The sequence below is a fragment of the Arenibacter palladensis genome, assembly GCF_900129275.1.
Lineage (GTDB): Bacteria > Bacteroidota > Bacteroidia > Flavobacteriales > Flavobacteriaceae > Arenibacter > Arenibacter palladensis.
On record NZ_FQUX01000007.1, the window covers coordinates 1 to 57,671 of the forward strand.

Genomic DNA, 57,671 nt, shown 5'->3' on the forward strand with positions numbered 1-57,671 from the left:
GAAGGCCTGGCGAACAAGTGAAGGACCAGGTAGATCAACCGGATATCATAGAGGATGAGAAATTCTATGGTATGCACAGACACTTTACCGATGGTAGTTCAATACTGATGTGGGGAGGAGGAGTCGAAAAAGGTCTTGTATATGGTAAAACAGCGGATGAAAGGCCATGTTCTTCCATAGAAAATCCCGTGGTAATAGATCAAGTGCATCAATCAATTTACCATGCTTTGGGAATACATCCTGAAACAAATTATACCATTGAGGGCAGACCGTTTTATACAACTCCTGATGGGCATGGAAAGCCCATAGTGGATTTGTTCGGGCAACCCGTAAATAAAAGTACAAAAAATGTTTAGTTGAGTTAGTTTGTAAGAAGAAAGCAGAGAACAACTCCACCTGCTTGAGTGCGTTGGATGAATCTCTGTTTTCTTTACACACAAAGTAGAATTTGAATGCTCCGAGGCTTGTCCGCCTGTTCCTTTAAGGCGGGTGTAGAAATGTTTTCAGTGGATTCCTTCCCATGCTTTATAGGCCTGAAAATTTCCTATTATAAGAAAAATGGTTCCCCTAACTACTGTTCATGGCTTCCGTATTTTTGCTATCTATTGTTAGTGCTAATTTCCAGTGGATAATGGAGAGATTAAAATAAGCTGTTGCAGTATGTTATATAGCCTACAACACAAGCTTGCAGCACAGTACAGGATACTATCATTAATGTTTTTCTTTATACTTGTTGTTATACTTAAGAAAACATTATATTTCTTAATTGTTAAATCGGTGATGAGCTCAATAGGATATGACTAATGAAATGAATATGTTTTAATTTAATTGTCCGTTTCTGAAAAATTACTTAGAATTAAATTTATTTCTGTAGCAATAATAATAGATCATTTTGGACTCAAAAGAAATCTTAGCGGAAATACAAAGGAAGAACCATTTTGTGTTTAGAAGACTATTCGATGGCTTGTACCATGAATTGGTCGTTTATGCCAATGGTTATCTCTTCGACAAAGATTCTAGTGAAGATGTGGTACAGGAAGTATTTGCATGTCTCTGGGAAAAATCCAACAAAATTGACATTGAAACCAACTTGAGGTCCTACCTCTATGCTATGGTACGCAATAGATGCTTTAATATTTTAAAAGCGATAAAGATTACTCATGTATCAAAAATTACGGAAGTAGAAACTAATATAGATATCGGTTACAGTCCTGACTGGTTTCCAGAAGACGAAAAGCAGCTGCTTTATGAACAAGTTTTAAAGGTGATAGACAATTTTCCTTTAAAAATGCGCAACATCGCCAAGCTACGCTTTGTGGATAACTATCGTTTTAATGAAATAGCGGATGAACTGGATGTTTCCGTAAATACGGTAAAGACCCAGCTTAGAAGAGCCAAATTGAAGTTGGGAAAATTAGTGATTTATATTGCAGTTCTATTTTCAATAGTACAATAAAACCTCCTTTTAAATATTATTTTCTTATTTATTATCCATTATTTTTCTATTTCTATATTTTTTTGTCACCCATTTTAGGAATTTGATTGTCATATTAATATAGACAAACAAAATCCCGATGGATTTCAGACTTATAATAAAGAAAATCAACAATACCTTAACCGAAGAGGAGGGGCGTATTTTCGATTCTTGGTACAAGGAATCCAAAGATCACCGTAGCTATTTCCATAGGGTTGAGAATAACTACCAAAAAGGAATTGATCTTGTAGACATAAAGAAAGGCTGGTCTGGGGTTTCATCCAAAATCAATAAAAAGGAAAAACGGTATTCTATTTATAAATATGCAGCAGCAATCGTCCTTCTTATTACTGCAGGCACTATCTGGTTTGGGGAAAAAGAAAATATCAAGGTAAATCCTCCAATGGATGCCGTAGTGATCCAAAAGGATTCCATTCAGATCGGTACCGATAAGGCAACGCTTACCTTGGAAGATGGTTCAGAAATTGTTCTGGAGAAAGGAGAAAGTGTTGAAACGGATAAAGCCTCTAGTAATGGGGAACAATTGGTGTATACCGATGGTCAGGAATCACCTGAAAAAATTATTGCAAAAAATATTCTTACCATACCACGTGGAGGGCAGTTTGTTTTGGTTCTGGCCGACGGGACCAAAGTGTGGGTTAATTCTGAAACACGGTTGAGGTATCCCGTGGCATTTGCGGCCAATAAAACTCGTGAAGTGGAATTGGTATATGGGGAAGCCTATTTTGACGTATCCCCGAGTACTGAGCATAACGGGTCTCATTTTGTGGTACATACGGCAGGGCAGCGAGTGGAAGTGTTGGGTACGGAATTCAACATAAAAGCATATAACGAGGATACATACGTCTCTACAACTTTGGTGGAAGGTAAGGTCATTGTTGAAAATGGAAGTGAATCCAAAAATCTTAGCCCTGGTCACCAATCTACTATGGATCGGGATTCCAAAAAAATAGGCATTTCCAAAGTAGATGTTTATGATGAGGTATCCTGGAAAAACGGACTGTTCAGTTTTAAAAATAGATCCTTGGAGGACATTATGCAAGTACTTGCGCGTTGGTACGATTTTGACGTAGTGTTTCACAAGAAAGCTACGGAGGAATTGACTTTCAATGGTGTTTTTAGAAAAACGCTAAGCCTCAAAGAAATCTTGGACATTATACAGAACACAAACCTTGTTGAATATGAAATAAACGGTAAAACAATAATTATGAAGTAAAGCTTTAAAAAAAAGGGGAATGGAGTCTAAATCTGGACAATTGAAATCTCCATCCCCAAGTACATTAATTAATCAAAAATTAACTAACATTCAAATTTATGAAAACTAAACCAAATAGGGGTAGTCTTGCCTATGTCAAGACGTCCCTAATTATCACTATGAAAATCTTCATTTTTTTATTTTCGATTCTTTCGTTCGGATTTAGCGTAGAAAATGGTTTTTCCCAAGACAAAAAAATAACGTTTACGGAGGATGCCCAACTTTCTATGGAAGAGGTGTTGGAAGTTGTTAAAAAACAGACCGATTACAATTTCATCTATAGATCGGATCTTTTTGTAGGAAGTCCCCTTGTCGAAATAAAGAAGGGTACGGTAAAGGTAGGTGTCCTGCTGAACAAATGTGCCATGCTTACCGACATTGATTTTCAGTTTACGGACAACGGAGCCATTTTCTTGAAGAAAAATCCTAAAGTGGTTGAGTCCAAAAAGATGCAACAAACCATTAGTGGGGTGGTTACCGACAATGACGGCAACCCTTTGCCTGGGGCCAATATTGTAGAAAAGGGTACTACCAACGGAGTAACTGCAGATTTTGATGGTAACTACACTATTGCAGTTTCCGATGAAAATGCCACCTTGGTAGTTTCCTATATTGGATTTGCGACCACTGAAGTTACTGTTAACGGTAAAAGTTCCATTAATGTTACCTTAGAAGAAAGTGCGGCTGGTTTGGATGAAGTGGTCGTGGTAGGGTATGGTTCTCAAAGTAAGAAAAAGATAACTTCAGCGGTTTCCGAAGTGGATATGGGCGGTGTACAGGATATGCCCAATTCAACATCGGGTCAAGTGCTACAAGGTAGGGTTTCCGGTGTTACAATTACCGAAAGTAATGGTTCTCCAGGACAGGCTCCTAGCATACAAGTAAGGGGGATCAGCTCTATTAATGCCGGAATTGAACCACTGGTGGTTATTGACGGATTTCCAGTAGGCAATGGTATTCCCCAGAGTCTTAACCCCAATGATATTGAAAAAATTACCGTTTTAAAGGATGCGGCGTCCACCTCCATCTACGGTGCAAGGGGAACCAACGGGGTTATCTTGATACAGACCCTAAAGGCAACAGAATCTAGAAGCGAACTTACTTATAATGGTTCCAGTGGATTTCAAATGGTGCCAAATAACTGGCGTCCGCAAACCCTTGATGCGCCACAATATGCCCAATACAATTTGGAAAGGGTCCAGGAAGTAAATGCACGTAGCGGGAGCAATACTCCAGTGCCAGATATTTATTTGGATGCACTGAACAGCGCTCCAGGCAGTGGTACGGATTGGCAAAGTCTATTGATGCGTAGTGCGGTATTTCAGAACCACAACCTTACTTACAGAGGTGGTAACAGTAAATTTAAGGGTGTAGTCTCTGCCGGATATTTAAATCAGGAAGGTGTGCTTCTAAACACTGACTTTTCAAGATTGTCCCTCCGATCCAATCTGGACGCCACTATCAGCGATTGGCTAAGTGTTGGCTCCAATATGTTTGTTGCCTTTTCGGACAACAATTCCATACCGGAGGATGGTTCCAGAGGTATTATCATGAAGGCGGTAACGGCTAGTCCCTTGCAGTCCCCTTATGATGAAAATGGCGATCTTAAGCCTTATATTCCCGCTGATTCCCCAGGTTATTTTGCCTATGCCAACCCTATATTTGAGGCGAATTCGCTTACCAATAATAGAATAGAAAGAGATATTAATGCCAGTATTAACCTGGACATGCAAATTCTTCCCGGCCTACATTACAAACCACAACTTTATGGACGCTTGTTAACAAGGGAGATAAATACGTTTACACCAAGTACCATTGGACGGTTTGCCATTGGAAACGCCTCCAATCTTTCACCTGGAGCGCCTCCGTTCGTAAATTCAGGTGCCAATCAAAAGAGTGATATTACCAATTGGGGCATTGATAATCTCCTTACCTATGATACTACCATTGGACAACATTCCATTAGTGCCCTATTGGGATATACTGCCCAAAAGCAAACAGGGGAATTGTCAACCATCAATGCCACTGGTTTTCCAAGTGATAATACCTTGAATTTTCTGGAGGCTTCTGAAGTTTCAGCTGCGGTAACAGATTTGACCAACTGGTCCTTGGCGGCATATTTTGCCCGTCTTAGTTATGACTATAAATCCAAGTATCTGGCGGAAGTGAATTTTAGGAGGGAAGGATCCTCTAGATTTGGAGACGATAACAAGTATGGGAATTTCCCTTCGGCATCAGTGGGTTGGAGAGTCTCGGAAGAAAGTTTCTATCCGGAGGATTTCTTCATGAACGAGTTTAAACTGCGATCTAGCTATGGTATCACAGGTAATTCCGCCATAGGGGATTTTGATAGATTCGGGACCATACTTTCTATCCCTAACTTGAATAACCTGAACAATAACTTTAATTATGTGCTCAACGACAATATCCAGGTAGGGAAATCACTTACTTCCTTGGGCTCCAGTAATCTAAAATGGGAAACAAGTAAGCAATTGGACTTGGGGCTTTCCATGGGATTCCTTAGGGATGCCATTACTTTAAACGCAAGCTATTTTGAGAAAACGACAGAAGATATGCTCTTCAACCTTTCCATACCAAGGGCTTCTGGATTTGCCTCCACAAGGACCAATATAGGGGAGATGGTAAATAAGGGTGTTGATATTGAGTTGGCTGCCCGTGTAAACAATGATAATTTTTCATGGAACAGTAATTTAAATCTATCGTTCATCAAAAATGAAGTAACCTATCTTCCTAAAGAAATATCACAAATTATCTCTACCTGGAACGTTACCCAAGTAGGTCTTCCTGTGGGTTCGTTACGAGGTTATATTATTGACGGGATTTTTAATACCCAGGAACAATTGGACGACCCTAACCTTCATGGTTGGCCGGGCTCCAAACAACTTGGGGCCTATATTTACAGGGATGTAGATGGAGATGGTTCAATTACTGGTTTGGACAGAGATTATATTGGAAACCCACATCCTAAAGTTAATTTAGGCTTTAATAATGTAATCAATTACAAAAATTTATCCCTTTCCATATTGACTACGGGTGCATTCGGCTATCAAATTATTCCACAGTTGAACGAAGTGCTCTATAATGAAAAAGGTAGATGGAATGTTAGTACGGAATTTTTGGATAGATGGAAGTCAACGGAAAATCCAGGCAAGGGTTTGATTCCTTCCCTACATTATGCAAATCAACATGCTGCATCCAATCTTTGGGTGGAAGATGGGGACCATATATGGATAAAGAATGTTACCCTAGGATACCAAGTACCTGTTTCGGTATTGGATAAAACCTTTATATCCAGTCTGCGGTTCCATTTTAGCGTACAGAATCTGGCGAAATTCACCAGTTACTCTGGCTGGAACCCCCAAGTAAGTAATTTTGGGAACAATCCGCAGGCATTAGGTGTGGACGACTTTTCATATCCTATAAACAGAACATACACCCTTGGTGTCAATATTAATTTTTAAAATATCCGCGATGAAAAAATATAGCTCAATATTAGGGTCAAAAAGGATACTATTTATAGTTTCAATATTAGTATTCCTAGGTTGTAATGAAGAATTTTTAGATGTTACTCCAGACCATTATTTAACTGAAGGCAATTTTTACCAAACAGATGAAGATTTTGATCAGGCCTTGTTAGGTGTTTATGGAGGTATGCAAGATTATGTCTTAAGCGCTCATTTTTTAGAGGAAGGCAGATCGGATAATACTACTTATGATAACCTTTTGGATCAAGGTTCATTGGGAGGAGGAAGGCAATATGGCTTTTTGGACCAATTCAAAATGACATCGGTTGCTGGTCCCATTTCGGATGCATGGAACAATATTTATGGTGGAATAAAGGATTGTAATGTAACCTTGTTTTATCTTAACAGTGCTGAAATAGATCCAGATTCGGCCAAAATGTTGGAAGCCCAACTACGTTTTTTTAGGGCGTTTTACCACTTTGTTGCGGTGCGTTATTGGGGAGATGTACCCCTGCTTATAGAGCCGGTAAGTTCGGCGGAAGATGCGTTTGCCCTAAAAAGAAATCCTACTTCCGAAGTTTATCAGGCCATAGTGGATGATGCTGAATTTGCTATTTCCAATTTGCCCCTTGCATATACCGGTAATGATGTGGGCAGAATTACCCAAGGAGCCGCGAGAATGCTTTTGGCCAAAGTTTATTTAACAAGAGGTGAGTATGGCAATGCCCAAATTCAACTAAATAGTATTATCGGATCAGATCAGTACGATTTGTTGGACGATTATGCAGATATCTTTGATCCGGCAAATAAGAACCACCAAGAATCTATTTTTGAAGTTCAGTTTAAAGAGGGACAGGAGGGTGAATCCAGCAATTTTATATACCAATTTGCACCCGTAGGGTCTAGGGGTGTCGTAGTTCTAGGTCCTGAGAATTCTCCAGGAAGGAATATACCAACAAAGGATATGGTGGAAGCCTATGAAGCCAATGATAAAAGAAAGGATATATCGGTAGCTTACTTTGATAGGAATCCCAGCCCCTTGTACTACGTAAACAAGTATAACCACGATACGGATCCCGATTTTTCAAGATCTCCTGACAACTGGCCGGTGTATAGATACGCAGATGCAATGTTAATGCTTGCAGAGGCTATTAATGAACAGAGTTATCAAACCGGTGTACCCTTTACTATGCTAAATAGGGTTAGGGTCCGTGCCGGATTGCCCGAATTGACAACAACCGATTTGCCAGATCAAGTATCCTTTAGGAATGCCATAGCCCAGGAGAGAAGGGTTGAACTGGCCTTTGAAAATCACCGTTGGTTCGATTTGGTAAGGACAGGTAAGGCCATTGAGGTTATCACCGCTTTCGGTATTAAGGAAAAAGCGGACCCTACGCTGGTTCCGCCAGATTTCATTGCCTACGGTCCAGAATCCTTTGCCATAACCCAAGATAAGTTGGTATACCCGATTCCAAATAATGAGTTGGATCTAAATCCCAACATGACACAGAATCCTGGGTATTAAAAGAGGTTCCTGATCTATGTAAATCTATTGCCCTTGACCTTTTATCTAAGTTGAAAATTATATAAACTTAAATAATGAAAAGTCAAGGGCAATCAGAAATAGTGAAATGGCGAAAAAACTAAAAATGCAAAAGGGGGAAAGGACTATGTTATTTACCCTTTTGTAATGAAGGTAACGATTGGGAAGTGCAAATAGCTACACCCACAGAAATTAAAATTTTAAAAAAGGATATGGTATGAAAAATTTATCATTAGTAGTATTAACGCTAGGGATAGCCACCTATTTCACCTCTTGCAAAGAGGTTAAGCAGGAGATAGCAGAGAAGCAAAAGGAGGCGCTTCCAAATATTGTCTTTATAATCTCGGATGATCAAGCTTGGACAGATTATGGTTTTATGGGCCATGAACATATTGAAACCCCAAATTTGGATAAATTGGCCAATGAGAGCCTAACGTTTTCAAGAGGGTATGTTCCAACCTCACTCTGTGCTCCTTCCTTGGCATCCATGATTACTGGGGTTTATCCCCGTAATCATATGGTATTGGGAAATGATAGGGTGCTTCCTGGCGATGACAAAAAGGGAAAACCGGCTTGGACATTGCCCTGGAGGGCCAGTAACTATGTGCCCGTAGTTGAAAACTTTAAAAAACTGAACACTTTGCCCAAAATGTTGAAGAAAAAAGGCTACCTCTCCTTTCAAACCGGTAAGTGGTGGCTTGGTAATTATTCCAATGGAGGTTTCGATTACGGTATGACGCACGGTGATCCTGACCGAGGGGGAAGGCATGGAGATTATGGCCTCGAAATTGGTCGTAAAGGAATGGATACCCTCTATAATTACATAGATTTGGCCTTGGAAAAGAAGAAGCCCTTTTTTATGTGGTACGCTCCCTTTTTGCCACATTCGCCCCATAATCCACCGGACAGTCTTTTGCAGAAATACCTTCCCAAGGCACCTACGGAGTATGTAGCCAAGTATTGGGCCATGTGCGAATGGTTCGATATTACTTGTGGTGAGCTTATGGATTATATTGACAAAAAAGGACAAACAGAAAATACTATATTCGTATATGTTTGCGATAATGGTTGGGTTCAAAATGAAAACGATGGGGCCTATAATCCAATCTCCAAACAAGCGCCTTATGACTATGGGTTGAGGACTCCTATTATGTACAAATGGAAAGGAAAAATCGCCCCTGGAATGGATACGTTATCATTGACCAGTAGCTTGGATATGGTACCAACGGTACTAGATCTTTTGGGTCTGGAGTCCTCCGAGGAATTGGACGGGATCAACATATTGGATGAAACTGAACGCAATAATCGAGAGGCCGTTTTTGGGGAAATTTATAACCATGACTTTAATACCATTGTGGAAGGGCTTAAATATAGAATGGTGATGACCAATCCTTATAAGCTTATAGTTCCCGACCCAAAGAACAGGCCAAATGAAAAGATCCAGTTGTACAATATTTTTAAAGATCCGTTTGAACAAGTAAACCTGGTAGATGAAAGGCCCGAAGTTGTAGACGATTTAAGGAATAAGTTGGAAGCCTCCTGGAATCCTAAACTGTAAATAAGAAAAATAAGCATGAAAAAAAGTAGTTATTTAATCATTTTATTGGGTGGAATCCTTCTTGGGAGTTGTGCTGAAAAAAAGACAACGGAAGAACCCCAAACTCCCACCAAGCCTAACGTTTTGGTACTTTTAACGGATCAGTGGCGGGCCCAGGCTACGGGTTATGCTGGTGATCCCAATGTGGATACCCCTCATCTGGATAGTTTGGCAGCCATAAGCGTCAATTTTAAAAATGCGGTATCGGGGATGCCCGTATGTTCTCCGTTTAGGGCATCGCTCTTGACCGGACAACGCCCATTGACACATGGGGTCTTTATGAACGACGTGCAGCTGGATACCAATGCGGTAACCATTGCCAAGGTGTTCAACAAGGAAGGATATGATACCGGCTATATCGGTAAATGGCATTTGGACGGACATGGTAGGCTACAGAATGTGGCCCCTGGCCAAAGAAGACAGGGTTTCCAGTTCTGGAAAGGCAACGAATGTACCCACGATTACAATCAATCTGTGTACTATGACAACGATGATCCCAATAGAAAAATTTGGGACGGCTATGACACCTTTGAACAGACCGATGCTGCCATAGACTATATCAAGGAAAGGAAGTCGGCCGAGAATCCGTTTATGATGATTCTTTCCTATGGTACACCCCACGCGCCATACCATACCGCCCCGTTGGAATATAGGAACCGATTTGATCCAGAAAAGATCCAACTCCGTAGAAATGTGCCGGATAGCCTTAAAGAACGGGCAAAAAAGGATCTTGCAGGGTATTATGCCCATATAGCGGCATTGGATGATATGATAGGCAAGGTGATCAAAAATCTAAAGGATTCCGGTCAATTTGAGAATACCATCATAGTGTTTACTGCAGATCATGGTGATCTATTGGGCTCCCATGGTGCCTATAAAAAGCAGCAACCTTACGAGGAATCCGCAAGGGTACCAATGCTATACTATATTCCTGAAAAATTGAAAATAGCTGCAGGAGAACGGGAAGCTTTAATGAATTCCGAAGACATCATGCCCACCCTTTTAAGTCTCTGTGATATTTCCATCCCCAACACTGTGGAAGGATTGGACTATAGGCCTTATATGGAAGGGGCAGCGGAAATAGGACATGCTACCTTGTTAACCTGTGTACAACCTTTTGGGCAATGGAACAAAGTACAACATGGGGCAAGGGAGTACAGGGCCATAAAGACCTTACAGTATACCTATGCCCGCGATTTGAACGGCCCCTGGTTGCTGTTCGATAACATCAATGACCCATACCAATTGTTCAACCTTGTGGGTAACGAGGGCTATACCACCCTTCAGGACGAATTGGAAAAACAGCTATCCCAGCGTTTGAAAGAAACCGGCGATGAATTTCTTCCGGGAATGGAATACATTAAAAAGTGGGGGTACCCGGTTGATGAAACAGGTACAGTGCCCTACACCAACTAAAATATATAATCACGGTAATTTGAAAAATGCAGGTCCAAGGACCTGCATTTTTTGTTTATAGTCAAAAGGAAACTTTTATCTATTCGGAGTGCCAAAATATTTGGCGGAAAGCAAGATTTGATATCCACAATTGTCTCAAATATTATCTTCATACTTCCTTTGTCCGGGTATAAAAATAACAAGTAATGTATTTGAATCACAGGACAGTACAGGATGCAAATTCATTTTAAGTACACTAAAATTGTAAAGGACATTCTTATTGATATTCCGAGATCTTATGGAAGGATAAGGCTCCATTAATTCAAGATAATCAATCACTTAAAAAGACTACATGAAAACATTTCAATTACTGCTCATTTCTTTATTGTTAGGTCATTTATGCTTTGCACAGGACATAAAACCACAGGAGGTAAGAAACATAATGAAAAAGGTCGCCGATTGGCAAATGGACCATATCAATGACAGTTACAGTAATAAAAAACCACACCATCCACTGCATTGGACCAATGCAGCCCTTTATGTTGGTATGGCCAAATGGGCCCAAATGGCCAATGATGACACCTACTTTAATTGGTTAAAGGGAATAGGCAACCAAAACAATTGGCAATTGCACGAACGAAAGTATCATGCGGATGATCATGCTGTTGGCCGCATGTATGCTGCCCTCTACAGAAAATATGGTGAAGAAGAAATGTTGGAGCCTACTATAGAACAGTTTGGTTTTCTTATGCACCATCCGGCCAAAACCAAATTAAACTGGGGAAGCCCTTATCATCAAGATCGATGGAATTGGTGTGATGCGCTTTTTATGTCGCCTCCTGTTTGGGCCGATCTTTATAATATTACAGGGGAACAGAAATATTTGGACTTTATGTTGGAGGAGTACAAGGCTACTACCGAATTCTTATTTGATGCCGAAGAACATCTGTACTATAGGGATGAAAGATTTAAAGGAAAATTGGATCAGGGAACCAAAATATTTTGGGGACGGGGAAATGGTTGGGTATATGCCGGTTTAGCGGATATTCTATCCAATCTAAAACCGCAAACCAGGGAATATGAATACTTCCTGGATATTTACAATAAAATGTCTATAAAACTTCTTGAACTACAGACTCCGGAGGGGCATTGGGCAATGAGCTTATTGGGCCAAAAATTCTATCCTACTCCTGAAACAAGTGGTTCTTCATTCTTTGTGTATGGCCTAACATGGGGCATCAATAATGGAATATTAAAAGGTGCCAAGTACAAAAAGGCAGTGGTTACAGGGTGGAACGCCATGGCAAGTTATGTAAATGACAAGGGTATGTTGGGGTATGTACAACCCATTGGCGCCGAACCAGGAAATGCAAGTCCGGATAAAACCGAAGTGTACGGAACAGGGGCCTTTTTAAGTGCCGGTTCTGAAATTTACAAAATGGTTGGTGGCAAATAAAGGAGGATTTACCAACCATCCCATAGAACATATATGGAGTTAAATAATTAAATAGGGCAGATGGAACGCAAGGCATTTATACAACTCTCAACAATAGGCGGAATAGGTTTAACGCTCCCCATGGCCTCATTGCTAAATTCATGTAGCCGTAAAACGGAGCCTACACATTCTATTGAATTTAAGAAGCTGACCTTCGACCTGCTAAAGGACTGGTGCGATGGAATGATCCGTGTTCAGGTTTTGGATCCCAGTGATACCAAGGTACACGGAATGTTGAAATGTCCTGCCTGTGATGTGGTTCATGCACGGAGTATGGATGCCGTTTACCCTTTCTTACATATGGCTAAGGCTACGGGTGAAAAGAAGTATCTGGAGGCAGGAATAGCTGCTTTTGAATGGGAGAGGAACGTTAGCCTTCCGGATGGAAGTTGGTCCAATGGCCTGGACCCCAAATCGTGGAACGGCACCACTATTTTTGGAGCCATAGCCCTTGCCGAAGCCCTGCATTATTACAGCGATCTATTGGATGATGTTAGACATGAACGTTGGAAAGATCGTTTGGGCCAAGCGGCCGAATTTATTTATGAGAAGTTTACCATATCGTTCACCAATATAAACTATCCGGCCACTGCCGTTTACGGGCTTAACCTAATAGGAAGGGTACTTAATAATGACAGCTATATAAAGCGTAGCAAGGAGTTGGCCGAGGAGGTAAGGGCTTATTTTACAGAACCAAACCGTCTATTGTTCGGAGAAGGGAAACCTAGTGATAAAAGAAGTGCCAAAGGATTGCCGGCAGTTGATCTGGGGTATAATGTGGAAGAGTCCCTGAATAGTCTGGTGATGTATGCCTTACATGTAAATGATGAAGAACTATTGAACCTGATCACCAAATCCCTGAATAGCCATTTGGAGTTTATGTTGCCTGATGGTGGCTGGGACAATAGTTGGGGTACCCGTCAATTTAAATGGTCTTATTGGGGAAGTCGCACCACGGACGGATGTCAGCCTGCCTTCGGAATGATGGCGCACAAAAATCCGGCATTGGGTACGGCTGCGGTAAGAAGCACGGAACTGTTGCGTCGTTGTACGGCCGACGGCCTGTTGCACGGCGGTATCCATTATCTATCCCATGGTATAAAACCCTGTGTGCACCATACGTTTTCCCACTCCAAAAATTTGGCCGTTATGCTCGACCATTGGGATCACCTGCCCGAAATAAATACTACGGCACCCTTGCCCAGAACCACAGCCGATGGAATAAAGTATTTTGCCGAATTGGATACCAATCTTTTCGCCCGTGGCGATTGGCGTGGAACGGTCACTGCCTATGATGCCATTTATAAAGATGGACATTATAGACAGGCAACCGGTGGGGCCTTGTCGGTATTATACCATAACAGGGTAGGACTGTTGTGCGCGGCAAGTATGGCCATTTATAAATTGGTGGAACCCTATAATCAGCAACCGAACCCCGGGGAAGATTTTGCCTTTACCCCCCGTGTGGAAACATTTAAGGACGATGTGTGGTACAGCAATATATTTGATAGGGCGGCAACCATGACCTCCGGAGATATCGAGGGGAAAATACGGTTAAATGCAAAAGCACAACTCAAGAGCACAGAAAATGAAGCGGTCACTGAAACTGCATCAGATTTTGAACTGACCTATACTTGTTCAAAGGATGTAATGCGGATTACTGCAAAAACTGCCCAACCCATAAAAGAAAAAACGGCATTCGTACTTCCCATAATATCGCCTACAGGGGAGAAGGTTCTTCAGCCTAACCCGAACGAAATTACTGTTCAAAAATCCGAAGGGCTGGTGAGCATCAAGGCCAATGTTCCTTTGACCATAAAAGGAATTCCAAGGGAAAGAACATTCAATATGGTGCCTGGCGCAGAGGCCATTCCTATCATGGCCTTTTTTGAAGAAACCACAAAGGAAGTAGAAATAAGCATTGAAGTTTCTTAAGCGACCGACATAAACATATCCGATCGATAAATGAAAAATGGAGTTTATATAATTTTTTTGCTGGGTTTACTTCTTTTGAACGCCTGCATGGAAGGAGGTAAAATAGGTGAAACCCAAAAAAAAGAATACCCTAATGTACTTTTTATTGCGGTCGATGATCTCAACAACATGTTAGGGGTTTTGGATAGGTATTCCAATACTAAGACCCCCAATCTGGATAAATTGGCTGCAAGGGGCGTAATGTTTTCCGACGCCCATTGTCAGGCTCCTTTGTGCGGTCCTTCAAGAGCCTCCTTAATGACAGGACTACGTCCGTCTACCACAGGGATTTATGGTATGATAAATGACAACAAGATTCGCTCCGAAAACCCGGCGACCAAGGACATAATTATGCTGCCCGAATACTTCGGGAATAATGGATACCATACCATGGGTATTGGAAAATTGTTTCATGATCATGCTCCCGAAGGTGTTTTGGAAGAATCCGGTGGCAGGGTAAAGGGTTTTGGACCATATCCTAAGGAGCGCTTGGTTTGGGACGGTTACGGTACAGCTGACAGGGAAAAATATGGAAGAACGAGTACGGATTGGGGAGCTTTTCCCGAAGCCGATTCTTTAATGCCCGATCATAAATCGGTGGACTGGGTAGCCGAACGCCTGATTAGAAAGTATAACAAACCTTTTTTTATGGGAATCGGTTTTTTACGGGTACATGTACCCTTGTATGTTCCTCAAAAATGGTTCGATATGCATCCGCTGGATAGCATAAAAACAAGGCCATATAGGAAGGATGATCTTAACGATGTTCCGCCAATTGCGCTACAGATCAATGATCTGCCCATGATGCCCTCTACGGAATGGGCCATTGAAAGTGGGGAATGGCCTAAAATTATCCAGGCCTATTTGGCCTGCATTAGTTATGTGGATTATGAAATAGGTAGATTGATAGATGCCTTGGATAATAGTAGTTATGCAGATAATACGGTTATTGTCCTATGGTCCGATCATGGATATCGATTAGGGGAGAAGGGCACCTTTGCCAAGCATGCCCTGTGGAATTCCGCTACCAATGCACCGCTATTTTTCGCTGCACCCCAATTGCCAAAGGGTAAGATAATAGACACACCGGTAGAAATGCTTTCCATTTACCCAACCCTTTTGGAATTATGTGGGTTACCTGCCTATGAAAGAAATGAAGGTATAAGTTTAGTGCCTTTAATGCAGGATAAAGAAATGGACGAAACTTATGTGGCCATAACGACATTTGGAATGAACAATCATACCGTAAAATCCAATAAGTTCCGTTACATCCAATATGAAGATGGGGGAGAAGAGTTTTATGATCATAGATACGATAAGAACGAATTCGCCAATCAAGCTGAAAATCCCGAATATCGAAAGGCAATAGAGCGGCTAAAAAGGTACTTGCCCAAAACCAACGTGCAATGGGATCCAAATTCATCCTATACCTTTCAACCCTATTTTGTAGAGAATAAAGCTAGGACTAGCGGATCGGACGACAGCCCGATAAAGGTTATTGGAGCGCCTCAATAAATATTCCCAAACCCAGTTGTGTATGGGATCTTTCGGCCCATTAATTCTGTTCTAAAGTGGTAAAAGGACAGGATAGAGCAGGATGCACTTGCCTTGGTCTATAGGTACTTTTACAATGATATCAACTATTAAACAATTACTATCTTGAGAACAACAATTCAACGAGTTACGCTTATACTTCTTCTATGTATAATCACTTCTTTTTCGATGAAGAAGGCAGAAGTAATAAACCTGGTCACTGAATATAAAATAAACCCCATAGGGATTGATGTGCTTAAACCAAGGTTGGGTTGGCAATTAAATTCGGGCGAACAAAATGTAATGCAGACCGCCTATGAAATTAGGGTGGCCAATTCTAGGAAAGATCTGGAAAGCGGAAAAAATCTTATCTGGTCTTCGCAAAAAGTTGAAAGCGACCAATCTGTGAATGTGGTTTATGGCGGACCTGCGCTTACCTCCATGCAACGCGTATATTGGCAGGTAAGGATCTGGGACAATAAAAACCGTGCTACCTCTTGGAGTAGCCCAGCGTTTTGGGAAATGGGTATTTTGGATAGGTCATTATGGACCGCATCATATATTGCCATGGACGATATTACCACTGAAAAGAAATCGCATCCTTCCCAGTATTTTAGAACTGAGTTCAAAACCAAAAAAGCAATTAAATCTGCCAAAGTCCAGGTTACTTCCTTAGGTGTCTACGAATTATATTTGAACGGGGAAAAAGTGGGCAACGATCTTTTTACTCCAGGATATACCACTTATAATAAAAGGCTTCAGTATCAAACCTATGACGTAACTGAAATGTTACAAGGCAATAACGCTTTAGGGGCCATTGTGGGAGATGGTTGGTACCGCGGTAACATTGGTTGGAAAGGCGACTATGCCTTTTATGGTAATCAACTTGCCTTATTGGTACAGCTTAACATCAATTATACCGATGGTACCAATGAGACCATTGTGAGCAACGGGGATTGGAAGGCTTCCTATGGCCCCATTTTGGAATCCGATATGTACAACGGGGAGAAATATGATGCCCGACTTGAAATGGACGGTTGGACCCAAAGTGGATTTGATGACAACAAGTGGACAAAGGTTCAAATCCTTGACCATTCCAAGGAAATATTGGTGGCTCCCCAAGGTCCTCCTGTAAAGGCCATTGAGGAAATTAAACCCAAAAAGTTGATTACTACCCCTAAAGGGGAAATTGTATTGGATCTAGGTCAGAATATTGTTGGATGGGCACGAATGCGGGTAAGAGGTAACAAAGGTGACCGTGTTACCCTAAAATTTGCCGAAGTACTGGATAAAGATGGTAACTTTTATACCAAGAACCTCCGTGCAGCCGAGGCGACCGACATTTACACCTTGAAAGGTGATGGAGAGGAAATATTTGAACCCCATTTTACATCCCACGGATTCCGATATATTCAGGTAATAGATTACCCGGGCACCTTAAGTCTGGATGATATTACGGGGATAGTCATTCATTCCGATATTGCTCCTACTGGAAGCTTTACGACCTCAGACCCTATGATCAATCAACTACAAAGCAATATTCAATGGGGGCAAAAAGATAATTTTTTGGATATCCCTACCGATTGTCCTCAACGCGATGAACGGGCGGGTTGGACAGGGGATGCCCAGGTATTTAGTATGACCGCTGCCTATAATTTTGATGTGGCCACCTTTTATACCAAGTGGCTAAAAGATTTAGCCCTGGACCAACACGAGAACGGGTCGGTGACCAATGTAGTTCCGGATATACTTACTGGGGGTGAAGGCGTAAGTGCCCAAGGTGGGGCCACCGGATGGGCCGATGCTGCCGTAATTATTCCATGGACCGTATACCAATCCTATGGCGACAAAAGAATTTTGGAAGAACAATATGAAAGTATGAAAGCCTGGGTAGATTATATGGCCGTAAAATCAGGTGAAGATTATCTTTGGAACGACCCCAAGCACTGGCACTGGGGCGATTGGTTGGCCTATAACGCGGATAAGCCCGATTACAATGGTTCGGTTACCGAGAAAGATTTGATCGCGACCGCCTATGCCTATTATTCCACAACACTTTTAGCTAAAATAGCCGCCATTATTGGGAAAACAGAAGATGTAGGCAAGTATAAGGAACAGGCCGTAAATATAAAGAAAGCCTTTATACAAGAGTATATTACCCCCAACGGTCGCTTGGTATCCCATACGCAAACGGCTTATGCCATGGCCATTTCCTTCGATTTGATTCCTGATGGTTTAATTGAAAAATCGGCGGCATATTTTGCAGCGGATATAGAGAAATTCGGCCACTTGACCACTGGATTTTTAGGTACCCCCTTACTCTGTACTACACTCTCTAAAATAGGTCGCGACGATTTGGCCTTTATGTTGTTAAATAGAAAGGAATTCCCTTCTTGGCTTTATCCTATTACGATGGGAGCCACTACCATTTGGGAGCGTTGGGATACGCAGAAACCCGATGGCACCATTATAGAAGGCATGAACAGCTTTAATCACTATTCGTACGGCGCTATTGGGGAATGGCTATATACCCATGTGGGCGGATTAAGAATTGACCCAAAGAACCCGGGATACAAGCATATCATTTTTGACCCGCACCCAGGTGGAGGTTTGACTTCTGCAGATGCTGAATTTTTGTCCCTTTTCGGAAAAATAAAATCTGCTTGGGAAATTAAGGATGGAAAATTTCATTATGAAGTTGTGATTCCGGCCAATACCACGGCCAGTGTTACTTTACCAGAAGCCACCCCGGATAGCATTCTGCTCAATAACAGCAAGCTGAAATCAGATTTGTTAAAAACATTGAGGCAAACAGATGAAGGTGTACAATTGGAATTGGGCTCGGGTACCTACCAATTTAGCTATCCTTCAGGAAAGTTAAAACTTTAGCACAAGTAGCATATGATGAAACAAAAACCCCGACAATTGGTCGGGGTTTTTCAATTTAGGCATTGTCCAAAGTTGAAATGGCAATAAGCGCTTAAAAAAACTTAATCTTTAAGATTATAAATTCATTTTTTTCAGCTCTGTAACCGCATGATTTGCCGCTCTTGCCGTTAAGGCCATATAGGTCAAGGAAGGGTTTTGGCAGCCTGCAGAGGTCATACAAGCACCATCAGTTACATATACATTGGGTACTTCATGAAGTTGATTATATTTATTTAAGACCGAAGTCTTAGGGTCTCTGCCCATCCTAGCAGTTCCCATCTCGTGTATTCCTCCGCCCATATAGGATTCCCTATGGTTGGCCCTTACCTCTTTAAAACCGGCATTTTCCAGCATTTCCTGCGCTTGTTCTATCCAGTCTTTTTTCATACGCTTCTCATTTTCCTTAAACTCTGCATCAAATACAATAGTGGGCAGGCCAAACTTATCCAGTTTGTCATAATCGAGATACATATGGTTCTCGTGGTACGGCAATACTTCTCCGAAGCCCCCTAGATTAATTCGCCATTCTCCTGGTTGAAACACGGCCTCCTTAAATTCCTTTCCATAGGCATACTCCGGGATGAACGTACTAAAATCACTACGGCCGGCACTACCTTGATAGCCATATCCCCTTATGAAATCTAATTTTTTGGAAGAATTATTTACGTTTCTAAACCTAGGAATATAAAATCCGTTAGGTCTTCGTCCTTTGTAATACTTATCATCGTATCCGTCAATTTTTCCATTGGCGCCCCCACCCAGTTGATGGTCCATAATGTTGTGGCCCAATTCCCCACTTGCATTGCCCATTCCGTTCGGGAAAGCCTCTGATTTGGATTGCATCAATATGGCCGTAGAGGCCATGGATGAGGCACAGAGAAATACAATTTTAGATCTAAATTCCATCACTTCCTTAGTGTTGGCATCGATTATTCTAACCCCAGTAGCTCTCTTTTTATCCTTGTCATACAGTACCTCGGATACAATGGAATCTGGCCTGATGGTCATATTTCCAGTGGCTTCGGCCATGGGTATTGTTGAAGAATTTGAACTGAAGTAGGCACCATAAGGGCAGCCTCGTTTGCATCGGTTTCTGTACTGACAGCTAATCCTTCCTGCCCCGGGTTTTGTGCCTTCGGTAATATGTGCCACTCTCCCGATAGTTAAAACCCGATCATCATAATTTTCTGAAATACCTTTTTTCAAATGTTCTTCAACACAGTTCAACTCCATAGGCTTTAAGAATACACTATCGGGCAAATGAGGTAGCCCTAAAGCTTCACCACTAACACCAATATGTTTTTCCACATGGGCATACCAGGGCTCAATATCTTTGTAACGTATGGGCCAATCAACCCCAATGCCATCCTTAGCATTGGCTTCAAAATCCAAATCTGACCAACGATAGGTTTGTTTTCCCCATATCAGGGACCGGCCACCTACCTGTGTACCTCTAATCCAATCGAAACGTTTTGCTTCGGCATAATCATATTCCGAATCGTCATTAAAGAAATGCCGGGTAGTCTCATCAAAGCCCCAACGGGACTGTTTTGGGTATTTTGCCTTTATTTTTGCAGGGGTCTCCCCGGCATTGGGCAGATCCCAAGGATCAAGGTTCATAGTGGGATAATCCTGCACGTGTTTTACCATTCTTCCACGTTCCAAAACCAAGGTTTTAAGACCGTTCTCGCATAGCTCCTTTGCAGCCCAGCCGCCACTTATTCCTGTTCCTACTACAATGGCGTCAAAAGTATTTGTGTTCGATTCTACTGACATTCTCTTTAATTAAATGTTATATGTATGGACCTGTTACAGGTTAAATTCACTAGTAAGAGGTAATTTAATCAATATTTTAATTGTTTATCATACCCACAAAGAAGTTTGGTATGAAAAGCGTTTCAATATAGCATACAAAATAAAAAAGCGCATCCTGCTCTGTACTGCTATGACGGGTTATACTTTATTTGAAAGATGTGGGTTCCTAACTTAATTTCCAAGTTAGGGCCTAAAAAAATCACGCTGCTATTGAAATATGGTTTTACAGATGAACATAGAATTGCCTGAACTACATATGGTCCTATGTTTTACTCAATTTTTGTTTCCACTATTTCACTGGGCACAAATCCAATCCTATAAGCTTGAGCGATTAGCACACTTCCCGCAGGAACCTCAAATGGTTTTTGATAAACCGACCATACTTTTGGGGTAGTGCCATCCTTATCTATTATTTTATACCCTATAGAAGCTCCATCAGTAGCACATTCAAGTGTTGTTTTATTGTTGGATGAGGTTATGTTGGGTGCTGAAGTTATTGGTTGGGTTTTGGCACCATTCCAAAGATTGGCTATCAATTCTGCTTCAGGAAGGTTGGGCACATCCCCAATTTCATTTAGCCACCGATCCATTTCGGCTCGTAATTCTTCGATTTTTTCACTGTAATCCGGGTTTTGGGCCAAATTATGTAATTCATGGGGATCGGTTAGACAATCATACAATTCTTCCGGATCCTTCTGTTCCCTAAACCAAAGTGCTTGTATGCTATCCAAATTCCCTTCATCGCGCAAACGCAACAATTCCTGCATGGTAGGAATCCTTTCCCTATATTCCACTGGCAAATAATATCCTTGTTCCGGCCTATAATTTCTAATATACTTAAATTGGTCATCGCGAACGGCACGGATGGCATCGGTAAATCCGTCAAAACGATCTGCAGCGGCATGAATATATTTACGTTCGCTTTCAGCCTTATATTCCCCTAAAAACGCCTGTCCTTGCATATAGGAGGGAGGCTCAATTCCTATAATGGATAAAAGGGTAGGGGCAAAATCTACAAAACTGAGCAGTTGGGTATCTTTGGTTCCTGCAAGTTGTTTTTTGGGAAACCTTAAAATCATTGGGGTGTTTAAACCGGAATCATAGATCAACCGCTTTTCCCTGGGCAGGGGTCCGCCATGGTCACCGTAGAAAAAGATGATGGTATTTTCCAATAGCCCATCCTCTTCCAACTGCTTTAATATGGCCCCGACCTGCTTGTCCATTTCAGCCACATTATTGTATAGCTTCCACATATCCCTGCGTACTTTGGGAGAATCCGGAAGGTATGGAGGAATATCAAAATCTGTATCTTTTGGCAAATGTATTGTGGTTTCTTCTTCTGCCATACGGTCTCCACCCCATTTATAAGATCTATCCCCCTCATGATAATGCCTTGTTTCTATATTTCTAAAACCATAAGGCTCAAACAGTCCCGACTCATGGGTTTCCGTAAAATTGAACACTGAAAAGAAAGGTTGATTTTCATCACGATTGCGCCAATGCGCATAGGGACTACTTTCGTCCCAGGCCGTTTTTGGGGCTTCAAATTGATAATCTTCCTTATAGTTATTGGAGCAGTAATAACCGTTAATACGAAGTAGTTCACTAACCATACGGGCCTGGGTTGGTGGCACTGCGCCGTAGGAGGGCAACCCCGTAACTTCTGTATAGGACGTGGTACGCATATGGTTGGCTCCAATACTGGAAGGATACATCCCCATTATAATGGCAGCCCTACTGGGAGCGCAAACTCCTGAAGTAGAATACAAATTAGGATATACCACGCCTTCTGCGGCCAAGCGACTTAAATTAGGTGTCACAATAGTGGAATCACCAAAGGACGGAATGTAGGGTCCCATGTCTTCGGTTACCAACCACAAAATATTGGGTCGCTCGCCCAATTGCAACGAGCTTGCTATTGCATTTTCCTTTTCTTTATTCTTGGGCCCTGTTTGGCAACCCACTATTAGGTTTCCGGCTAAAAATAGGGAAAGTAGAAAAGGTTTTATATTCACTTCACGTAAATACATTTTTACTTCTTCTTTGCAACTTGATAGGGTTGAATAAATCAGGGTTAGAATAATTGTTCGAATTTCTTTTTTCATTTTAATATTGATTGGCAATCCAAAATATGGAACTTACAGGCTTAAGGATTAATTTGCATTTAGTATATTCTTGATTGTTGATCTTAAGGTATGAAATATTTTCAATGCGCTGTATATTTCCGTTATGCGGGTTGGCTTGGTGTAAATCTAACTTACCTTTTAAGGTAACTTCAGTTTCAATAATGTCATCACTAGAATTAGAAAAAAAATAAATATCCTTGCTATCCTTAATTTTATGAATATAGTTAAACTTACCCATATTTGTTGCTAATATTGGGTTTGGTGAAAATTCAACATCGGAATCCACATGCCTTTTTATGGTTTTGGATAAATTATCTCCGTTAGGATTGGGAATATGAATTGCCTCCCCCTTAACATTATTGCTATTGAATTTTATTTTTGAAAGTAAGGGGGCTTCTGGATTCACATTGAATATTTCAAATATTAATTCCTTAACTTTTTCATCTTGTCCCATTTCGGAAGATTTAAAAGGTAACTGCCCCGTTGAAATTACCACCCCGCCTTGATCGTAATATTTCTTTATTTTTTGTAACGTTTTTAATGAGATGACTTTACAACCGGTAATTATTATTGCATCGTACTTTTGATTATTTTCACGATTGTTCAAGAGTATGGAACCTTGCTTTATTTCATATTTATTATCCAAAAAATACTCGGGATGGATAAATGTAAAATCGTGCCTAATATCGTTGGTCAAAAAACCACCGATTTCCTGATAGTTGGTTTCTGGGGAAACAAAAAAACCTTGTCTTGGATTTTTTGGGTCCTCAAAACGGTACCAACCTGACAGTTCTTCAAAGGGATATAACACACCTATATTGGCAACACGTTTCCCCCCTTGCAATAACATGCAGGATCTACCTATGTAATTGGAATATGCGGGTAGTGCAGGAGCTAATTTTTTACTGTATGGGGAAACCAAGGGTGGAATATATACCTCATTGGGGTTATACCACATCCCGTGTGGAACTACAAAATTTACACCTCTGGAGAAAAGATCCATTGCAGACCGATATAACATTAACGAGTCAAATGACTGTTCTTTGTAGGCCCCGTAGATTTCTGTAGAAACAACGGGCTTGTCATAATAATCCGCAGCCGAACTTATAAGCTTATGACCGTTTTGACCAAATTGATATTCAATAATGGCGTCTGTTAAAGGTATGGCGGTATGACGGAAGAATTTAAAGATGTCACCGTTCATATCTATCGGGGTTGGATCATAATTACCTGGGGGGTGTCCCGTATCCTTGAGTCCGTTTGTCCGAGTCCATTCCCCAACCAATTTAGGAAACCCTTCTGCCAATAATTCCGCACGGGTATTGAAGAAGGCATGGCGTACGGCTTCAGTATCGGATCCAATATCGTACCAAAGTGCGGGGTACCAAGGTTTAGGGTCGAAACCGTTTAGTTCCTTAAATTTTTTATTGAAAAGACCAGTCCAGGTTCTTGGGTGTTTCCAAAAACCTACATCATCAAAAAAGGTCATTTTAATGGTATTTCCAAAATAGGATTCAAAATTTTCTTTGTATACATCATAAGTAATACGTATCATTTCCCTGACCGCTGTGGTATCCATATAATCAACTACTGGAAATGCTTTATGATAACTGTCCTTGACCATGACGAAGAACATGATTCTCCATGTTCCTTTGGGTACTTGCCATTTAAGAGTTCCATTTTCTACATAATCACTTAGTTCCAAGCGTTGTAATGTTTCTTGGTTCATTGCTACTGCAGAAAGTAATTTGCCCTCTGGTATGTTATCCTTGAAACTAGAAGGTCCTTTTACAATCTTTTCTACCTTATCCAAACGTTTCATGGTATGTTGAGGAAAAAGCTCGCCTATTTTTCCTCCAGCCATTCCACTAGGGAAATCATTGTCGTCGTACAATACTACCTTCATATCCAATTCTTCGGCAGTATCCAAAACATCCTGAAAACGGTCTAGATATTGTGGAGAAAGAAACTTGGGAGTTGTACCTGGCTTTCCATTATTTTTTGGTGCTAGGGGTAAAACACTAATACCACTAAAACCAGCCAGTTCTTTGGCATCTTTCATTTGCTTTCGAATGCCTTGGGTAGTGAGTTCACCATTGATGTGCCAAAAGGGCATGGGTTTGTATGCTTCCGGTGGATTTTTAAAATCCTCGATTAAATTTTTTGAAAATTCTTTCTTTTCAGATACACATGAATTATGTAATATTATTATAATTATGCTTAGGATTGTTAGGTTGATATGTCTTGCTTTGTTGTAGTACATTTTAATCATATTAATGGCTATATAGGCTTTCGTTGGGGTTTACTCTGTTTCTGATATATATATAAACTATATGTTTCCATACCTGATAGTTTTTCTACGACCATTTTCTTATCAAATTCTTTTTACAATTGTGAATCATAAAGTTTATAATAGTTGGGGTATTCGGCTCCTATACTTTCTAAATAATCAAATAGTCTTCATTTAGGTACGTTAGCCCCTTCGATATAATAATATATTTTGATTTGTTCTGGGAATTCCAAAATGGGATGAATATTAATGTCCTGCTTAAAGCAATTCCCATCAGCTATGGCCACTTTAAATATACCCATTGAATCTCTAAGTCCTATGGAGCTTTGTTTTTACCAAGTTTATCTTGTTTATAGTTCTGCGGAAGGTTTTTTACCGAAAATTAAGGTACGCCGGTCCACACTTCCCATTGCGATAGGGTTCGGCCCAAAAAGGGTATCCATTCATTATAGTTCAATTTTTTTATGGGGAGTTCGATATCATTTTGTCCAAAAGGATTAGGACTGGTATTGGAGATTAAAAAAGCTATATTTTTAGTTGTTGTTAAATTCTGCACAGCATACTCGTTTAATGGTTGGCAAGCTTAAATGTTCGTTGCCTAGGTTCTTGTGCTGTTGGAAAATCGATTGGGATGACTTGCGTTACCTTACCCGATGCTGCCCATTCCGTTCCCCTCAAAAAGGAAACGATAAACCCAACATTTTCAAAAGAATCGGTATCGTGGCCCAAAGCGTTGTGAAATATACGTCCCTTGCCATATTCTATGGTCATAAGCACAGGTTCTTGACGGTCCGTAGGGGCATTTTCACTTAAATCCTTACCCGTGGCCAATACGGTCATATTTTCGGCCGGACCGCGTAATTTGGCATAACATTCATCAATGCCTGTCATCCACACCTTGGGCATACCCTTGGTTATTGGGTGATCTATGTGTTGAACGGTAACTGGAAAATGGTGTCTGTCCCCATGGGCACCGGCCGCTCCCTCGCTTGTGTCGATCACCTTATTGCCCAAGTTGTCAAAATAAACATAAGGACCGTCTTTTTCGGTCCTATCTCCCCAACCTCCTAAGCCAATCATCTTATTATAGGCTTCCCATTCTGGAAAGGAGTTGTTGGCGGCATGGATACTTACAAATCCGCCTCCATTTTGTATAAAGGCTTCGAACGATTTTTGGGTTTCTATGGGCCATGGAGCTGCCTTCCATCCGAAGTTGGATATAACCACATCATACTTTTCAAAATCAGGATTAAATTCCGGGTCTGTTTTGGGTTGTTCCAATAGTTCATTTTTTCCAGTTTTTGAAAGGGGTAAATAATCCATTTCCCGTTCAGCCTTCCACAGGTATTGGGTACGTTGGATATCAACCTCAAAAAGACCTGTTTCTTCTAGATATTGCTTCATCATAATGGTAGATCTGGGCCAAACAAGATGATTGTTTTGCCCGTCAACGATAAGCACTTTCATTTTACTTTGTGCGGTAATCGATAGAGATAATATCAGTAGGAGGTAAGTGAGGTATAATTTCATGGTCTTGCTAGTATGTTAAGGTTATGAGGTAATGTTTGTTCAATTATCTCCGGAATTTTCTATAAAGTACAACAATATTTTTTTAATATCGTTCACGGTGCCCAAAGTAAGACCGCCATTGGTGGCCCCTGTAATCCAATACAATACCATGCCGGCATCCGAACAATCCCATTTGCCTTTTTGAAATGTAACAACATCGTCAACCTCTGCAATTTTTCCTTGTATCCAGACCCATTGCATTCTAGGATCCAGGTGGTTTTTAGCCCAATCCCATTCCGGTAGTGCTACTTTTAAGTAAGTGTTTTGGTCCGGAATGCGAACTTCTTCGACCCCAAAATCCAAGATTTGCTGCCATGTATAAAAATCACCGGCATCATCATTTGCCGGGTGATGTGTGATCACTTTTACATATTTGTGTTTGGATTTTTTTGATGCTGCCAATGCCATTCCAATAATATCCGGCTCACCAGCTTCAATAATCCATAAGGGGTCTTCTTTGGAAGAAGCATTAATGGCTGCACTCAGATCCTTAACGGTTTTCTCTTGTTGCCATTTTGCATCCAAGAAAGTTAGTCCATCAAAACCGCCCCAGCGTCTAGCGGTTACATCGCAGGCAGCTTGCATCAATGCATGTCTTTCTTTTTCAGCCGCTTCTGAAATCCTGTTGTCACGTACCAGATCACAACTATGTGAATAATGAACCAGTCTATTTTCCAGTCCCGAAGCCCGTAGTAAAGCAATTGAAACTGCGGTTCCGCCAAGGTCATCCGGGTCTGGCGAGTTGCCATCGGCGACAATGGCAATACGTCCCATTGGAGGTTTAATGGTTAATTTTGTTATTTCCGTTTCTTCAGGAGATGGGTCAAATGGTGTTTGCTGTACTTCTTTTCCTTTCCCCACGGGAGCGAAAATTATTCCAGACCAGCGGCCCCTAGCCCACTCTTTACCATCCTCACTTCCAATTATCGACTTTACTGAAATTTTGTCTCCTTTTTTTAGGCTAACGTTTTCCCACAATGCATTATAATTTTTACCCTCTTCAAATATTTTCTTGGCCAATGGAGGGGAATATGACCCTAGTTCTTTGTCATTAATGTGTACCGTAAACTTTGATCGCCCATCGTTTTCACCTACGGCAACCAACAAAATGTCATAATTGGCACTTTTAAAATTAAAGGTGGTAGTTGTTTGGGCTTCTTTATTTTTTTCTGGTTCTATGGCGAGCCATTTACCGTCAGCATCCTTATAAAAACTGGTTGCATCAATTGGAAAATCATCCACAGGTAGTGTCTTGTTCTCTAAAACGGTGGAGGAAATGGTCTGGAAGTAAGTTGTCACGGGTAACGAAGCTGACACTGCGGTCCCTTGTTCTTTTGGGATATAATCAATGTCGTTTGTCATGAGAAATTTGTCAAATACAAAACCGTCCTCACGCATACTAAACTGAATATCGTGTATACCACTTTTCTCGATGTCCAAATAAATTTTTTTAGGTACCCCACAATGCACGTCTTTTGTTCTTTGCTTACTTTCCCAAGTCCATTTATTCTTGCCTTCGCACCATTGCATTCTTTGCCCATGGACAGGCCACTCATTATTTAATCCGACATGTATGCTGTTATCTTCGCTGCCCGTACTGAATGCCCTTGCCCAAATATAATAACGCCCTGGATTATTTATTTTTACTTTATAATGAACTATGGCAGCTTTTCCTGGGTCATTGGAGAAGTTTTCCCCATGTATCAGTTTATCAGAATGGTTGATCCTGGTATCGGGCAATATTTCAATATAAGCATTATTGCTGGCACTATTTAAAGGATTTTCCTCAACATCTTGACCCAGCTGTGGGGATTCCAATTTTGAAGTTCTGTACCATTGTCTCTTTTCATAATTACTTTGCTTGTAAAAGTATTCTGCTTCAACAATTACGAGGCCTTCTTTTTCTTCATAATTATTTTCTTCACCTACAACGGGTTGCGTAAATTCGGATTTTTGGGCATTTAAGATTATGCTAGAGATACCCATAATTGTTGTCAATATAAATAAGGATCTAGTTTTCATCTTATTGCCTATTTTATAAAATAATAACTTCAAAATTCTTAATAATAAATATGTTGCGATTCCAAATCAGTTAAGCCTGTTGGAAAACACATCCTTCTTCAAGGTTAGATATCGGGCTTCTTTCGACTAGAGTGATGGAACATTATAATTCAGGTTCCTGCTCGCATGATTATTTCATGTGTTATTCAACAACTAAACCATATTAAATCAGTTGAAACCGATTTAAAGAACTTCAATTTTTGACTACATTTTAAAGGATGACCTCCCAACCTTTTGCATACTCTCTTCCCCATAAGGCCAAGGCTTTACGGTCTAGCATTCTTCCGGTAGTGGGGTCTATTTCAAAACCATTCCCAATTCTGTAGGCTACATTGCCATAGTGCACCAAGGCCATGCTTTTGGATGCATCATCAATTGGTGCCTGTAAGGTTTCCTTACCCCTAATGGTATTGAAAAAATTCGCAACATGAATAGTAGTCATTCCGCCGCCACCACCTAGTTCTATACCACCTTCTTTATATTTGGCATTAACAGTTTTTACTAAATTGCCAGCCCTGTCATAAAGCTTGTACAAATCGCGGTTTACATAAACACTGCCTTCACTACCATAAATAATAGTGCCTCGGCCCCCGCCATATGTTCCATATCCATTTCTACTTTTGCCATCCCATTTTATAGTGGTATTGTTGTCGAATTTAAAGGTTGCTTCCATGGTATCGTACATTTCCCAGCCATCATTAACAAAGGCTGATTTAATGCCATCGGCCTCCACATGATTCGGAAAATCTACTTGCAGGGCCCAACGGGCTACATCCAACTCGTGGGTACCGTTATTGCCCAATTCAGCTGTTCCATAGTTCCATCCGTACCAGTGCCAATTATAATTCCAGGTTTCAGAGGTGTAATCCCGTCTAACGGCCGGCCCTTGAAATAATTCCCAATCCAAACCAGTAGGTACGGCTGCAGGTTTTTGCAATGGTACTTCTCCCCGTGAATTACTAAAAAAAGCAACGGCTTTATAAGGTGTGCCAATTACCCCATTATGTATTTCCTTAATAATTTCAATGGTATGCTCGGCTGAACGTTGTTGATTGCCCATTTGCACAACTCGGTCGTACTTTTTTTGGGCTGCTACCAATAGCTCATTTTCGGCCATATTATGGCTACAAGGTTTTTCTACATATACGTGCTTACCTTCTTTAATCGCCATGATAGATCCCGGAGCATGCCAATGGTCCGGTGTAAGGTTAAAGAGGGCATCAACATTCTTATCCGCCAACACCTTTCGGATATCGTTTTCAAGCTTTGGAGTGTAACCCAAGCGTGGGGTCATTTCCTTTGCAGCTTTTAAACGTTGACTCTCCATTACATCACAAAGGTAAACGAGCTCAACATTGTTACTTTTCAATTCTACAGGTGTATAAATAGCGCCGACCCGACGGCCCAAACCAGCAATGGCAACTTGAATTCTTTCATTGGAACCTATTATCCTTTTATAGCTTTTGGCCGACAATTTTGTAGACCCAAGAACCACGCCAGCTGAGCCAACAGCAGCAGTGCGAATGAAGTTTCGTCTAGTTTTATTCATGGTAATTATTTGTAGTTATCATTACTTTTATGATGGCATTACGCCTTCCAAACGCTTCCTCTAATAGACAAACGAATGCTTCTTGATAATGGACTTGGCCAATATTATATATAAGAAGAGATAAAACAGTTTTAAGCAAATACATTAAAACGAATTAATTACCAATTTTATCTCATGTTTACCAGGCTCCAACCTAACCGAACCAAAGGCCGACGCCACTTTCTTCCCGTTGTGCATTAGCTCTTTTCCAGGTGCGGGGGCCATTTCAAATTCGGCGACCATATTGGCGGGGATTTCAATAGTATATAATTGCAATCTAGGATTGGCGTAGGTGTAGCTTGCTTTTATAGTTCCTTTAATGGTGGGGACTTCAATACTGCTGTTCTTTAAATCGCCCATCTGCGGTTTAATGGACGCTATGCCAAATCCTGGGGTTTTGGGTTGAATGCCCCATAGTCCACGGGGAATGGCGTTGGCAGGGACCGCCCCCCACGCATGGTTCCAATCCAGATTATTCTTATACTTTAAATCCCAGGCTTCCAAGGTGATGGTAGAGCCGATACGGATCATATTGTACCAACTTCTGTCACTGGTATCGGTCAATAGACTTAGGGCATAATCTTCCGCGCCCGCATTGTACAGGCCATCCATTAAGTATTGTGAACCATATACACTACAGGCCATTCCCCTCGATTTTACAAATTCAACTACCGAGCCTATATGTTCTTTGGGAACCATATTGAATGCCAAAGGCATCATGTTGGCATGTAAGGAGGCGTGGTCCGTACCGATTCCATCAACATAAATTCCCCTCTTGGTATCGAACATCTTTTCATTGAATGCCTTCTTCGCTTTTAAGGCCCTTAGTTTAAAATCCAAAGCCTCTTGTGTTTTACCCAGGACCTTGGCAAATTCGGCCATTATTTTCATGTTCTGGTAGTAAAATGCATTCACTACAGTGTTATAATCCTTGAAAACGTAACCGTCGCGTTCTCCTTTGTTGTTGGGATCCCCGCCCCAGCCTGCAGAGGGCCAATCCACTATATCCCTAAAGGTTTCCTTCATGGTCTTTGGAAATCCAAGATTGGCCATTAATTCCGGGGTCATCTTGGTAGAGGTTATCAGGCCATCTTCGTTCGCTAGTTCATAAAGGGTTTTATATTTTAACTGATCGTAGTATTTCTGTATGAGTTCTGTGTTGCCCGTATACATATAATCGGCATAAAACATAAGTGCCACATGCTGTTGCCATTCGGTAGGCCATGTAGGATGTTCCATAAAATATTCAATGGTCTGTCTGGCTATGGCATATTCTCTATCGGTAGTATAATGGCTCAATTGGTTCAAATAGGCATCGGCCTCATATGGAATCCGCTCGCGGTCCCCATCTACGTAAAGCCCGTTAAAGGTAGTGGCCTTTATAGAGTACTTACATAAATCCCAAACCTGATTCAAAATATCATTGGAACTGCTAAAACTGCTGGAATCATCCTCCCAGTAACTATGATAGGCAAGTTGTGTAAAATTGTCAGCGGTCAAGGGTTCTTGGGCCCCTTCCACTTCTGCGTATCGGAAAGGCATTAAGACCGGGAAGCCTTCCGGTAAAGGAAGTGCTTTGCCCGGCAGGGTGTTTCTTTTGTCCGGTTTGATCTGAAGTTGATATTGCGTTTTATTAGGCGTCACCGGTACCTTGATTTCTTGGTACCTGATATGGCTTTTTTCAAAAGGCTTTCTGTTAATATTATTACCCTCCAATTGTTCCCCGATTCGGAAAGTAAGGATATGATCGGTTTTGGCATTATAGGTAAAATCAATGGTAGCGAAGGCCGCTTTTCCAAAATCTACAAAATAGGTGTCCCCTCTTTTTTCGAATAGGACCGGTTTTATTTTATCTATTTGAAAACTGTTCGGTGTTGTAATGGTTGCTTTGGGACTGCCCATAATAAACGGTTGGGTTTTGGAATATCTTGATAGTCGATTGTCCTGGTCCCAAATACGTACTTTCCAGAAGTAGGTCTCCCCACTTTTTAGCTGGGTTCCTCCGTGTTCTATTTCCGTCGAGGCATTGGATCTTATTTGTCCACTATTCCAAACATCACCAATGTTGTTATTTATTTTTTCTTCGGATGAGGCTACCAATATTTGATAGGCCGATTGGGTAACAGCGCCTTCCGGTACTACCCAGCCGTATTCTGGCTTGGGATCAATAATACTAACTCCGGCGGTGTTTCTTATCCATTCTACAATTAAATTGGAAGGTCCTTTGGAATAATCATCGGATAGTTCAAGTATAAGGCTGTTCGTTTTCTTTCGAAAGGATTCAAGTTTATTGGTATATTTTGAATCTTTCGCAAGGTTGTTGATTTCCTTTGGATCGTCTTTTAAATTATAAAGTTCCTCATAGGACTGATCGTTTACATAGCGGAAGTATTTCCAATCTTTGGTCCGTACCCCTTCACTAGGGGGGATATTTTCAAATTCCCATAGATGTTCTATCAAAATAGTATCGCGCTCAAAATCGGTTTTGGGATTTTTGATGATCGGCATTAGGCTTTTGCCCTGCCATCCCTTGGGTTGTTTCAAACCTGCCAAATCTAGAATAGTGGACGGCACATCAACGTTCAATGCCAAGGCATCGTTGTCCTTCTGTTTTTTTAAACGCGGGTCGAACACAATTAAGGGCACCCGTATGGAATTATCATATAACAACCATTTTCCGGCAAGCTGACGTTCTCCCAGGAAATAACCATTATCCCCCATTAAAATGATTACCGTGTTCTTATCGAGCCCTTTTTTCCTTAGTTCCTCCCTGATCTTGGCAATTTCACGATCAATACCCGAAATCATCCTGTAATAGCCCTTTACGCTATGTTGGTATTTTTCAGGAGTGTCGTAACGCCATGTCCATCGTAAACGGTTAAATCCGTCACGTACAAACTTCGGTTGGGCTTCAAAGTATTTGTCTTCGCCCAGTTCTGGTCCGGGCATATCCATGTTCTGAAGCAGCAAATCTGACTCCTGTTGCCAAAAATATTGATCTTTGGCCGAGTCGTGTGCATGTGGCGCACTAAAACTTAGGGAAAGACAAAATGGGGTATCGGTATCGGCTTTCGCAATAAAGTCTATAGCCTGTTGACCCGTATATCGGGTAAGGTGTACCGTATCTTTGCCTATGGTTTTGTAATAATACCCGCGCCTGTCGTTATACTGATTGTTGCGGTCATAGGATTCATAAGTATCGAACTGTTTTTCTAGATCATCATACCTAACACCGTACTTTCCATAGAAGCCGGTGTAGTATCCGTTTTTTTTCAAGATGGTCGGATAGGAGTCTGCCATATAGGATTCTCGAATATTTCCCGTCTGGAAATTAAAGTTATGGGTACGCTCATATAGGCCGGTCAAAATGCTTGCCCTACTGGCCGCACAGATAGGGGTGGTTACAATGGCATTCTTGAAATAAGTGCCTTCCTCGGCCAATTTATCCATTTCCGGAGTGGATATGAGTTTGTTGCCTGCATAGCCCAAGGCATCAAATCTTTGGTCATCCGTTAAAATGAAGATAATATTGGGTTTTTTAGTTTGCTGTTGTTGCGTTGCTTTTTGTGCTTTTAATGGAATGGCGCAAACGAAAAGGAGTATTACAACAATAATTCTAACTTTCATCAATCCGTGTTTTTTGTTTTTAATCGGCAAATAGGATTTGCCCATAGTTATTTGGTTCATAAATTAAGATTTATCACGTCTAATTTCAAAAGAAAAAGTAGTTTTCCAATGAATTGGAAATGTTACTCCAGATTTAAAAAAAACGGAATTACTTCCATAGAAATAGACTTTATCAAACTTAATCTTTATATGCCCATTACCTATCCTGTGCTGTCCTGTCCGCAGTGAAAATTATTTTTATTTTGAGGTTGGAGTGGGGGAGTTGATTGCCTATAGATCCCAAAAAAAAAGGATGAAAGTTTTGAATTTCACCCCTTTTTCCCAGTCTTAATTTTTTATGCTTAAGCGCTACCTAACAATTGACGGTCAGGCTCAAATCTTCTTAAAAGAAGAAATTTTCAATCCTATAAGTTCTTCAATTTTATATTTCTATATTCCACCTTCATGGGAGGCCCTACGTGTACCTGCACTCCCAAATGACCTTTGGACGCCCGGTTAACCGTGTCATCGTCGATTACCTCGCTCATTAGAATGCCATTAATGTAATGCTGTAATTTGTTTCCTTTGATGATAAGGTGGGCTTCGTTCCAATCTTCACTTTTGATCTTTGTCTTTAGTTCGTCCGAATCCCCAAGTGATTCCAAAACTTCCCTGCTCTGCCAAGCATTCTTCGCCACATTGGCCCTTAAAGATCCGGGGGTATCCGGATTTTCTTGGGACGTTATTCTGGCTTTTTCACCACGATAGGCCAGTGTAGCTCGCTTTTTCTCTTCATAGTTCTGTCCGGTATATCTGATTTTACCATCTATATCGGCCTGATATCCACGTAATGCAAAGGGTATGGTGTCGATTCTTTCACTCCGGTAATTTATGCCACTGTTTCCAGCTTCCGCAATACGGAATTCGAGCTTCAGTTCAAAATCTGCAGGCTGTCCGCCTTTCCATATAATAAAGGTGTTGTTCTTTAATAAGGTTGTGGGGGTTACCTCTCCCACAAGATTGCCGTTCTCTACCCTCCAATAATTGGGGTCTCCTTCCCAGTTGTCAAGCGTTTTGCCATCAAATATTTGTACAAATCCGTCCTGTTCTGTTGTGGCCGCTGCCATTTCCTGCTGCGGTTTATCTTCTTTTTTCTCTTTACAGGACTGTAGGCCTATAATGGCAATCAGCACTAATATAAGTGGCTTAAAAGTTCTTTTCAAATTCATGATTTATTGTTTAATAGGTTCGTTGTAATAAATGTTAAGGCCATCTTTTCCGGCCACGATAATATCTTTCATTCCGTTATTGTCCACATCCGAAACACTAAAGTAGACTCCGGTTCCCTTTCCATGGCCATAGGGGCCATAATCTATAACTTGTTTACTAAAATGCTCCCCGTTCCACTTGAAATAATAAAGTCCAAGGTCATCGTTACCGCCTGGGTCTTTTCCATTATGGGCACGGTAACGCTTACCAGTTACCAGTTCATTTTCCCCATCCCCATCTATATCGGTCCATTCCATACTGTGGTACTGTGAATTGTATGGGTCTATGGGGTGCTTTATCCATTGGGTTTTTTGTTTTTTGGTTGCGGGTTTTTGTTCGTACCTAAATAGGCCGTAATCATGTCCTTGACCAACAATAAGGTCCGAAAGGCCATCCTTGTTTACATCGGCAACTATTATGGGAACACTTGCAGTGCCCAATTCAAATTCCTGATGTAATTTCCATTCCCCCGTAAAGGTATTCTCGGGTGCTTGTAACCAACCTTTGGATACAATAATATCTGTAAGTCCGTCGCCGTTTATATCACCAAACCCAAGGCCATGTCCGTGCGGACCTAAAATGGAGTGTTTGCTAAAACTTCCTACACCTTTTTTGTTGGCATTCAACAGCAATCTATAAATTACCAAAGAGTCATTGGGAGTATTGGGAATTATTTCCACGATACCGTCCCCATCCAAATCCCAAGAACGGCTGCTCTCTATGTTACCTGCTTCGGCTATCAAATGTTCCTGCCATTCACCTCCATCCCCAGGGTTTTGCTTCCATACCAATTGTTTCCCGAACCAGCCACCAGTAATGAAGTCGGTAAGTCCATCCCCGTTAACATCCATAGGAATGGTAGAAAAATCGTCATAATATTCCCCATATCTTTTTGCCGATCCTATATAGTGCCGGGTTTGAAAATGGGGTCCTTTGTACCAATAGGCTCCTGAGACAAGGTCCAGTTTGCCGTCGTTGTCCACATCGAACACCCCTACGGTTTCGTAACTTTCGGAAGCTATCTGTTGCTTGGTAAATTTTAAGGGTCTCTCCTGTGCAAAAAGGAAAGTGCCTGTTAGTAAAAAGACAGTGCATATTAAAAACGCTGCACCGTTTAAGTTAATAGCGTTTAACATAAACGGTGCAGGTCTTTTTAACCTGTAAGGACCGGTCAAAGCAATTGAATTAGCCATTGCTAGTTGTTGGCCTCTTTTTCTGTATAAATTGGATTATCAGGATTTCCACCGGCAACCAAATAGGCCAATAGGTCTTTCACTTCTTCTTCGTTGAGCCTATTGATGGTTCCGGGAGGCATCCAGGATATTGTGGAAAGCTTGGTGCTTACCACTTGGTCCTTGGGTACTTCCCTCGTTTGATCCGGTGCATAGGGATTTTGCGAGACAATATAATTTTGTTCAGTCTCGTTCATCAATCTTCCTACGACGGATTTTCCGTCCTTTAAGGTATACACTGTGGTATTGTATTGGTCCGAAATCACATCGTTGGGTTCAATAATGGCCTTGAGTATATCCTGGGGTGAAAAGCGGGTTCCCAATTGCGTTAGGTCCGGGCCAATATTCTCTCCTTCTCCTTGCATGGAATGGCAAGTGATACAGGTGGTAGCCGCAAACATACTTTTGCCGTACTCAAAATCCCTCCCTTTGAGGCCATCGGCCAACAAGGGTTCTATATCTCCCACTTCCCAATTGTGGCGTGGACCTTTGGGCTGTACGGTCGTAACTGCCAGATCATTGCCCGAGCTGGACAATAGTTCGGCACCGGACATCTTATCGTAATATTCAAACTTATCCTTTGGGACATGTGTCAATGCCTTTTTCCTTGCCTTGTCAATGAAACCGATATAGCTTCTTCCTGCCTTATAGGAAAAGGCCTTGTTGAACCAATTAAAATACTTTTCACGCAGTTCCGGAGTCCATCCCTTGTCTACATCCTCCAGTACCATTCCGTAATAGGTATGCTGGGCAGGAGGCATGTTTTTCAGGGTTAGGGCTATATCCATTCCATATTGTGGATTTCTCAAAATAAGATCCGAAGCCTCGGTGGCCGTATTGGCCATCACATCCACATTTTCCCCTGTATTGGATTCCAACAGGGCCAAAGTTTTACTAGCTACGGTAGGGTCGTCCAAATAGGCCAATGTTTTACTAAGCATTTGGTTCAAGACATCTGTAGTTGCCGGATACTGTGGCGAAAGATAAGCAATGACCTTGTTCTTAACGGATGATCCTGGAATCCCAAAACGGGATAGGGTCAGTTCAAAAGCTCTTAGGTGGTCTACTTGCTGTTGCGATGTAAGCTTGGAATAATCTACGCCTAAAAGGGCATTGAGCATTTGGTCTTGCTGGGCTTTATTGCCATGTCTGGCTAGGGCTATAATTCCCTGTGCCAAGGTAACCGGATCCTTTTCTGAAAGAACCTTAGCTTGCCATTCCTTAACTGGCTGGTGCTCTACCGCAATACGTGCGGCATATTGGATAAATCTATCCGCGTTGTTCAGATACGGCCAAGCAAAGTCGACCGCGCCACTCTTTGGACCTGTATGGTATTCCTCCAACTGTCTTCTAATCTTATTCCCTTCGGTAAGTTCGGATGCCTTATTGGCAGGCGTTACGTCCTCGGTTCCTGTATAGTGAACCCTGTAAAGGTCGGAATCCAATCTTCGTCCTCCGGTCATGAAATACATGGCACCATCCGGACCAATGACCCCATCTGTCAAAGGAAGCGGGATCCCTGATAAAAATTCCTCCCTCTCCCCGTCATAGGAAGATCCATTGGCTTTTAGGTGAATAGCATAGATGATACCGAAACTCCAATCGAAGGCATAAATGCTCTTTTGGTACTTTTCTGGAAATTTCGCTCCCCTTCCGTAAACCACATTGGTGGGAGATCCCTGACCAATATTTACGATAGGAGGAAGGTTGTCCGGATATGCAGGAGACCATTTTCCGTTCCCCGTTCTCCAACCAAATTCGCTACCACTGGTAACATGGCAGATACGGGTAGGACGGTACCAGGGCAAGCCCAAGTCCCATTCCATGTCCGAATCGTATACGAACATGTCCCCTTCATCATTAAAGTCCAGATCAAATGGATTCCTGAAACCGGCACTGATCAACTCCCAGTTCTTTCCTTCCGGGTCTATTTTTGCAATCCAGCCCCCTGGAGCACCGCGGTCATTGGCATGGCCGCGGGGATCCTTTACCTGGGGGAAAAGGTTGTCGTCCTGCCAAACATTGGGCAGGCGATAAGTATCCATTTCCGGAAGATCGGTATGATTTCCAGCAATAACGTATAAAGACTCTCCATCAGGACTTAAAACAATACTATGTGGGCCGTGCTCACCTGCACCGTTCAATGCCTTTAACTGGGTGATCTTGTCATATTGGTCATCGTTATCCGTATCCTGCAAACGATAGAGCCCACTGCTCTTCTCGAATTCATCATTGCCGCGATGATTCACCATTACATATAGACTATTGAAAGCGTAGAGCAATCCTTGGGCATAACCCATTTGAATGATAGAATCGGCTACGGCCTCCCCTGTCTGTATCTTGAGTTTTTCAATCTTTGGCGTCAATACTTCAGACCCAATAGCAGGAAGTTCCAGGCGATATAGCGCACCGTATTGATCGGCAGTGATCAGTCGTTCCTTGTTGTCGAAGGCCATGGCTACCCATGACCCCTGATCGTTATCGGCCGGACTGTACAGGTGTTCCGCCTCAAAACCGGGCTGTAATTTTAGCTTTGCCAATTTTGGAGGAAGCTCCTGGCCACTTGCGGTTTCCATTTTTTTGTTATCCTCACAAGAAACGGACAAAAGCATTGAAAAAATAAGTACGGCAATTAGTCTGGTCATTATCTTTTAGTTTTTAATTATGTGTCTAATATAATTAGAAATTAGGATTTAATGACGATTCTGCGGCTGGAAGTGCATACCGCTCTGTAATATTTGTAAAGACATTTCCTCTTGGTTCTACGCCTGCAGGGTAGTAATAGTCTATTGGATTGGCTTTTATTTTATTCCCATGGGCTGTTATCACGTCTATGGCGCGACCTGTTCTTACCAAATCGAACCATCTTTTGTTCTCAAATGCAAGTTCTACCCTTCTTTCATTAAAGATGGCTTCTCCCAGATCTCCGGAATAATCCCCTAGACCAGCACGATCTCGCACCATTTTTAAGTAGGTGTCCGCACCGGCCTTATTTTGTTCTTCCAGTGCTTCGGCTAACAATAATAATACTTCCGAATAACGATACACCGGCCAGTTCATACCATGGTTTCCGTGTAAGGCATGTGGCTCCACATACTTCTTGATGATCGGATAATTCCCATCTTCCCAAAAACTTTCACTTAAGGTTACGTACATTATAGAGGCATCCTTCCTCAAATCCCCATCTTCATAGGCTTCTATAATGTCTGGTGTGGGTATGTTGTTTCCTTCTCCGTTTACTGGTTGTGGATTGGATGTACCCGTAATTGCACCTACCTCTTCGGCAGTAATTGGCCTTGGAAGAAAATTGTAAAGGAAACTTCCATTAAGTCCGTCTGCACCTTCCCGATATTGGATTTCAAAGACTGACTCCATATTGTTCTTGTTGTCGCTATTCCCGGAAAAGGCATCCTCATAATTGGGCATCAACATATATTCTTCACTATCCACAACTTGCTGTAACACAGATTCAGCCTCGCCCCATTGCTTACGCACTACATAAACATTGCCCAAAAGGGTTTGAGCGGCACCTGAAGTTACCCTTCCAGGCTGTTGTTGTGATTTAAGGGGTAATAAAGGAATGGCCGCTTTGGCATCTTCTATAATCTGCCCATAAAGCTCATCTTCAGAAGCCAGGGGTAAAGCAGCTCCTTCGCGGTCTACTACGGGTTCAAGGTGCATAGGTACACTGCCAAAAAACTGTGCCAGGTCAAAATAGGAATAGGCCCTTAAAAATAGTGCTTGCCCCTTTACGTTCGCTTTTACTGCTTCATCTATTTCAGCCTCATCTATAGTTGCCAAAATCTGATTGGCTCTGGCGATAACTTCAAAATAATCAACATAAACATTATATACATGTGTATTTGCGGTGATACCTCCATCACTTGGAATGGAGTGGTCGGCAATATCCTCCTGATTGTCCGTAGCCCCGAAAGCAGTGTTACGTGCAAAATAAGTGTTGTCAGAGTGCATCTCGGCCAAAAAAGGTTTAGATTGATTATTAATGTTTCGTAGGGGTACATATGCCCCATTGATGGCTTGTGTAAAATCCTCCTCCGTTTTAAAGAAAGTGGGTACACTTAACGAGTCTTCTGGGAAAATCGTTAATTCCTTGTCACAACTGCTTGCCAGAAAACCTAACATTGCTGCGATTAAATAGAATATTTTTTTCATTTTTTCAGTTTTAAAATTTGTCGAAAGTGAAATATTTTTTGACATAATAGTTTTCGATTTAGAAGTTTAAATTTAAACCTAAACTAAATATACGTGGTACCGGATATCCTGAAATATCTACCCCGGAGGCAAGGTTTCCACCATCTCCCTCTCCATTGTTCTGTACGCTAATTTCAGGGTTTGGTCCACCCCAATACTTAGTGAATATGTGTACGTTTTGAATTGATCCATATACTCGGGCCGATTTGAAATACTTGTCCATTTTAGGGATAGTAAACCCTAAGGTTATGTTCCGGATATTGAAATAGGAGGCATCCGCCACAAAACGGTCATTGATCCAATCCCTTTCTATACCGGTAACATTACCGCCACCTACGGTAGTTCCATAAAAGCCCCTGCCAGGATTTTCAACGGATCTAAACCTGTATTTTACATCTTTTAAAAGATTGAATACCCCATCCAAGTTGGTGGTGCTGAACAAATGTCTAACCAGCAATTCATTACCGTAAGATCCGGTACCCACTACGGAAAAATCGAAATTACCGTAATTAATGGTGTTGGTTATACCATAGGTGAAATCAGGGAATGGACTGCCCATAATGGCACGGTCGTCATCATCTCCTCCGCGAGTAATGATACCATCGCCATTAACATCGAGCAATTTAATACTACCCACAGTAGAACGTCCTGGAACTTGAGGTGAGCTGTCCAAGTCTTGTTGGTTTAGATAAACCCCATCGGATAGATGCCCATAAAATTGGCCAAAGGGTTTTCCTACCTGGGTAATGTGCCATCCACCTGGTCCATAGACCCTGTCAATTCCATCGGCCAAAGCTACTACCTCATTTCTGTTGAAGGAGATATTGGCGTTGGTGGTCCATTTGAATTTACCTGTGGTATTCACGGTATTTATACCAAATTCATGACCCCAGAACTTAATTTCACCAATGTTATCGCTAAAATTGGTAAAGCCTGATTCCCTTGGAACTTGCACATTGTAAAGTAAATTGGTAGTATTCTTGGTATAGTAATCATATACTAAGGATACCCTATCGTTGAAGAGGCTTAAATCCAATCCAATATCGAACTGTTTTGTGGTTTCCCATCCCAGATTGGAATTGGAGAGCGAATTAACCGCAGAACCTGGTGCAAAATCATTGCCAAATACGGCATTCACCGTATTGTCTATCAAGGCGTATTGGGTGTAATTACCAATATTGTTGTTTCCGGTAACACCATAACTTGCACGCAGTTTAAGAAGTGAAAGAGATTCTACATTTTCTAGAAAAGCTTCGTCTGAAGCAATCCAACCGGCAGATACCGAAGGAAAGGTACCCCATCTATTATCAGAACCGAACCTTGATGATCCATCACTACGGATAGAGCCTGTCAACAGATATTTTCCTTTGTAATTATAGGTAAGCCTAGAAAGAAAGGACACTAAACTCCATTCCTGTACCTGGTCGAAGGTACCGCCTCTATTAATATCTGCCGCTCCCTGAATATTCGGTAATCTATCATCTGCGAAATTACTGGCTGCAACCCTGCTACGGTCCATTCGATATTTTTGGTAAGTAAAACCTCCCAATAGAGAAAAAGTGTGGTCACCAATGCTTTTGTTATAATTAATCGTATTTTCATTTAAATAGGAAAAAGTGGTCCTGTCGTCCCAAACTGCCTCATTATTCGTCGGTATAGGACGGTTAATGGCATAGGTGGCATTGGTTGGACTGAAGTATTCATATTGGCTATTGTACAATTCAGCATTTAAACTGGATTTAATGGTAAGCCCTTCTATTGGCTCATATTCAATATACGCATTGGACAAAAGGTTTACCTCTTTAGTGCCATCCTGGATCCTTTCGGCAGAATTGAGCCAGTTGGCATAAGAGAAGATGTTACCAGTATTAGCCGGAAAACGATTGAATTCCGTCCTGGTCCCGTCCTCATTGTATATAGGCATGATGGGCCAAGTGTGCAGGGCATTAAAAAGGAGCCCCGTACCTCTGGTGCCATCTGTTCTCGGAGTATTGTCCAAGATGTAATTTGGTGCTATATTCACTCCAATTCGGACCTTGTCCGATAAACTATAGTCCAAATTTGCCCTTAATGAATATCGCTTATAATCCGAACTTAAGACCACACCCTCCTGATCAAAGAAGCCTAGAATTACTGAAGTTCGCAACTTTTCTTTGTTGGAAGTAATGGTAAGATTGTAATTGGTCATTGGGGCTGTTCTAAGCATAGCATCGTACCAATCGTTGGTCTGGCCCTCATATTGGGAAGGATTCTGAAAGATATCCGGTACTGGGCTACCCTGATCTTCATAGTATTCCTTTTTAAATTGGGCGAATTCAACGGCATTCATCATTTCTATCCTTCCTCTATCTGGAACGCTCTGCATACCGGTGGAAACATTTAAACTTACACTGGTTTCACCGGCTTTTCCACTTTTGGTGGTAATCAAAACAACACCATTGGCTGCCCTTGAACCATAAAGGGAAGTGGAAGCGGCATCTTTCAAAATAGAAATATCCTGAATTTCATCCGGATTTATATTGTTGATCCCTCCGGAAATAGGGAAGCCATCAACCACATACAATGGGTCGCTACCTCCAGAAACGGATAGTTGCCCACGAATACGTACCGACATACCCTGTCCAGGCTTTCCTGTACTCTGATTAATCTGAACCCCTGGAATCCTACCCTGTATTTTTTGGGTAATTTGGGAAACCGGAATATCGGCAAGTTCATCGGCCTGTATGGTAGATACCGACCCTGTTACCTGTCTTTTGATCTGGGTACCGTAACCCACAACAACTACTTCATCAAGAGCAGCAGCATCTTCGGCCATGGTTACGTCTAATTGACTTTTTCCGTTAATCGGAATTTCTTGGGCTGTAAAACCAATGTAAGTGAAAACCAAAGTGCTGTTCGCACTGGGAGCAACAATACTGTAGTTTCCGTCAAAATCTGTTACCGTACCCGTTGTTGTACCTTTTACAACCACGTTTACCCCCGGCAAGCCCATCGAATCGTCTGCAGATACCACAGTACCGCTTACCGTTACATCTTGTGCCTGCATTGTAATGCCATAAAGCATAGTTAAAAGGAATAGGAATTTCCGGGAAATCCTGTAAATTCTTCTTTTCATAATCTTGTATTATTTAGTTTAGTTTAATTAGTAATCCTTAAAATAGTCACAAAAAATTAAGGATTATTCAAATATATGGGTGTGAATTTCTATAACTGTCCTGTACTGTACTGGTTCGAACTGTTAATTTTTTAACATGTCTGATAATGATTAGTCTGTTAAATTTTTAACATGCACATATAGTATTCAAACAAGTTTATTTAGTATCAACTAACATTTTTTATTGCCGATCCCAAAAATGTTCAATAACTAATAATTCATTGACTTGAAGCGCGATGAAGGAGGTTGAAAACCCAGGCCTGGAATGTTTGATCAGTATCCAAAAGTTAGATTTTTAATAAGACATGACCCTATAGTTTTACAAACACTTGTGCTAATACAAATGGCCAATTCTTGGTAGGTGTCTATTGATCTATCTTAGCTTTGAAGAGCACGACACTGGAATTGCCGAGAAACAATTGTGTTCAAAGGTTTCCAAGGATTTGTTACAGAACACATTATTAAGTGTATTTAGCTGGTTGATAGGTGTTTTATAACCAGGAAATCATTGTTCTTTGTAATGGGTAAACAAATCGCGAAAAGGTATTTTCCTTACCTCATTCTCCGGATTGTAATCTGGGTTGACTGTTGGCCAGTACCTTTGTTCTACATTTGTTTTTAGCCAGTCCATCAGTTTTTTGAACAAGGCCTCCCGTAAAACGGTCTTTGTAGTGGCCAAATCGTTTTTCTCAAAGGGGTCTTCTTTAATATTGTAGAGATGGAACCTACCGTACCAATCAAATATTAATTTGTAATCTCCGTCCCGAATTGCGGAATGAGGGGTTAGTGCATAGGGTTCGTAAGGACTATTGTAAATTACATTAAAGGGGTAGTGCCAGAAATGCGTTTCCTTGCTATACCCTTTTTTAATGTTTTCAGGGTCTGATAGTAGGGGCAGGATACTTTCTCCATCAAGTTTGTTGGTTTGGACAATAGCTTTGGAGTTATAACCGGAAGCTTCCAAAATTGTGGGATAAATATCGGTGCAATCTACGGGTACGTCTACCCATTGTCCTTCTTTAATCTTTCCTTTCCATCTAAAGATAAGGGGCACCCTAATACCACCTTCTGTTACGCAGGCCTTCCCTCCTAAAAACGGACTGTTGTCCGTGCCTTCACCTTTTGGGGTAACTTTAGAATCGATACCGCCATTATCCGACATGAATATGACCAAGGTATTTTCGTCCAGACCGGTTTCTTCGAGTTTTTTCAGAATTTCGCCAACTGATCTATCCAAGCTTTTTATCATGGATGCGTAGACGGGATCTTTATGGCCGTTCCATCCTTTGGTAGGCTTGTTCTCAAAATAGGCAACTTCATTTTCCTTGCCTTGGTAAGGGGAATGGATGGCAAAATGCGAAAAATAGAGAAAAAACGGTTGCCTTTTAAGTTTGGATCTTGTGTCTATGTAATTTAGGGCCTGAACCGTTAAGTCGTCCGTAAGGTATTCTTCACCGGTCTCTTGACCGGAATCGCCTATTTCCGAATGTTCCTGTGGCGTTTTGGGAAAACGTGTCTTTGTTTTGTTATCCCAGCTTTTTTTCCAATCATAATATACCGAACCACCTGCATCAAACCAGGCCAAGGGTTCAAATCCTTGGTCCGCAGGCTGATATCCTTGGGCGCCGAAACCACCAATGTGCCATTTGCCTATAAAGGCAGAATGATAGTCCTTTAGTGCCTCTGCTATTGAAAGTTCGTCCCTGTCTTTATCATAAGAATTTCCGGTAGGCACTGCCGAATTGGAGGTGGCATTGTTCAATGCCTGCTCTATCAAAATATTATCTTTATGTTCCAATACATCATGGGCATAATATCTGTCAGGGACTGGTAAATTTTGATTGTAATAGGTTTCCCGTGGTGGCATAGCCGTTGTAAAACCGAGTCTACTGGCATACTTTCCCGTCATGATGCTTGCGCGGGTCGGGGAACATAACTGGTTGGCATATGCCTGGGAGAAGGCTGTGCCTTCCTGGACCAATCGATCGATGTTAGGGGTTTCATAAAACATTTCGGAACGGTTTGCTCCGGAAAATTTATGGGCATAGGCCTGACTGTCCATAATACCATAATCATCGGCCAATATTAAAATTATGTTGGGTCTGGATGCAGTGTCTTTTTCTGTGGATTTTTCTCTCATTTTGGATTTACAACCAAAAAAAAGGATTGATAAAAAACAAAGACCCAAGGTTTTGAAATGTTTCATATAGATTGATTTGGTATAGTTTTAAACTATATATACTACGCTTAATTTTGGCCCTACTTTGACCGGCCTTATCGGAACCGCCAAAAAAACGGAATACCCATAAGAGGCATTCACTTTACGGGTCAGTTCTGATTAAAGGCTAAACTTACGTTGGTTATTTAAGGGAACTATCCTGTTGTGTGCTGTTAAAAGGCAACGGAAATAACGGCATAGTATAGTCGGACCAATTGTGGTTCAATAGAATTAGTGTCCGTTGGAAAGTTTAGTTGTTTGTTCTGATAGGGGAGTTTCTTATAAGACCTTATATGGAATTCCGGTCTATAAAATTAAACGGGTTTTTAATCTTTCCCTTTTCCTTGTTCAAGATCATTCTGGAGGCAGTTTCCCCCATTACCTTAAAGTCTGTAGAAATAACGGTAATGCCCAATAATTCCTTTAATGGGGTGTCGTTGTAGGATATAACCCCTATCTCCACACCTAAAATAAACTCTTTGTCCCGGATCTGATTCACCAAACTCACTAAGTCGTTTTCTTCAATGGTAATAAAGAGATCGCCCTTTTTAAGAATGATATCATCAAAAATTTCATCCAGGATCTCGAAATCTATTTTGTGTTCTACACAAAATTTGCGAAAGCCGTGCAATATTCTCCTGGGATAAGGATATACGGCATTTTCGGGATAGACCAGAATCAGTTTTCCATATCGCGAGATCTTTGGCAACCCTTCCTTTAGGGCATTGTAGATATCATTCTCAAAATCCTGATAGATTTCAATGAAATCCCCTTCAATTTCAAGTTTATTATTGTCCATCAACACTAATTTGTTCTTGGGAATCATATTGATGGCCTTAATGGCTTCATCGGTAGAACTAATGTGTTTAAGATCGTCCGTCTTAAAATGCGGCATGATGACGTAATAATCATATGCGTTGATGTTCTTCTCTAAAAGATTTACAAAAAGTGAGTTGTCGCAATGATAAATATGTAGGTCTGTATGGGAGTTGCCCCCAATAGTGTTTATAAAGGAATTGTAAATGCGCATTTTATAGGCGCTCAACTTATTGATTAGGAATAGTATATTGACCTTGGATATGAGTTTTGTTCTGGTTATGTAATAACCTTTGCCCCTTATGGAGGTAATTATCTTACGTTCCTTTAATATCTGGTAAGCCTTTTCAACAGTATCTCTGGAAAGCAAAAATTCCTCGCTCAAGCTATTGATGGAAGGAATTTTATCATCAATCTTCAAGTTGCCATTGGAAATGTTGTTAATTACGGAATCTACTAGCTGCCTGTATTTAGGGATCCTGGAATTTTCATCTATTTTGAGGTATTTGAACATATCTAAGCTAATCTATAATAATGATAATTTAAAATAATAAGTCTGCCGCTATTGTTTATTCTTCAATAATAAGCTATTTAATTTTAAATTTATTTATAAAATTAAGCACTTTTGGTTCCAGGAAGGTCGATAAAATTAAAAAAAATCACTGCTTGCAGTACAGTACAGGATGCATTCAGGAGAACTGTGCAATACTTTAGCAATCATAAAACTTTTGAAGCTATTAAATTATGAATCATTCCGTAAAGAATTTTAAATACGTTAATTATCTCTGGGAAGAGAGTAAGGCGGAAGCGCTGGGCGACGATCAGGTAGAACTGTTTCTTTATAGGTCCAATATTTTAGGGGCCGACCTTCGAATAACCAATTATGGTGGGGGCAATACCAGTTGTAAGACCGTTGAAAAGGATCCTTTGACCAATGAAGAGGTAGAGGTAATGTGGATCAAGGGTTCCGGTGGGGATATAGGTACCTTGAACAAAGCAGGTATCGCCGGATTATATACCGAACGATTGAGAAACTTGAAAAACGTATATGGAGGTCTTGCGGATGAGGACCGAATGGTAGGTCTTTTTGACCATTGTATTTACGATCTGGAAAGTAAGGCTCCGTCCATAGATACTCCCTTGCATGGCCTACTTCCCTTTAAACATATAGACCATTTGCATCCAGATGCCTTGATAGCGGTGGCTGCGGCCAAGGATAGTGAAAAGGTGACCAAGGAAATTTGGGGAGATACCATGGGCTGGGTACCTTGGCAAAGGCCAGGTTTTGATCTAGGCCTGCAATTGGAAAAATGTTTGAACGACAATCCCGGTATAAGGGGGATCGTTTTGGGGAGTCACGGACTTTTCACCTGGGGGGACACCTCTTATGAGTGCTATATGAACAGCTTGGAGGTCATAGAAATGGCTTCAGAGTATATAGCCAAAAAGATTAAGGAAAAAGGCAGCATATTTGGAGGACAAAAAGTTAAAAGCCTGCCCCAAAAGGAACGCGCTGAAAAAGCTTCCCAAATAATGCCATTGCTAAGGGGACTTTGTTCTTCCGAAAATAGAATGATAGGGCATTTTTCAGATAGTGATGTGGTCTTGGAGTATATCAATAGCAATGACTTGGAGCGCTTGGCACCAATGGGTACTTCCTGTCCCGATCATTTTCTAAGAACGAAAATACAGCCTTTGGTTTTAGATCTGGATCCCAAGGAAGATCTTGGTGATGCCAAAGCCGTGTTGAAAAAACTGGAACCGGCCTTTGAGGCTTACAGACAAGGCTACAAAGATTATTATGAGACCTGTAAAAGGGACAATAGCCCGGCCATGCGCGACCCTAATCCAGTGATCATCATATATCCAGGTATTGGGATGTTCAGTTTTGCAAAGAACAAGCAGACCACTAGGGTGGCAAGTGAGTTTTACATCAATGCCATCAATGTAATGAGGGGCGCCGAAGCCATTACCGAGTATACTTCTTTGCCGAGGCAAGAAGCTTTTGATATTGAATATTGGTTGCTAGAGGAGGCCAAATTGCAACGTATGCCCAAAGAACAGCCCTTATCCAGAAAAGTAGCATTGGTTACCGGAGCAGGTGGTGGTATAGGCAAGGCCATTGCAGATAAATTGGCAAAGGAAGGTGCCAATGTGGTATTGACAGATATAGCCGAAGATAGATTGAAGGAGGCTGTAGGTACCTATAAGTCGGATACTGCCAGTTATGCGGTTTGCGATGTTACCAAAAGTGAATCTATTGCCGAGGCTTATAAGAAAGCTTGTTTGGAGTTTGGCGGTGTGGATATTGTAGTGCATAGTGCAGGACTTGCCATTTCCAAGCCATTGGACGAGACCACCGAAAAGGATTGGGATATTTTGCAGAATGTTTTGGTAAAAGGACAGTTTGAACTTGCCAAACAGGCAGTTGCCATAATGCGCAAACAGGGTCTTGGAGGAGATTTTATAAGTATAGCCAGTAAGAACGGACTAGTTTCAGGCCCAAACAATGTGGGCTACGGTACCGCCAAGGCAGCACAACAACATATGGCCCGTTTATTGGCAGCCGAATTGGGCGGTGACAAGATCCGTGTCAACACAGTAAACCCGGACGGGGTTATAGTGGGAAGTAAGATTTGGGAAGGCGATTGGGCCGAAGGTAGGGCCAAGGCCTACGGAATTACTGTGGACGAATTGCCAGCACATTACGCCAAAAGAAATTTATTGAACGAGATTATTTATCCAGAGGATATTGCCAACGGTGTTTTTGCCTGTGTTGCCATCCTGGATAAGACTACCGGGAATATAATAAATGTGGATGGCGGTATGGCCAATGCATTTGTAAGATAGTTAGTAAATTAGTTAGAGTTAGTTTTTTTGAGACCTGTCGGGTATCGTACAAATTCCTGACAGGTCTAATTCTAATCGGGAATATAATGAGAATAGATAAAGAAAGAATACAGGAAAAGAACCAAAAGGATTTAAAATCGCACCAGGAAAAATTCGATTTTTTATCGAATGTCCTAGTGAAGGATGGTTGTAATGTCCATGATATTATCAATAAATTAGCGGAATTTCAAGTGGCAATTCCAAGTTGGGCCCTAGGCGCAGGAGGAACCAGGTTTGGGAGGTTCTCATTTCATGGGGAACCATCCACATTGGAGCAAAAAATAGATGATGTTGGTATTTTACATGCCCTGACCCAGACGGCGGGTGCCATTTCCCTGCATATTCCCTGGGATATACCACAGGATTATGAAGCCATAAAACAATTGGCCACTTCGCACAGTATTGTTTTTGACGCGGTAAACTCCAACACTTTTCAGGATCAAAAAGATGCCAAGGAAAGTTATAGATTCGGTTCGTTGAGCAATAGGGAGAAGGCGATAAGGCAACAGGCGGTTCAGCACAATTTGGATGTTATTGATATAGGCAACAAATTGGGGTCCAAAAGTCTTACGGTCTGGTTGGCCGATGGGTCCAATTTTCCGGGACAGAACAATTTTCAGAATGCCCTGCAAAATACCCAGGACAGTCTAAAGGATATCTATAGGGCCTTGCCGGAGGATTGGAAGTTGTTCATTGAATACAAACCTTATGAACCAAATTTTTACAGTACTGTAATCCAGGATTGGGGCACTTCTTTTATGTTGGCCAACGAATGTGGCGATAAGGCGTATACCTTGGTGGATTTGGGACATCATTTGCCCAATACCAATATAGAACAGATCGTTGCCACCCTGATGATGAAGGGTAAATTGGGCGGTTTTCACTTTAATGACAGTAAATACGGGGATGATGATATTACCGTAGGCAGTATTAAACCTTATGCCCTCTTTTTAATTTTTAACGAATTGGTCTACGGGATGAACAATAATCCCCAAAATCCATACCCGGCATGGATGATCGATGCCAGTCATAATATTAAAGACCCCATGGAGGATTTGATCCAATCCTTGGAAGCCATCCAGGAAGCATATGCCAAGGCATTGTTGATAGATCAGGACCAATTGAGAACGGCTCAAATGGAAAACGATGTAGTCCGCTGTCAGGAGATACTTCAGAATGCCTATCGTACAGATGTAAGACCATTGTTGCAGGAAGCAAGACGTAAGAGTGGTGGGGCACTTTCTCCCCTAAATGCCTATCGTTCACTTAAGGTGAGGGAAAATTTGATCAACGTAAGGGGCAAAAACAGTGTAGCTTCAGGATTATAACACAACCAAATGAAAAAGAAAGTAACGGCGGTATTTGATATAGGAAAGACCAATAAAAAATTCTTTCTTTTCGATAAGGATTTTCAGGAAGTGTATAGGGAATATACGCGTTTTGAAAATATTAAAGATGAGGATGGTTACCCAACAGAAGATCTTGAGCAATTAAAAATATGGTTAAAAGAGGTTTTTGACAGGATATTGGATGCCCAGGAGTATAACATTACTGCAATAAACTTTTCATCCTATGGTGCCAGCTTGGTGCATTTGGATGAAAATGATGATGTGGTAACACCACTTTATAATTATACCAAGGAGATTCCTCAGGAAATAATAGACTCATTTTATGAAAAATATGGCCCTAAATTGGATTTTGCATTGGCCACGGGTTCTCCAGTTACCGGACTTTTAAATTCGGGAATTCAATTGTACTGGCTAAAACATACAAAACCTGAAATCTTTAAAAGAATAAAGTACTCCTTACATTTGCCCCAATATTTAAGTTTTATCTTCACGGGTATCCCTGTAAGTGAACATACCAGCATTGGTTGCCATACGGCACTATGGGATTATACCAAAAAAGATTATCACGATTGGGTCTATAAAGAGGGTATTTATAAAATATTACCTAGGATCGTTTCTACCGAGACCAGTATCAATATGAACTATAACGGCAAGCGTATTAAGATAGGTGTCGGAATACATGATAGTTCGGCGGCATTGTTGCCCTATGTACGAAGTGTACGAAAAAAATTCATACTTGTTTCTACTGGAACATGGAGTATAACCATGAACCCATTTTCTGAGGAAGCACTAAAAGATTCGGATATTGATAAAAATTGTATCAATTATATGCGGATCAATGGTAAGGCAGTCAAAGCCTCAAGCTTGTTTCTTGGCAATGAATATAAGGAACAAGTCAAAACGCTTTCCGAACATTTTCAGGTTTCCAGCGAATACCATAAAACGATTCGGTTTAATCATGACATTTATCTTGAAATTATCAAAGATTTCGAATATATGTACCGATGGGTAAGTATTAGTGATGAAAGGATGGCAGAATCTACAATAATCCCTTACGATAACTATGAACACGCCTATCATCAATTAATGGTGGAACTTGTTCTACTGCAGGTGGAATGTATTAAAACAGTAAGTGGAAAGGATAACATTGAGAAATTATATATAGATGGGGGTTTTACGGATAATGACGTATACATTCAACTGATATCACACTATCTAAGAAATATGAAGCTAAGCACTACGGATTCCTCTTTGGGGTCCGCTCTGGGTGCGGCACTATGTATATCGGACGTAAGATTGAACTCCAAATTCCTTAGAAAGAACTACGCATTAAAGAAACATGTGCCCTTTATAATTCAATAATTATGACATCAGAAATAAGTTCACGGTTTCCGTCTATGGATGATTTACGGGAAAGAGCAAAAAATAGGGTTCCCCAATTTGCTTTTGAATATTTGGATGGAGGGTGTAATGAAGATGTCAGTATTATAAGAAATACGGCAGAAATAAGGGATGTGCAACTACAACCACGCTACCTTCGCAATTTTGGGGAAAGCAGTACGCGGACCAAAGTTTTGGGTATGGAATTTGATGCCCCCTTTGGGATTTCCCCAGTGGGCCTACAAGGATTAATGTGGCCCAATTCCCCTGAAATCTTGGCAAAGGCCGCACATAAGCACAACGTTCCCTTTATCTTGAGTACCGTTACAACTCTGAGTATTGAAAGGGCCAGTGAGCTTACCGAGGGGAAAGCTTGGTTTCAATTGTACAATCCCGTTGATGATACTTTACGAGATGATATAATTGATCGTGCAGAGGCCGCTGGATGTCCTGTGCTGGTGCTACTTTGCGATGTGCCTACTTTTGGATATAGGCCACGTGATATTCGCAACGGTCTGGCGTTGCCGCCAAAAATGTCGGTAAAAAATATTCTTCAGATTTTAGGAAAGCCTACATGGGCCTATAATACCCTTAAATACGGTCAACCTACTTTTCAGACCTTAAAACCATATACCCCAGAGGGACTCAATTTAAAACAGTTGGGGCAGTTTATGGACAAGACTTTTTCAGGTCGATTGAATGCCGAAAAAATTAAGCCCATCCGAGACAAATGGAAGGGTAAATTGGTGCTAAAAGGGGTGGCCTCCGAGCAGGATACCAAAGACGCCATAGATATGGGTTTTGATGGTATCATTGTATCAAACCACGGGGGAAGACAATTGGATGCTGCACAATCCACTATCAATTCGCTCAGGGAAATAACCCAGTACGGTGATCAAATTGAGATCATGATGGATAGTGGTCTTCGTTCCGGTCCCGATATAGCACGGGCCATGGCAAGTGGAGCCAAGTTTACTTTTATGGGACGCTCCTTTATGTACGGTGCCGCAGCCTTGGGGAACAAGGGCGGGGATCATACCATTGCCATGTTGAAGACCCAATTTAAGCAGGTCATGGACCAGCTTTGCTGTGAGCGAGTGGAGGATTTACCAAATCATCTGATAAAATAAAGACTAAATAATGACCAAATAAACCAGACTTATGAGCCAATTTAATATAGAAGAAGAAATAGAGGATATAGCAGGAGGAGAATTTGAACGCGTACCTGTACCCATATCCAAACTGAAAAGTTGGAAAAGTTTTCTTGGGATGTATGCAGGGGAACATGCGGCTGGAACCGAATTTGTAATTGGGCCTTTGTTCCTGACAACAGGGGTAAGTGCCTTCGATCTTATTGTAGGACTGCTGTTGGGGAACTTATTGGCTGTACTCAGTTGGCGTTTTCTGACCGCCGAAATTGCCGTGAAGTACAGGTTGACCTTGTACTACCAATTGGAAAAGATCTGTGGAAAGAGTTTGGTTACGGGTTATAATTTGGCCAATGGAGTGCTTTTCTGTTTTTTGGCAGGGTCCATGATTACGGTTTCTGCCACGGCGGTGGGGATACCCTTTAATATGGAAATGCCCAAGCTTACGGATACCATGCCCAATGGTATGACCTGGGTTATAATTGTTATTGCCCTTGGCGCGGTTATTTCATTGATAGCCTCCAAAGGCTATGACACCGTGTCCAAAGCGGCAAACTGGATGTCCCCCGTGATAGTATTGGCCTTTCTGGCTTGTGGTATTGTGGCCTTAAATCAGTTGGGGGTAGGTAGCCTATCGGAATTTTGGGATATATGGGGAGAAGGTTCCGATCCTTTCCCAGGACAGATTAAATATACCTTCTGGCATGTTGTTATTTGGTCTTGGTTCGCCAATGCGGCCATGCATGTGGGGATGTCCGATCTATCCGTATTCCGTTTTGCTAAAAAGGCAAGTAGTGGATGGACCACGGCTGCCGGAATGTATGTAGGACATTATATGGCTTGGATAGCGGCAGCGCTGTTATATGCCGTTTATTTAAAATCACCTGAAGCTCAGGGACTTCTTGCCAATGGTGAGGCACCTACGGTAGCACCGGGGCCATTGGCCAACAATGCCATAGGTGTCTTTGGGATAATTGCTGTGGTTTTGGCTGGATGGACAACTGCCAATCCAACTATATACAGGGCGGGACTGGCCTTTCAGGCCATAGTGCCCAAACTTTCCACTTTTTGGGTTACCATAATTGCTGGTACCTTGGCTACAGTAGCTGGACTTTTTCCAGCCTTTGCGATGAAATTACTTGGTTTTGTAGCTTTATACGGTTTTATTTTAGCGCCTTTTGGTGCCATTATCGTGTTCGAACATTTTTTCCATAAGCAGGCAGGAATCGTTAAGAATTATGCCGAAGTGGCCAATCTTAAATTTAATAAGGCCGTGTTTTTTGCATGGGCAATAAGCTTTGGACTGTTCTATTTTATATCGATTCAGTTCGATGTATTTCTGTCCTTTGTTACCTTACCGGCTTGGTTGCTTTGCGGTGTCCTGTTTTTAGTATTTAGTAAATGGATTCAAAAGAGTTGAAATCGTGCTATAAGGATTCCAAATAACTAGGGGAACATAGTCGAGGAATTGAATTATAAATTTAAATCTTCTTCTTAAGACGTTACCAAGAAGTTTGCTTGAAGTCCTGTTTGTATATAAAAAAATTATTGGCTAAGAGTGTTGTTTTACCTCTTAGCCAATAGTTTTTTATGGTTTCTTAATTATTTCGGAAGCTCCGGACAGTTTTATTTTGTTGATGACTGGACTTCCCTTATATCTCAATTTACTGGCACCTGAAGCATCGATGTCTATGGTTTCGGAAATTGAAAGATAGGCATCACTGGCCCCGGATAATCGTATATCCAATGCCTTCACCCGTAAATCGTAATTCTTTAGAGTGCTTGCCCCTGATAGTGAAACGTCCAGTTTGTCGACTTTTCCAAAGAGGTCAATATGGGCCGCTCCACCTGCTTCGAGTTGAAGCTGCTCCAGATCCAGCTCCCCTGTAAATTCTGAAGCCCCTGTTAATTCAATGGATACACGTGAGGACGCCAACTCGGATTCTAAGCTTACCTTGGAAGCACCGGATAAATCAAAATCGGTAATCCTTTTGGTAACAATGTAGGCATTCAGGGTTGGGTTACCCCTTATACTTGTATAGTTCCTTAACCTGATACCCAAGGTGCCATCCACCATTTCAACTACAATCTTATCATGTAGATTCTCGTTTGCCTCAATTTCTATCTTTTCTTCCGTATCCGAAAATTGGACATAAACGTTGAAGGCGTCCGAGACTTTTAAAGCGGAGTAACCGGTAATATTCACTTCCCTTGTGGTAATTTCTCCCCGAGCCCTAATTATTTCATGATCACAGGATAAAAAAAGACCACATATCATTATAAGACAAATGCCAATAGATTTTGTTTTCATTTAATAAAGATTTAATGATTAGATGTTTTAAAGACAAACCAATAATTAAAAGGTTGCATTTTTTCAACTCTTTATTTTTTTCTTATCAGTGAAAATCTGAACTATGGTTTTATTGTAATTGGATAAATATTGGAACACTTGTTTAAATATGCCATTCATTTGTTAAAATCATCTACTTCCTGTTGCGGGTGTTTGTTTACATTGGGAACAATTTTACTGACCCTAAAATGGGTCCATATATAATTCTTTATAACCCAAAAATATTCCACCTATTTGGTTATGGCTGATGGCATACTGGCCAAAGGAATTGAACCAAAACGGAGAATATTATTAATTAAATTTCTATAATGAACTGTACTCTATATAGCCCCTCGATTTTTTTTGGAAAAGCTTTTAAAATTAGCTTTTTCGCCTTCTTTCTATTGATTGCGGGCTGTAAGAATGATAAAAAAGGGAAGGAAAAGGAATTGGTAGCCCATCCCAATGTACTGTTTATTTCCCTGGATGACATGAACGATTGGATACAGCCGCTAGCCGGCAGTTCCCAGACCCTAACCCCCAATCTCGACAAATTCGCCGAGAACTCTGTGAATTTCACAAAAAATTACTGCCCTAGCCCTGGTTGTAACCCTTCAAGATCGGCCGTACTTACAGGAGTACACACTTATAATTCTGGCATGTATTCCAATTATCAGGATTGGAGGAAGGTTCCCAAACTTTCCAATACACTTACCTTGGGTCAGCATTTTAAGAATAACGGCTATCGCACGGTAGGGGCCGGGAAGATATTCCACTATCAGCAAGTGGATACGCTGGGGTGGGATGATTACTATCCGTCTATAAAAAAGCCCATGCCCGATGATCCTTTTCCGGAGAAAACGCCGGTGAATATGAAGCCCTTTGAACATATGTACAGCATGTTCGATTGGAGCGGACTTTCTGTTGATGATAAGGATATGGGCGATTATAAGACCGTAGATTTTATTTCGGAACAGTTGGGTAAGGAGCAGGATAAGCCTTTCTTTTTCGCTGCAGGGATCTATAGACCGCACCTTCCTTGGTATGTGCCCCAAAAGTATTATGATATGTTCCCCCTGGATGAGATAGAATTGCCCAACCTTATGGAAGGGGATACCACAGATTTGGGTCCCTTTGCAAAGGAGTTGATTTCCCGGGGAGGAAATTATCACAAGCATGTAACTGAGGCGGACCAATGGAAAAAGGCCATCCAAGGTTACCTGGCCTCTGTTGCCTTTTCAGATGCCATGGTAGGGCGACTTTTGGAAGCCTTGGAACAAAGTCCATATGCGGACAACACCATAGTAGTGCTGTGGTCTGATCACGGCTGGCAATTGGGTGAAAAAAACCACTGGCGAAAGTTTGCTTTGTGGGAAAACGTAATTCGTTCGGTCCTGATGATAAAGGTGCCCGAACATCTTGAAAAGATGCCAAACGGATCAAAGAATGGTGTGGCCACTTCCAATCTTACCTCCCTTATGGATATTTATCCTACCCTGGTGGATCTTTGTAACCTGCCTGATAAGGAGGATATGGATGGGGTGAGCCTAAGGCCAATTCTTCAAGATCCGGAAAAGGAGGTAAAAAGACCCATAATCACTACCTATGATTACGGTAGTTATTCCGTACGTTACCAAAATTGGCATTTAATAGATTATATAGACGGGTACAGTGAACTTTATAATCTTGAAAATGATCCGGAAGAATGGTATAATTTGGATAAGGTGGATAGTCTACTGGCAGTAAAGTCCAAGTTGAGATCTTTTATCCCTGCCGATCCTGTTGCTTTTCCAGAGAGTTCTTTGATCCCGCTTGGGGAACACCACATACCGCCTATCAGGTCCAAGGAACATTATGAAAGTACCGAGAGGAAACAGAGGATGGAAAGATTTAATGGATCGAAGTAAGTGTTCCAAAAAG

The 57,671-nt window shown here is 41.4% G+C and carries 32 protein-coding genes; 17 read left to right on the forward strand and 15 right to left on the reverse strand.

Going from position 1 to position 57,671, the window contains the following annotated elements; all coding sequences use genetic code 11:
• From BUA60_RS16945 to BUA60_RS17000, 11 genes are all read left to right on the forward strand, one after another.
• A partial coding sequence (locus tag BUA60_RS16945) for a DUF1501 domain-containing protein (protein ID WP_143153220.1) occupies positions 1 to 356 on the forward strand: 356 nt, incomplete at its 5' end.
• A 536-nt stretch (positions 357 to 892) separates the two neighbouring features.
• Complete coding sequence (locus BUA60_RS16950; RefSeq protein WP_072863767.1) at positions 893 to 1,456, forward strand: RNA polymerase sigma factor; 564 nt, start codon at positions 893 to 895, stop codon at positions 1,454 to 1,456.
• 118 nt (positions 1,457 to 1,574) lie between these two features.
• The gene (locus BUA60_RS16955; protein ID WP_072863769.1) at positions 1,575 to 2,711 is read left to right on the forward strand and encodes a FecR family protein; all 1,137 of its coding nucleotides are present in this window, start codon (positions 1,575 to 1,577) and stop codon (positions 2,709 to 2,711) included.
• A gap of 98 nt (positions 2,712 to 2,809) precedes the next feature.
• On the forward strand, positions 2,810 to 6,232 hold the full coding sequence (locus BUA60_RS16960; protein WP_072863771.1) for a SusC/RagA family TonB-linked outer membrane protein: 3,423 nt from the start codon (positions 2,810 to 2,812) through the stop codon (positions 6,230 to 6,232).
• A gap of 10 nt (positions 6,233 to 6,242) precedes the next feature.
• Positions 6,243 to 7,760 carry a RagB/SusD family nutrient uptake outer membrane protein gene (locus BUA60_RS16965; RefSeq protein WP_072863773.1) on the forward strand — a complete coding sequence of 506 codons (1,518 nt, stop codon included), beginning with the start codon at positions 6,243 to 6,245 and terminating at the stop codon, positions 7,758 to 7,760.
• 235 nt (positions 7,761 to 7,995) lie between these two features.
• Positions 7,996 to 9,336 (forward strand): sulfatase family protein, encoded by a 1,341-nt coding sequence (locus tag BUA60_RS16970; RefSeq protein WP_072863774.1) that lies wholly within the window; start codon positions 7,996 to 7,998, stop codon positions 9,334 to 9,336.
• Between the two features lie 15 nt (positions 9,337 to 9,351).
• Positions 9,352 to 10,791 (forward strand): sulfatase family protein, encoded by a 1,440-nt coding sequence (locus BUA60_RS16975; RefSeq protein WP_072863775.1) that lies wholly within the window; start codon positions 9,352 to 9,354, stop codon positions 10,789 to 10,791.
• 331 nt (positions 10,792 to 11,122) lie between these two features.
• On the forward strand, positions 11,123 to 12,226 hold the full coding sequence (locus BUA60_RS16985) for a glycoside hydrolase family 88/105 protein (protein WP_072863779.1): 1,104 nt from the start codon (positions 11,123 to 11,125) through the stop codon (positions 12,224 to 12,226).
• A gap of 60 nt (positions 12,227 to 12,286) precedes the next feature.
• The gene (locus BUA60_RS16990; protein WP_072863781.1) at positions 12,287 to 14,200 is read left to right on the forward strand and encodes an ulvan lysase-like protein; all 1,914 of its coding nucleotides are present in this window, start codon (positions 12,287 to 12,289) and stop codon (positions 14,198 to 14,200) included.
• A gap of 30 nt (positions 14,201 to 14,230) precedes the next feature.
• Positions 14,231 to 15,754, forward strand: a complete 1,524-nt coding sequence (locus tag BUA60_RS16995) for a sulfatase (protein ID WP_072863783.1) — start codon at positions 14,231 to 14,233, stop codon at positions 15,752 to 15,754.
• Positions 15,755 to 15,961: 207 nt separating this feature from the next.
• Positions 15,962 to 18,661 carry a glycoside hydrolase family 78 protein gene (locus tag BUA60_RS17000; RefSeq protein WP_072863785.1) on the forward strand — a complete coding sequence of 900 codons (2,700 nt, stop codon included), beginning with the start codon at positions 15,962 to 15,964 and terminating at the stop codon, positions 18,659 to 18,661.
• A gap of 114 nt (positions 18,662 to 18,775) precedes the next feature.
• On the opposite strand, the gene BUA60_RS17005 is transcribed toward BUA60_RS17000, so the two are convergent.
• The 14 genes from BUA60_RS17005 to BUA60_RS17070 all read right to left on the reverse strand — a co-directional run bounded on the left by BUA60_RS17005 (position 18,776) and on the right by BUA60_RS17070 (position 47,170).
• Positions 18,776 to 20,476 (reverse strand): GMC oxidoreductase, encoded by a 1,701-nt coding sequence (locus tag BUA60_RS17005; protein WP_072863787.1) that lies wholly within the window; start codon positions 20,474 to 20,476, stop codon positions 18,776 to 18,778.
• 308 nt (positions 20,477 to 20,784) lie between these two features.
• Complete coding sequence (locus BUA60_RS17010) at positions 20,785 to 22,620, reverse strand: sulfatase-like hydrolase/transferase (protein WP_245802572.1); 1,836 nt, start codon at positions 22,618 to 22,620, stop codon at positions 20,785 to 20,787.
• A 1-nt stretch (position 22,621) separates the two neighbouring features.
• Positions 22,622 to 24,904 (reverse strand): glycosyl hydrolase, encoded by a 2,283-nt coding sequence (locus BUA60_RS17015; RefSeq protein ID WP_072864078.1) that lies wholly within the window; start codon positions 24,902 to 24,904, stop codon positions 22,622 to 22,624.
• Positions 24,905 to 25,498: 594 nt separating this feature from the next.
• On the reverse strand, positions 25,499 to 26,461 hold the full coding sequence (locus BUA60_RS17020) for a ThuA domain-containing protein (protein ID WP_072863789.1): 963 nt from the start codon (positions 26,459 to 26,461) through the stop codon (positions 25,499 to 25,501).
• A 39-nt stretch (positions 26,462 to 26,500) separates the two neighbouring features.
• Positions 26,501 to 28,522, reverse strand: coding sequence for a hypothetical protein (locus BUA60_RS23205; protein WP_218587940.1), 2,022 nt, complete (start codon positions 28,520 to 28,522; stop codon positions 26,501 to 26,503).
• A 250-nt stretch (positions 28,523 to 28,772) separates the two neighbouring features.
• Positions 28,773 to 30,110 (reverse strand): Gfo/Idh/MocA family protein, encoded by a 1,338-nt coding sequence (locus BUA60_RS17030; protein WP_072863791.1) that lies wholly within the window; start codon positions 30,108 to 30,110, stop codon positions 28,773 to 28,775.
• Positions 30,111 to 30,254: 144 nt separating this feature from the next.
• Positions 30,255 to 33,836: a sulfatase-like hydrolase/transferase gene (locus tag BUA60_RS17035; RefSeq protein ID WP_245802573.1), complete on the reverse strand. Its 3,582-nt coding sequence runs from the start codon at positions 33,834 to 33,836 to the stop codon at positions 30,255 to 30,257.
• Between the two features lie 344 nt (positions 33,837 to 34,180).
• Positions 34,181 to 34,984 carry a 3-keto-disaccharide hydrolase gene (locus BUA60_RS22885; protein WP_072863793.1) on the reverse strand — a complete coding sequence of 268 codons (804 nt, stop codon included), beginning with the start codon at positions 34,982 to 34,984 and terminating at the stop codon, positions 34,181 to 34,183.
• A gap of 3 nt (positions 34,985 to 34,987) precedes the next feature.
• The gene (locus tag BUA60_RS22890) at positions 34,988 to 36,217 is read right to left on the reverse strand and encodes an FG-GAP repeat domain-containing protein (protein WP_218587941.1); all 1,230 of its coding nucleotides are present in this window, start codon (positions 36,215 to 36,217) and stop codon (positions 34,988 to 34,990) included.
• Positions 36,218 to 36,219: 2 nt separating this feature from the next.
• Positions 36,220 to 38,901 (reverse strand): c-type cytochrome, encoded by a 2,682-nt coding sequence (locus BUA60_RS17050; protein ID WP_072863795.1) that lies wholly within the window; start codon positions 38,899 to 38,901, stop codon positions 36,220 to 36,222.
• A 34-nt stretch (positions 38,902 to 38,935) separates the two neighbouring features.
• Positions 38,936 to 40,429, reverse strand: coding sequence for a RagB/SusD family nutrient uptake outer membrane protein (locus tag BUA60_RS17055; RefSeq protein ID WP_072864085.1), 1,494 nt, complete (start codon positions 40,427 to 40,429; stop codon positions 38,936 to 38,938).
• A 58-nt stretch (positions 40,430 to 40,487) separates the two neighbouring features.
• On the reverse strand, positions 40,488 to 43,583 hold the full coding sequence (locus BUA60_RS17060; RefSeq protein WP_072863797.1) for a SusC/RagA family TonB-linked outer membrane protein: 3,096 nt from the start codon (positions 43,581 to 43,583) through the stop codon (positions 40,488 to 40,490).
• A gap of 544 nt (positions 43,584 to 44,127) precedes the next feature.
• On the reverse strand, positions 44,128 to 45,828 hold the full coding sequence (locus BUA60_RS17065; RefSeq protein ID WP_072863799.1) for a sulfatase: 1,701 nt from the start codon (positions 45,826 to 45,828) through the stop codon (positions 44,128 to 44,130).
• 301 nt (positions 45,829 to 46,129) lie between these two features.
• On the reverse strand, positions 46,130 to 47,170 hold the full coding sequence (locus BUA60_RS17070; protein WP_072863801.1) for a GntR family transcriptional regulator: 1,041 nt from the start codon (positions 47,168 to 47,170) through the stop codon (positions 46,130 to 46,132).
• Positions 47,171 to 47,400: 230 nt separating this feature from the next.
• Here BUA60_RS17070 and BUA60_RS17075 point away from each other — a divergent pair, with 230 nt between their 5' ends.
• The 5 genes from BUA60_RS17075 to BUA60_RS17095 all read left to right on the forward strand — a co-directional run bounded on the left by BUA60_RS17075 (position 47,401) and on the right by BUA60_RS17095 (position 54,842).
• Positions 47,401 to 49,506, forward strand: a complete 2,106-nt coding sequence (locus BUA60_RS17075; RefSeq protein WP_072863803.1) for a bifunctional aldolase/short-chain dehydrogenase — start codon at positions 47,401 to 47,403, stop codon at positions 49,504 to 49,506.
• Between the two features lie 86 nt (positions 49,507 to 49,592).
• The gene (locus BUA60_RS17080) at positions 49,593 to 50,873 is read left to right on the forward strand and encodes a sugar isomerase (RefSeq protein WP_072863805.1); all 1,281 of its coding nucleotides are present in this window, start codon (positions 49,593 to 49,595) and stop codon (positions 50,871 to 50,873) included.
• A 9-nt stretch (positions 50,874 to 50,882) separates the two neighbouring features.
• Positions 50,883 to 52,256 (forward strand): FGGY-family carbohydrate kinase, encoded by a 1,374-nt coding sequence (locus tag BUA60_RS17085; protein ID WP_072863807.1) that lies wholly within the window; start codon positions 50,883 to 50,885, stop codon positions 52,254 to 52,256.
• A 2-nt stretch (positions 52,257 to 52,258) separates the two neighbouring features.
• Positions 52,259 to 53,404: an alpha-hydroxy acid oxidase gene (locus tag BUA60_RS17090; protein WP_072863810.1), complete on the forward strand. Its 1,146-nt coding sequence runs from the start codon at positions 52,259 to 52,261 to the stop codon at positions 53,402 to 53,404.
• Between the two features lie 31 nt (positions 53,405 to 53,435).
• Positions 53,436 to 54,842: a purine-cytosine permease family protein gene (locus tag BUA60_RS17095; RefSeq protein ID WP_072863812.1), complete on the forward strand. Its 1,407-nt coding sequence runs from the start codon at positions 53,436 to 53,438 to the stop codon at positions 54,840 to 54,842.
• Between the two features lie 168 nt (positions 54,843 to 55,010).
• Here BUA60_RS17095 and BUA60_RS17100 read toward each other — a convergent pair whose 3' ends face one another.
• The gene (locus BUA60_RS17100) at positions 55,011 to 55,733 is read right to left on the reverse strand and encodes a head GIN domain-containing protein (protein ID WP_072863814.1); all 723 of its coding nucleotides are present in this window, start codon (positions 55,731 to 55,733) and stop codon (positions 55,011 to 55,013) included.
• A gap of 347 nt (positions 55,734 to 56,080) precedes the next feature.
• Here BUA60_RS17100 and BUA60_RS17105 point away from each other — a divergent pair, with 347 nt between their 5' ends.
• Positions 56,081 to 57,658 carry a sulfatase gene (locus BUA60_RS17105; RefSeq protein WP_084532646.1) on the forward strand — a complete coding sequence of 526 codons (1,578 nt, stop codon included), beginning with the start codon at positions 56,081 to 56,083 and terminating at the stop codon, positions 57,656 to 57,658.
• Positions 57,659 to 57,671: the final 13 nt, after the last annotated feature.

Excerpts from the sequence above, each read along its gene's own strand:
- BUA60_RS16955 (WP_072863769.1), top strand. The coding sequence starts at position 1,575 with ATGGATTTCAGACTTATAATAAAGAAAATCAACAATACCTTAACCGAA.
- BUA60_RS16960 (WP_072863771.1), top strand. The coding sequence starts at position 2,810 with ATGAAAACTAAACCAAATAGGGGTAGTCTTGCCTATGTCAAGACGTCC.
- BUA60_RS16965 (WP_072863773.1), top strand. The coding sequence starts at position 6,243 with ATGAAAAAATATAGCTCAATATTAGGGTCAAAAAGGATACTATTTATA.
- BUA60_RS16970 (WP_072863774.1), top strand. The coding sequence starts at position 7,996 with ATGAAAAATTTATCATTAGTAGTATTAACGCTAGGGATAGCCACCTAT.
- BUA60_RS16975 (WP_072863775.1), top strand. The coding sequence starts at position 9,352 with ATGAAAAAAAGTAGTTATTTAATCATTTTATTGGGTGGAATCCTTCTT.
- BUA60_RS16985 (WP_072863779.1), top strand. The coding sequence starts at position 11,123 with ATGAAAACATTTCAATTACTGCTCATTTCTTTATTGTTAGGTCATTTA.
- BUA60_RS16990 (WP_072863781.1), top strand. The coding sequence starts at position 12,287 with ATGGAACGCAAGGCATTTATACAACTCTCAACAATAGGCGGAATAGGT.
- BUA60_RS16995 (WP_072863783.1), top strand. The coding sequence starts at position 14,231 with ATGAAAAATGGAGTTTATATAATTTTTTTGCTGGGTTTACTTCTTTTG.
- BUA60_RS17000 (WP_072863785.1), top strand. The coding sequence starts at position 15,962 with ATGAAGAAGGCAGAAGTAATAAACCTGGTCACTGAATATAAAATAAAC.
- BUA60_RS17005 (WP_072863787.1), bottom strand. The coding sequence starts at position 20,476 with ATGTCAGTAGAATCGAACACAAATACTTTTGACGCCATTGTAGTAGGA.
- BUA60_RS17010 (WP_245802572.1), bottom strand. The coding sequence starts at position 22,620 with ATGAAAAAAGAAATTCGAACAATTATTCTAACCCTGATTTATTCAACC.
- BUA60_RS17015 (WP_072864078.1), bottom strand. The coding sequence starts at position 24,904 with ATGTACTACAACAAAGCAAGACATATCAACCTAACAATCCTAAGCATA.
- BUA60_RS17020 (WP_072863789.1), bottom strand. The coding sequence starts at position 26,461 with ATGAAATTATACCTCACTTACCTCCTACTGATATTATCTCTATCGATT.
- BUA60_RS23205 (WP_218587940.1), bottom strand. The coding sequence starts at position 28,522 with ATGAAAACTAGATCCTTATTTATATTGACAACAATTATGGGTATCTCT.
- BUA60_RS17030 (WP_072863791.1), bottom strand. The coding sequence starts at position 30,110 with ATGAATAAAACTAGACGAAACTTCATTCGCACTGCTGCTGTTGGCTCA.
- BUA60_RS17035 (WP_245802573.1), bottom strand. The coding sequence starts at position 33,836 with ATGAACCAAATAACTATGGGCAAATCCTATTTGCCGATTAAAAACAAA.
- BUA60_RS22885 (WP_072863793.1), bottom strand. The coding sequence starts at position 34,984 with ATGAATTTGAAAAGAACTTTTAAGCCACTTATATTAGTGCTGATTGCC.
- BUA60_RS22890 (WP_218587941.1), bottom strand. The coding sequence starts at position 36,217 with ATGGCTAATTCAATTGCTTTGACCGGTCCTTACAGGTTAAAAAGACCT.
- BUA60_RS17050 (WP_072863795.1), bottom strand. The coding sequence starts at position 38,901 with ATGACCAGACTAATTGCCGTACTTATTTTTTCAATGCTTTTGTCCGTT.
- BUA60_RS17055 (WP_072864085.1), bottom strand. The coding sequence starts at position 40,429 with ATGAAAAAAATATTCTATTTAATCGCAGCAATGTTAGGTTTTCTGGCA.
- BUA60_RS17060 (WP_072863797.1), bottom strand. The coding sequence starts at position 43,583 with ATGAAAAGAAGAATTTACAGGATTTCCCGGAAATTCCTATTCCTTTTA.
- BUA60_RS17065 (WP_072863799.1), bottom strand. The coding sequence starts at position 45,828 with ATGAAACATTTCAAAACCTTGGGTCTTTGTTTTTTATCAATCCTTTTT.
- BUA60_RS17070 (WP_072863801.1), bottom strand. The coding sequence starts at position 47,170 with ATGTTCAAATACCTCAAAATAGATGAAAATTCCAGGATCCCTAAATAC.
- BUA60_RS17075 (WP_072863803.1), top strand. The coding sequence starts at position 47,401 with ATGAATCATTCCGTAAAGAATTTTAAATACGTTAATTATCTCTGGGAA.
- BUA60_RS17080 (WP_072863805.1), top strand. The coding sequence starts at position 49,593 with ATGAGAATAGATAAAGAAAGAATACAGGAAAAGAACCAAAAGGATTTA.
- BUA60_RS17085 (WP_072863807.1), top strand. The coding sequence starts at position 50,883 with ATGAAAAAGAAAGTAACGGCGGTATTTGATATAGGAAAGACCAATAAA.
- BUA60_RS17090 (WP_072863810.1), top strand. The coding sequence starts at position 52,259 with ATGACATCAGAAATAAGTTCACGGTTTCCGTCTATGGATGATTTACGG.
- BUA60_RS17095 (WP_072863812.1), top strand. The coding sequence starts at position 53,436 with ATGAGCCAATTTAATATAGAAGAAGAAATAGAGGATATAGCAGGAGGA.
- BUA60_RS17100 (WP_072863814.1), bottom strand. The coding sequence starts at position 55,733 with ATGAAAACAAAATCTATTGGCATTTGTCTTATAATGATATGTGGTCTT.
- BUA60_RS17105 (WP_084532646.1), top strand. The coding sequence starts at position 56,081 with ATGAACTGTACTCTATATAGCCCCTCGATTTTTTTTGGAAAAGCTTTT.